The 52,347-nt window shown below is 61.3% G+C and carries 53 protein-coding genes; 26 read left to right on the top strand and 27 right to left on the bottom strand.

Annotated features, from left to right (window positions below; translation table 11 throughout):
* The coding region (locus tag C8N35_RS23125) for a helix-turn-helix domain-containing protein (protein ID WP_107992120.1) at positions 1–372 on the bottom strand (372 nt) is incomplete at its 3' end.
* Positions 369–638 (bottom strand): type II toxin-antitoxin system RelE family toxin, encoded by a 270-nt coding sequence (locus C8N35_RS23120; RefSeq protein ID WP_107992119.1) that lies wholly within the window; start codon positions 636–638, stop codon positions 369–371. The genes C8N35_RS23125 and C8N35_RS23120, both read right to left, overlap by 4 nt.
* 167 nt (positions 639–805) lie before the next feature.
* Between C8N35_RS23120 and C8N35_RS23115 the strand changes: the two genes are divergently transcribed.
* Together C8N35_RS23115 and C8N35_RS23110 are read left to right on the top strand one after the other, a co-directional pair.
* On the top strand, positions 806–1,447 hold the full coding sequence (locus C8N35_RS23115) for an AAA family ATPase (protein ID WP_107992118.1): 642 nt from the start codon (positions 806–808) through the stop codon (positions 1,445–1,447).
* A 119-nt stretch (positions 1,448–1,566) separates the two neighbouring features.
* Complete coding sequence (locus C8N35_RS23110) at positions 1,567–1,815, top strand: ribbon-helix-helix domain-containing protein (RefSeq protein WP_210203664.1); 249 nt, start codon at positions 1,567–1,569, stop codon at positions 1,813–1,815.
* A gap of 32 nt (positions 1,816–1,847) precedes the next feature.
* On the opposite strand, the gene C8N35_RS23105 is transcribed toward C8N35_RS23110, so the two are convergent.
* The 9 genes from C8N35_RS23105 to C8N35_RS24570 all read right to left on the bottom strand — a co-directional run bounded on the left by C8N35_RS23105 (position 1,848) and on the right by C8N35_RS24570 (position 9,692).
* The gene (locus C8N35_RS23105) at positions 1,848–2,054 is read right to left on the bottom strand and encodes a hypothetical protein (RefSeq protein WP_107992116.1); all 207 of its coding nucleotides are present in this window, start codon (positions 2,052–2,054) and stop codon (positions 1,848–1,850) included.
* A 12-nt stretch (positions 2,055–2,066) separates the two neighbouring features.
* Positions 2,067–3,017, bottom strand: coding sequence for a hypothetical protein (locus C8N35_RS23100; protein WP_107992115.1), 951 nt, complete (start codon positions 3,015–3,017; stop codon positions 2,067–2,069).
* Between the two features lie 151 nt (positions 3,018–3,168).
* Positions 3,169–5,418 (bottom strand): portal protein, encoded by a 2,250-nt coding sequence (locus C8N35_RS23095; protein WP_107992114.1) that lies wholly within the window; start codon positions 5,416–5,418, stop codon positions 3,169–3,171.
* A gap of 23 nt (positions 5,419–5,441) precedes the next feature.
* A complete protein-coding gene (locus C8N35_RS23090) occupies positions 5,442–5,864 on the bottom strand; it encodes a hypothetical protein (protein WP_107992113.1) in 423 nt (140 codons plus the stop codon).
* Between the two features lie 204 nt (positions 5,865–6,068).
* Complete coding sequence (locus C8N35_RS23080) at positions 6,069–7,625, bottom strand: terminase large subunit (protein WP_210203663.1); 1,557 nt, start codon at positions 7,623–7,625, stop codon at positions 6,069–6,071.
* 1 nt (position 7,626) lies between these two features.
* On the bottom strand, positions 7,627–8,373 hold the full coding sequence (locus C8N35_RS23075) for a hypothetical protein (protein ID WP_107992111.1): 747 nt from the start codon (positions 8,371–8,373) through the stop codon (positions 7,627–7,629).
* A 22-nt stretch (positions 8,374–8,395) separates the two neighbouring features.
* Positions 8,396–8,815, bottom strand: coding sequence for a DUF1376 domain-containing protein (locus C8N35_RS23070; RefSeq protein ID WP_107992110.1), 420 nt, complete (start codon positions 8,813–8,815; stop codon positions 8,396–8,398).
* Between the two features lie 11 nt (positions 8,816–8,826).
* Complete coding sequence (locus C8N35_RS23775) at positions 8,827–9,153, bottom strand: hypothetical protein (RefSeq protein ID WP_146177472.1); 327 nt, start codon at positions 9,151–9,153, stop codon at positions 8,827–8,829.
* Between the two features lie 287 nt (positions 9,154–9,440).
* On the bottom strand, positions 9,441–9,692 hold the full coding sequence (locus tag C8N35_RS24570) for a YdaS family helix-turn-helix protein (RefSeq protein ID WP_428977135.1): 252 nt from the start codon (positions 9,690–9,692) through the stop codon (positions 9,441–9,443).
* Positions 9,693–9,794: 102 nt separating this feature from the next.
* Here C8N35_RS24570 and C8N35_RS23055 point away from each other — a divergent pair, with 102 nt between their 5' ends.
* Both C8N35_RS23055 and C8N35_RS23045 read left to right on the top strand, forming a co-directional pair.
* Positions 9,795–10,406: a helix-turn-helix transcriptional regulator gene (locus C8N35_RS23055; RefSeq protein WP_107992108.1), complete on the top strand. Its 612-nt coding sequence runs from the start codon at positions 9,795–9,797 to the stop codon at positions 10,404–10,406.
* A 774-nt stretch (positions 10,407–11,180) separates the two neighbouring features.
* Entirely contained in the window at positions 11,181–11,414 is a 234-nt protein-coding gene (locus C8N35_RS23045; protein ID WP_107992106.1) for a hypothetical protein, read from the top strand.
* Between the two features lie 13 nt (positions 11,415–11,427).
* Here C8N35_RS23045 and C8N35_RS23040 read toward each other — a convergent pair whose 3' ends face one another.
* From C8N35_RS23040 to C8N35_RS23025, 4 genes are read right to left on the bottom strand one after another with little or no spacing between them, the layout of a single operon-like run.
* On the bottom strand, positions 11,428–11,871 hold the full coding sequence (locus tag C8N35_RS23040) for a VRR-NUC domain-containing protein (RefSeq protein ID WP_107992105.1): 444 nt from the start codon (positions 11,869–11,871) through the stop codon (positions 11,428–11,430).
* Positions 11,872–11,931: 60 nt separating this feature from the next.
* Entirely contained in the window at positions 11,932–12,336 is a 405-nt protein-coding gene (locus tag C8N35_RS23035) for a hypothetical protein (protein ID WP_107992104.1), read from the bottom strand.
* A complete protein-coding gene (locus tag C8N35_RS23030; protein WP_107992103.1) occupies positions 12,333–12,848 on the bottom strand; it encodes a hypothetical protein in 516 nt (171 codons plus the stop codon). Before C8N35_RS23030 ends, C8N35_RS23035 begins: the two co-directional genes overlap by 4 nt.
* A complete protein-coding gene (locus C8N35_RS23025) occupies positions 12,845–13,666 on the bottom strand; it encodes a glycoside hydrolase family 108 protein (protein ID WP_107992102.1) in 822 nt (273 codons plus the stop codon). Before C8N35_RS23025 ends, C8N35_RS23030 begins: the two co-directional genes overlap by 4 nt.
* Before the next feature lie 152 nt (positions 13,667–13,818).
* On the opposite strand from C8N35_RS23025, the gene C8N35_RS23020 reads away from it, so the two are divergent.
* From C8N35_RS23020 to C8N35_RS22945, 16 genes are all read left to right on the top strand, one after another.
* Positions 13,819–14,925 (top strand): N4-gp56 family major capsid protein, encoded by a 1,107-nt coding sequence (locus C8N35_RS23020; protein WP_107992101.1) that lies wholly within the window; start codon positions 13,819–13,821, stop codon positions 14,923–14,925.
* Positions 14,926–14,967: 42 nt separating this feature from the next.
* On the top strand, positions 14,968–15,423 hold the full coding sequence (locus tag C8N35_RS23015) for a hypothetical protein (RefSeq protein WP_107992100.1): 456 nt from the start codon (positions 14,968–14,970) through the stop codon (positions 15,421–15,423).
* A 68-nt stretch (positions 15,424–15,491) separates the two neighbouring features.
* Positions 15,492–15,785 (top strand): hypothetical protein, encoded by a 294-nt coding sequence (locus tag C8N35_RS23010; protein WP_107992099.1) that lies wholly within the window; start codon positions 15,492–15,494, stop codon positions 15,783–15,785.
* 5 nt (positions 15,786–15,790) lie between these two features.
* Complete coding sequence (locus C8N35_RS23005) at positions 15,791–15,976, top strand: hypothetical protein (protein WP_107992098.1); 186 nt, start codon at positions 15,791–15,793, stop codon at positions 15,974–15,976.
* Entirely contained in the window at positions 15,901–16,665 is a 765-nt protein-coding gene (locus C8N35_RS23000; RefSeq protein WP_342753520.1) for a phage adaptor protein, read from the top strand. The genes C8N35_RS23005 and C8N35_RS23000 overlap by 76 nt, the downstream gene beginning before the upstream one ends.
* On the top strand, positions 16,662–17,288 hold the full coding sequence (locus C8N35_RS22995; protein WP_107992096.1) for a phage adaptor protein: 627 nt from the start codon (positions 16,662–16,664) through the stop codon (positions 17,286–17,288). Before C8N35_RS23000 ends, C8N35_RS22995 begins: the two co-directional genes overlap by 4 nt.
* On the top strand, positions 17,288–17,704 hold the full coding sequence (locus C8N35_RS22990) for a phage tail fiber protein (RefSeq protein WP_107992095.1): 417 nt from the start codon (positions 17,288–17,290) through the stop codon (positions 17,702–17,704). Before C8N35_RS22995 ends, C8N35_RS22990 begins: the two co-directional genes overlap by 1 nt.
* Positions 17,705–18,395: 691 nt before the next feature.
* Entirely contained in the window at positions 18,396–18,680 is a 285-nt protein-coding gene (locus C8N35_RS22985) for a phage fiber-tail adaptor protein (RefSeq protein ID WP_107992094.1), read from the top strand.
* The gene (locus tag C8N35_RS22980; RefSeq protein ID WP_107992093.1) at positions 18,677–20,131 is read left to right on the top strand and encodes a tail fiber protein; all 1,455 of its coding nucleotides are present in this window, start codon (positions 18,677–18,679) and stop codon (positions 20,129–20,131) included. Before C8N35_RS22985 ends, C8N35_RS22980 begins: the two co-directional genes overlap by 4 nt.
* Before the next feature lie 3 nt (positions 20,132–20,134).
* Positions 20,135–20,761, top strand: coding sequence for a DUF4376 domain-containing protein (locus C8N35_RS22975; RefSeq protein WP_107992092.1), 627 nt, complete (start codon positions 20,135–20,137; stop codon positions 20,759–20,761).
* Positions 20,761–22,506: a hypothetical protein gene (locus C8N35_RS22970; protein WP_107992091.1), complete on the top strand. Its 1,746-nt coding sequence runs from the start codon at positions 20,761–20,763 to the stop codon at positions 22,504–22,506. The genes C8N35_RS22975 and C8N35_RS22970 overlap by 1 nt, the downstream gene beginning before the upstream one ends.
* On the top strand, positions 22,506–22,769 hold the full coding sequence (locus tag C8N35_RS22965; protein ID WP_107992090.1) for a hypothetical protein: 264 nt from the start codon (positions 22,506–22,508) through the stop codon (positions 22,767–22,769). The genes C8N35_RS22970 and C8N35_RS22965 overlap by 1 nt, the downstream gene beginning before the upstream one ends.
* Complete coding sequence (locus tag C8N35_RS22960; protein ID WP_107992089.1) at positions 22,769–23,215, top strand: GNAT family N-acetyltransferase; 447 nt, start codon at positions 22,769–22,771, stop codon at positions 23,213–23,215. The genes C8N35_RS22965 and C8N35_RS22960 overlap by 1 nt, the downstream gene beginning before the upstream one ends.
* A gap of 52 nt (positions 23,216–23,267) precedes the next feature.
* Positions 23,268–24,503 (top strand): tail fiber domain-containing protein, encoded by a 1,236-nt coding sequence (locus C8N35_RS22955; RefSeq protein ID WP_107992088.1) that lies wholly within the window; start codon positions 23,268–23,270, stop codon positions 24,501–24,503.
* 34 nt (positions 24,504–24,537) lie between these two features.
* Complete coding sequence (locus tag C8N35_RS22950) at positions 24,538–25,890, top strand: hypothetical protein (protein ID WP_146177471.1); 1,353 nt, start codon at positions 24,538–24,540, stop codon at positions 25,888–25,890.
* Between the two features lie 79 nt (positions 25,891–25,969).
* The gene (locus C8N35_RS22945; RefSeq protein ID WP_107992086.1) at positions 25,970–26,452 is read left to right on the top strand and encodes a hypothetical protein; all 483 of its coding nucleotides are present in this window, start codon (positions 25,970–25,972) and stop codon (positions 26,450–26,452) included.
* Here the strand turns inward: C8N35_RS22945 and C8N35_RS22940 are convergent.
* From C8N35_RS22940 to C8N35_RS22930, 3 genes are all read right to left on the bottom strand, one after another.
* Positions 26,449–41,820 carry a PLxRFG domain-containing protein gene (locus tag C8N35_RS22940; protein ID WP_107992085.1) on the bottom strand — a complete coding sequence of 5,124 codons (15,372 nt, stop codon included), beginning with the start codon at positions 41,818–41,820 and terminating at the stop codon, positions 26,449–26,451. The genes C8N35_RS22945 and C8N35_RS22940 overlap by 4 nt on opposite strands.
* Before the next feature lie 237 nt (positions 41,821–42,057).
* Positions 42,058–42,297 (bottom strand): helix-turn-helix domain-containing protein, encoded by a 240-nt coding sequence (locus tag C8N35_RS22935; RefSeq protein WP_107992084.1) that lies wholly within the window; start codon positions 42,295–42,297, stop codon positions 42,058–42,060.
* Between the two features lie 3 nt (positions 42,298–42,300).
* The gene (locus C8N35_RS22930) at positions 42,301–42,537 is read right to left on the bottom strand and encodes a hypothetical protein (RefSeq protein WP_107992083.1); all 237 of its coding nucleotides are present in this window, start codon (positions 42,535–42,537) and stop codon (positions 42,301–42,303) included.
* Positions 42,538–42,788: 251 nt separating this feature from the next.
* Between C8N35_RS22930 and C8N35_RS22925 the strand changes: the two genes are divergently transcribed.
* The 3 genes from C8N35_RS22925 (at position 42,789) to repC (ending at position 44,850) form a co-directional block, all read left to right on the top strand.
* Positions 42,789–43,043: a helix-turn-helix domain-containing protein gene (locus C8N35_RS22925; protein WP_107992082.1), complete on the top strand. Its 255-nt coding sequence runs from the start codon at positions 42,789–42,791 to the stop codon at positions 43,041–43,043.
* Between the two features lie 215 nt (positions 43,044–43,258).
* The gene (locus tag C8N35_RS24565) at positions 43,259–43,516 is read left to right on the top strand and encodes an antitoxin MazE-like protein (RefSeq protein WP_107992081.1); all 258 of its coding nucleotides are present in this window, start codon (positions 43,259–43,261) and stop codon (positions 43,514–43,516) included.
* Between the two features lie 200 nt (positions 43,517–43,716).
* Complete coding sequence (repC, locus tag C8N35_RS22915) at positions 43,717–44,850, top strand: plasmid replication protein RepC (protein ID WP_107992080.1); 1,134 nt, start codon at positions 43,717–43,719, stop codon at positions 44,848–44,850.
* Here repC and C8N35_RS22910 read toward each other — a convergent pair.
* The 9 genes from C8N35_RS22910 to C8N35_RS22875 form a co-directional block, all read right to left on the bottom strand.
* On the bottom strand, positions 44,831–45,103 hold the full coding sequence (locus tag C8N35_RS22910; protein ID WP_107992079.1) for a hypothetical protein: 273 nt from the start codon (positions 45,101–45,103) through the stop codon (positions 44,831–44,833). The two genes, repC and C8N35_RS22910, sit on opposite strands and share 20 nt — an antisense overlap.
* Positions 45,100–45,456, bottom strand: coding sequence for a hypothetical protein (locus C8N35_RS23770; RefSeq protein ID WP_146177470.1), 357 nt, complete (start codon positions 45,454–45,456; stop codon positions 45,100–45,102). The genes C8N35_RS22910 and C8N35_RS23770 overlap by 4 nt, the downstream gene beginning before the upstream one ends.
* Before the next feature lie 10 nt (positions 45,457–45,466).
* Entirely contained in the window at positions 45,467–45,940 is a 474-nt protein-coding gene (locus C8N35_RS22905; protein ID WP_107992078.1) for a hypothetical protein, read from the bottom strand.
* A gap of 3 nt (positions 45,941–45,943) precedes the next feature.
* Positions 45,944–46,132 carry a hypothetical protein gene (locus tag C8N35_RS22900; RefSeq protein WP_107992077.1) on the bottom strand — a complete coding sequence of 63 codons (189 nt, stop codon included), beginning with the start codon at positions 46,130–46,132 and terminating at the stop codon, positions 45,944–45,946.
* A 147-nt stretch (positions 46,133–46,279) separates the two neighbouring features.
* Entirely contained in the window at positions 46,280–46,552 is a 273-nt protein-coding gene (locus C8N35_RS22895; RefSeq protein ID WP_146177469.1) for a hypothetical protein, read from the bottom strand.
* 140 nt (positions 46,553–46,692) lie between these two features.
* Entirely contained in the window at positions 46,693–47,364 is a 672-nt protein-coding gene (locus C8N35_RS24320; protein ID WP_245926951.1) for a hypothetical protein, read from the bottom strand.
* 260 nt (positions 47,365–47,624) lie between these two features.
* On the bottom strand, positions 47,625–48,950 hold the full coding sequence (locus C8N35_RS24075; protein ID WP_210203660.1) for a RyR domain-containing protein: 1,326 nt from the start codon (positions 48,948–48,950) through the stop codon (positions 47,625–47,627).
* Positions 48,947–49,513, bottom strand: coding sequence for a hypothetical protein (locus C8N35_RS22880; RefSeq protein WP_107992075.1), 567 nt, complete (start codon positions 49,511–49,513; stop codon positions 48,947–48,949). Before C8N35_RS22880 ends, C8N35_RS24075 begins: the two co-directional genes overlap by 4 nt.
* Before the next feature lie 2 nt (positions 49,514–49,515).
* Positions 49,516–50,199 carry a DUF2786 domain-containing protein gene (locus tag C8N35_RS22875; RefSeq protein WP_107992074.1) on the bottom strand — a complete coding sequence of 228 codons (684 nt, stop codon included), beginning with the start codon at positions 50,197–50,199 and terminating at the stop codon, positions 49,516–49,518.
* 474 nt (positions 50,200–50,673) lie between these two features.
* On the opposite strand from C8N35_RS22875, the gene C8N35_RS22870 reads away from it, so the two are divergent.
* The 3 genes from C8N35_RS22870 to C8N35_RS22855 all read left to right on the top strand — a co-directional run bounded on the left by C8N35_RS22870 (position 50,674) and on the right by C8N35_RS22855 (position 51,988).
* Positions 50,674–50,862, top strand: coding sequence for a hypothetical protein (locus C8N35_RS22870; RefSeq protein ID WP_146177468.1), 189 nt, complete (start codon positions 50,674–50,676; stop codon positions 50,860–50,862).
* A gap of 431 nt (positions 50,863–51,293) precedes the next feature.
* Positions 51,294–51,563, top strand: a complete 270-nt coding sequence (locus tag C8N35_RS22860; protein ID WP_107992071.1) for a DUF2312 domain-containing protein — start codon at positions 51,294–51,296, stop codon at positions 51,561–51,563.
* Positions 51,560–51,988, top strand: coding sequence for a hypothetical protein (locus C8N35_RS22855; protein WP_107992070.1), 429 nt, complete (start codon positions 51,560–51,562; stop codon positions 51,986–51,988). Before C8N35_RS22860 ends, C8N35_RS22855 begins: the two co-directional genes overlap by 4 nt.
* Positions 51,989–52,347 lie beyond the last annotated feature (359 nt).

The following is a 52,347-nucleotide window of genomic DNA, read 5'->3' as shown; positions in this document are numbered from 1 at the left end:
CGCGCGCGGAAGGAGCATTTCCAGGCTCACACCGAGTGCGGTGGCGATCTTCTGGAGGGAGCGAAGGCTCCCCTCCTTCTTCCCGCTTTCAATTTCGCTGAAATACGCTTGCGAGATGCCGGCTTTTGCCGCGACCGCACTGGCCGTCCAACCCCTGTGTTCGCGCAGCAACTTTACCGGCGACGCACCGTCCTCCAGCAGAGCCCCGATCAGCTCCCCCGGGAATGTCTCCCGCTCCCCCGCTTCGACGGCGCGGTGGATGCCTGCGACCCTCGCAATATCGATCTGGTCGAGAAGAGCTTCATATTCAGCGGCCGACATGACGACCATCGTGTCGCCGCTCGGCGACGTGATATTCTGGACCTTACTCATTTGTGCTTCCCCTTCCGCTTGTAGGCTTCGCCGCGTATGTCAATGTCCGTCACCTCGACGGTGGCTTGCGTCTCCGTGATGAACACGCGCCAATCTCCCACTCGAAGGCGGACTGTCCGGGAGCCTTTCATTCTCTTCGTGTTGTTCACTTGAGCCCCCTCCCCTTCGGCGTACTGGTAGATCTTTTTGTGGATCAGCCGCGCGTAGTTTCTCGGCATTTTCCATAGGGCATCATTTGCAGCCTTCTCGAAAATCACCTTCTTCATATATATCGCCTTTCGCGATTTTTCAATCTCCGTGTTTCGCTATAAGCGATAATACACGCCGGCAATCGCGGCGCAAGGGGTGATGTTGATTTAATATTAAATTCATCGTTGTTAGATATCGGATTAAGGGTATTATAATGGGCGTTTAAAAGGAAAATGGTAGGACGATGATAATCACCATTGGAAACACCAAAGGCGGGGTCGGGAAAACGACGCTTGCCGTGAACATCGCCATAGCTCGGGCCCTTGAAGGGCATGATGTTTGGTTGATCGACGGCGACCGCCAGGGCACCGCCCAGACCGCCATCGCCATCCGCTCGGAAGAGGACGTTCAGCCGGGCATCGCCTGCTCTGCATACCCGGATGGGAAGACGCTGCGAGCCCAGCTCCAGCAGCAACAGTCGAAGTTTCAGGACGTCATCATCGATGTTGGCGGGTTCGACAGTACGGCGCTTCGCGCGGCTCTGGTCCTGACCGACAAGCTGCTCATCCCCGTGGCCCCGCGTTCCTACGACGTATGGGCGCTGGAGAGCATCATGGGGCTGGTGGACGAGGCCCGCTCGGTGCGCGACGGCCTTGAGGTCTATGCATTCCTCAACTGCGCGGACCCGGGTGACGGCGCGCGCGATAACATCGAGGCCGCACAGGTTGTCGGCGAGTTCGACGGAGTGACCTATCTCGACACCCCGATCCGGCGGAGAAAGGCAGTCGCCAATGCCGCCGGGGCGGGCATGTCGGTCCTTGAAGCGAGGCCCGTGGACAAGAAGGCGGTCGCCGAGTTGAAGGCTTTGCTCGCCGCATTGTTTTAATATCGGCGTACACTCAGTTTAATATTAAAATCCCATCGAGAAAATATCAGAATAAGGGTAAATTAATGGCAATCCGTAGACCAGCAAAGCCGCGTCCAGCAGCTACCGAATCTGATGACGTGGCAACTGACGCCTTTATCTCCGGCGCTCCAGACAGTCGGCAGGAGAGCCCGGCTGAACGGCCGAAGAAGGTCTATCCGAAGAAGGGGCGGCGCATCCAGCGCACGATCACGTTGACCGAGGACATGCTGAACAAGCTGGATGAACTGGCCGAACGCACCGGGCAATCCCGTAATGCGCTCATAAATGTCGGCATTCTCTATGTGCTGAACAATGGCGTCGGCGGCGTCTCCAACAACGGCAGTTGAGGACGCCGCCCAGCTTCGTGAGGGGAGGGAGGTCAGTCGGGGTAGACGAAAACCCCGTTCTTGAGATTGTCCCCGTCGAAATCGATCACACGCGCCCGGCTTTTCACGACGACAATCTCTCGCTCGACTGGAAAGTCGATCTCAAGGCGGGCGCGCTGACCGGATTTGCAATCGAGAGAGATGAACCCCATCCCCGGGAAAAAAACCTTGTCGCCAACGCTTAGGTCTATCTTGAGCATCAGACTTCCTTCTTAGAGGGAGAGGTAACGGTCGCGCTGCTCCGGCGGCAGCTTTTCGAGTGCTTTCTCGAATTCGAGCGAGTTCGTATCCGCCAGCTTGTCGAGCCAGCCGAATTCAGTCGTTTCCGACGTGTCCTCGATCTCGGAGGAGGGAACACCGCGCAGGATCGGCGGAACCGGGTCCGTCCGTTCGGGAACGGCGGGAACTGACTTGCCCTTTCCCGGGTTCTTGGCATCCGGCTGCGGTTTTCCCCCGCCCATCGCTGTCTGCAACTCGCGCACCACGTTCTCATGGGCCGTGGTGAGCAGGTCGGCGCGGAATGGGTTTTGGGCATCCCGCTGTAATCGCTTCACTTCCTCGTCCAGCAGCGTGTACATCGCGCCGGTCTTGAAAGTGGGATGCTCGTGCATAAACGTGCCGACATTCGACTTCCAGCCCTCCAGAGCGCTCGTGTAGAGCGTTTCGGCGACGGTACCGCGCCGATCCAGCTCCCGCAGTTCGTCCGTCGCCTTGCGCTGCTGCTCGCGGTACTCCTGCGCCGTCAGATCGCCTTCATCGAACTTGGCCGCAAGATCATCGAGTGAGGTGTTCAACTCGTCGATGCGCTGCTTGTGCTCCGGGGGGAGGGTCCAGGCCGGTGCAGGTTCATCAACGGGGCCATCGTCAGAGGCGGGGGCTCCTGCTGCTTCCTCCGCCTCGCCATCGGCCGGGGCTTTGGCGCCATCCGCCTTGTCCGTGCCGTCCTCTGCACCTGTGGCCTTCTCGTTCGCGCCTTCTGCGCTTTCAGCCTCGCTGTTGCTCTCTTCCTTCCCATCGGTTTCTCCGGCGGGGGTTTCGTCCGGTTCATCCCCGCCCGCGTCCTGGCCCCCCTCCTCTTCGTCATCGACCAGTTCTTCGTCCATCAGCCCCTCGCGCTCTTCGTCGCTCAGGAGTTCCAGTTCTTCATCCGAGTATTTCGCCATGGTTGTCGTCTCTCATCGTTCCGGGGTTGGTCGGGGGCGGGGGTCACCGCGCCCAAAGCTGCAACTCAAAAAGAAGTCGGATCGGGTCGGTTTCCTCCTCTTCGTCATCGACCAGTTCTTCGTCCGAGTACGTCTCTCTCTCCTCCATTTCTCAGCGTCCCGTTGGGCCGGCCGGGGAGAGGCCACCAGCCACCTGGGCCTGTGGCGGGGGAGGGGCCTGCATAGGGCGCTGAGCTTGAGGGGGCGGAGCTGACTGCTGGGGTTGCTGCGGCCCAGCCGCCTGGGGCGGGTAGCCCGCTGCCTGGAGCAGCATGTCGGCGAGGTCGGCCGTCGTCGGGGTTGCGGCGATTGTGGCCGCCGCATCGACGGCGGATGCCTGGGTGTCAACCGAGTTCTTCACTGCCTTCGCGCGGATTTCGGCGGCTGACGCCTCCTTTTTGTCCGCGTCGGCGATGATGTTGCGCAACTGAGCCGACGTCATCTGCAACTGGAGCTGCTGCTGCTGCTGGAGTTGCTGCTGGCGCGCGGCGAAGCTCGGGTCTTGCTCCTCGTCTTCGTCCGGGTCACGCATCCCGGTAATCTGGCGGACACGCTTGACCAGCTCTTCGCGGTTCGGCACGTCCATCTGTTCGATGATAAGATCCATCATCGCAGCCGCGAGCTGCGGCATTACCGGGCCGAGACGGCCGAGCAGATCGAGGAGGGCCGTAAGCTGCGCTTCTCGCTGTGTCGCGCGCCAGTCGTCCTCATCGATAATGAAATCTGCCTTGCTCCGGGTTATGTCGTTCTCCGGCAAGCCATCGTTGATCTTGATGAAATCGGGACGGCCACGGGAATCGGTGATGCGAAACTGCTTCTCACGGCTCATGAACTGCTCAATCAGCGACATGCGCTTCTCGCCCTGAACTTGCCGAGCGAAGCGCAGATGGTCGAACAGGTGACTGGTTGTCAGCGCGCCCTGCTGTTGGCGAGCCTGGACCGCGACCCCAGATACGGCGTTTGTCGCCCGGCCAAGGTTCTCGTCGGTGACGCCCCCCACCTGCTGAACCATCTCAATATCGCGGCTCATCAACTGAAGGTGAGCGGCAGACAGCTCTCGTTCGTTGCTGATTTCGAGCGCCTTGCCCTGCTTCTTGATAATCAGCGCGTCGGGCCGTGCTACTTCCTCCATCAGCGCATCCGTGTCGTCGACAGCGCCTTCGTCCATGATCACCTTATTAGTGGAAAGGATATGGAGAGCTTTCGAAGCGCGCTTGTTGATGTCCACCTGCAGGTCGCGGATATTCCGGACCAACCCGTAAGGCATGCCATCCCGGCCGCGCCGTTTGCACCAAATCGGCGTGAATGGGTAGCGGTTGTGGCGATAGGGCGAGCGCGAGAGAAAGAGGAGTCCTATCGGGGTCATGAGTGCGACGTGCATCCTCATAACCGGCTTTTCGATCAATTCGGCTTCGCCAGATTGCAGGCTGTCGGCGTGCCCGGGCGAGTGTGGGTCGTACAGTTCTCCAGAGAATACTCCGCCCTGGAGGCGCCGGGCCATCACCGGCATGCGGAACCACATCTCGATGATCCGAAGACGTTTCCGCGGTGCCACCACGATGTTCGTCATAGTGTCGGAATCCCAGCCGTCCTGGCTCTCCTCTTCGGGGAGGTCCATCGCTTCGTCGCCATAACTGTCGATGAAGCCCCAACCGGGGAACGTCTCGCGGACGCTCCTGTCTAGGAGCGACAGCCGCTTCGGGAACATCGCCCTGGCGACATCGAGATCCACCCAGCGCGAACGGCATTCATAGCGGGCGTCGGACAGGTCCAACTCTTTGGCAGCACTGTCCCAAAGCATGCTTCTCCAGCTTTCGGAGCCGGAGTAGATTGGTTCCTCTTCGTCGTCACCTTGCCACCCGTCTTCGAGCCACCCAACGCCGACCTTCGTCGCGTCTTCAAACGCCAAAGACACCTGATACCGGCTCTTGTTCACATCGGAGATGTATTTCAGGAGCTGGGATTTCCGCCGGGCGGGCTCTGTATCCTCCTTGCGGCGCGGGAGCACTTTGAAGTCGGTGCGAGAACGCTTCTCACTTCCGAGAACCCAATCGATCGTCGTAGAGATGACGTTGAAAACGAGAGGGATTTGCCCTCGTTCCTTAAGGGTGTTTGCGTCCTCGTCCGTCCACTGGATGCTGTCGTAGAAATCTTCGTCAAGCGCCATTTCCACGCGGTTCGAGGACTGGCGGGCAAGTTCGCGCGTGTAGTAGCCCATGAGCTGCGAGTGCAGCATGGTCATCGGCAGGCTATCGAGCTTGTTTCCGGTGCGTGGTCGTGATGTGTCTACGTCCTTGTCCGGGATGGGCGATTTGTATTTCTCAGTTCGGACCGAGCCATCGTCCGCGTTCAGATCAAACATGGCTCGGCCCCCAGCGCAGGCGGCTAGTCGCGCAGCTCCGTGGACCGGATCGCAGTGCCGTTTTTGTCATAGATGATTGCCTCCGCAACGACGCTCTTCTCGCTCTGCGGAAACGGCGGAATATCTAGGAGGTCATCGAGCATGTCCTCGACAAACGACACGATCTTGATGAAGGTCGGGAGGTTGTCGGGGAGACGTAGGCTTTTGGCGAATTCACAGGCCTGGAATGTGGCCTCGACGGGATCGCCGACATCGCGGCTCCAGACCCACGCCCGCGCTTGCGTGATGACGCAAGGAACAAGCCTATCGTCGAAATCCCTGCCCGTTGGGATTAAGACCATGCACGGTTGCCAAGAGTGCTCCAACCGTATCCATGTTCCTATAGCGGTAAGATCCCCACGGGTCTTTGTCCAGTACCGTCGGTCTAAATCTAGTGCTTCAAACACGCTTTTTCTCCACATTTGGTGTGTCTACAGTCTCCCCGGTGCCCGTATCGAACCGGGCAGCGATCTTCACGGCCTCTTCAGCCCCGGCTCCAGCGGCCATTGCTCCAAGCGCGAACTGGCCCCCGGCTCTATCGGAGAAAGTCATCCGGCGATCTGTTGCGAGCGTGCCATCCAGCACGGCGATTGTTGTCATTGCTGTGCCTGTTATGCTGTTAGACCAGAGGCGCGAGAGCGCCTGCGGGTGGTTTGGGCCGGGCTCATCCTTCCCCACGAGCCGGCGATCCGGCGGACTTCTTCCCGATACTGAGCCTTCTGCCGGAGAGCATCGACGCCGTGTTGGTGCCCGTTCCTGGCGGGCTCTTCCGACCATGCGCCCATGTTCGCGTTCCACCGTTTTCGGTAGTTGTCGATGTGCTCGATACCTTTGGCGCACTTCTCTTCGTCAAACAGGTAGTTCACCATGTCGTCGCGCAAGGCGGGGAGGCCGATGCCCATCAGGTCCGGCGTGCGTGGGACAATCTCGATGTGCTGCAATCCAAGCCCTTCGAGCATCTGCTGGGGCGTTTCAATGACAAGCTGGCCGGGGCGGCGATGACTGCCGTCATGCGGCAGGAAGTGATGCCCGTAGACGTAGCCGCGCGCCTGCAGCTCATGCACCACGTAGGAATAGGCTTCGGACGAACACTCGAAGTAGTCGATGAAATGGTCCATCAACCCAATGCTCTGTTGGAACCAGATCGCGATATCGTCATCGACACCCAGATCCCAGAACGTGTTGACAGGGAAGGTCGGGTCATAGGGGACGCGCGTAATCCGGCCCTCTTTCCGTGCCCTTGCGATCTGCTTGCCGAGCAGCACGCCATCGACCGAAACCTTGAACGATTCCTCGACTGTGGACGGGTATTCCTGCCACATGAGCTGTTCGTCGTCGGCGTAGTCATTGCGCCGCGTCTGCACGTACCAAGCGCGCTTTCTCGCGGAAATCTGTCGGCCGATAGCTGCCTCCAGATTGTCGAAGTATCTGCGGTCCTTGTCGCTGATGAAGACGCCTTCCGGGTCTATCTCGTATTCATCCGCGTCCCACCACGATGCGAAATGGAGCCGATATTGAAGCCGGTTGAGGCGCTTCCCCGCCTCCTCGTTGGCCTTTGCCTCCATGACAAACTTATAGAAAGGCCCATCGCGCCCTTTGGCGGTACTTTCAATGAAGACCATGCCTTGGGCTGCTGCGGGCAATGCGCCGGTTGTAACCTTCTCAGCGCGAAGCGGGCTTTCCGCGCAGATGATGCCGAACTCGGAGACGTGCAGCCAATTGAGCGTGTCGCCGCGCGCGCTCGTCGACACCTGGATCGAAGAGCCATTCGAGAAGTATTTTTCGGTGACGTTGTCAACGCAGATCGCGGCCTTCGCCTTGATGAAGTCGGGCAGGCGGGTATAGGCAAATTCGATCTTCGATTTCATGATCGTCTGCGCGGTGGGCCGGTCCTGCGCGATGATCGCCCCGCGTTGGTTGTCGTTGAAAAGACAGGCATCGAGGATCAAGAGCTGGATAAGGGTAGAGAAGCCGCGCTGGCGTGCCTTTGGCACCATGTTCTTCCACCAGATGCGCTTGAGGAATTTCTCCTGCGCCTCATTGGGGACGAACAGAACGACCTTCTTGGACTTGTCGAGGATGTAATAGAGGTTGCGGATGCGCCAGTTAGGGTCTTCCAGGTTGGCCTCTAACTCGTCGGCCGTAAGCCCCGCCAAATGTTCGTACATATCAGCTCTCGCCCTCCGGTTCTTCGACCGGCGAGAAGGCCGTCAAGGCTTGGTTCTCTGGCTGTTCTGGATCTTCAACCGGCTGGATAGTCGTGCCGCCGAGATTTTGCAGGAAGGCGTCCATAGCCTCACGGCCACCCAGCGGCCCGTCTTGTGTGGGCGGCTTCGCGCGCCAATGGTCCGGGTCTCGGTTGAACAGCCAGACGGTTGCCGCTTTCGTATCCGGCGGGACGTGTTCAGTCACATAGAGGCGGACGAGAGAGCCATCAACCACCACGACTTTTTCTGCGTCGTAGCTGTAGCCTGTGGCTCTCTTGTACAAGCTCTCCTTAACTCGATCATCGGCGAGTTTTTTGCCGCTGTTCAGTGCTTCACGGAACTCCGGGAACCGAACCTTCCAGAGATATATGGTTCGTTGAGTGACGCCGAACGCTTGCCCCACCTCATGGTCGGTTGCACCCAACCGCCCGAGAATGCGGGCCATTTCGACGCCTCCATCCGGCATTGGCCGGTTCTCAGCCATGTTGATGATTTCCGGCTCGACGGTGATCGTGGCCGGGTCGTTTCTCTGCTTCGATGGCTTCCGCGAGGCATCCTTGGGTTTTGGCCTTTCGCGGGGGGCTTCCTTGGTCTTTTCCTGAGTGGTGCGCTTGGCTTTCGGCGTGGCCTTCATCTGGTTGCGTTTCTGGAACGCATTGAGAGCCTTTTCCCGGCTCTTCCCGAGTGTGGTGTCTGCTTTCCGTGCCATAAGCTACGCCAGATCCAACCGCTCACCGTCTGCGGTTCGTGAAGCTCGTGGGGGAGCAATCGCGAGCCTTTGCGGTGATCCCTTTGAATGCCCGCTTCGCGGCTTCACGCTGTATTGCTGCCTGTCGCCAATGGACTTGCATCTTCGCAACTTCGGCTATTTCTGCCTCTGCCTCACGACATGAGATCTGTCCAAGAGCGGTGATGTAGAGAAAACCACGCTCAGTCAGTGCGATAAGCAGCGTTCGGAGTTTGCGCGTCGAGCACCCAAGTTGGTTTGAAAGCCAACGTTCATCGCGTTCAATGGCGTCGCCCTGGTCGTAGATCAGATCCAGAATAGTCGCCAGGGCGCCACGCTCTTCGAGTGTGAGCGGCGCGCATTTGACCAACTGTCTCTGATGGAAACGCCGATGATAAAATTGGCGCGGTTGATTTTTGGCCATATTCCAGCCCTCTATGCCTCGCTCGGGCAACGCCCCGAAGCCAAGCTCTCTTGTTCTTCTCGCAACCGCTGAATCTGGCTGTCGATGGCGGCGATCCGTTCTTCTCGCACAGCTCGCGCAAGCCACATTGGGGTATCGATAAGAGCGGCGGCGAGAAGGGACGGCCCGTAGACATGAACCAGCCGGACAAAATTGGAGGTAGAAGGCTGAGCCTTCTTGAGCATCCAATTTTCGACGGTGCCCGCCGGTATGCCAGTGTCAGCGGCGACGTTCTGGCAGAGCAAAGCCGGATACTTCTGCCGGAAGTAGTCGAGCAGGGCGTCAAGATCGTAGGCCACCGTCAGCTCCCGGCAGTGTTGCCGGGTGCCAACGGTGGCTCTCCCCTTTGCTCCCGTCGCATAACGGGATCGGTCCTCGTGGAGGCCTGCGGTCACAAGGGGCGACCTCCTCACACGAGCAAGGCCAATGCTCCGGGCAATCAAGTCCGCCACATTACGGGCAAGGCGAACGATCATGGCCGGGGCGGCCGTTGGCGACGCGTCGGCCGCCGGGGCAGGGGAAGCATCAGGGGCAGCCAGATCGGGTTGCCCCTCCGGGATAGGGAACGTGATGATTATCGCGCCGGTCATTTTGCAACGCCTCTTTTGGAGGGTGCCCCGAACAGATCCGGGCGGAGGTGTTCGCGCCGGATGGCCCCTTCCGTTGCGCTTTCCAGCGCTAGCGCTGTCTCCGCTGAAATGCTCTTCGCGTGGCGGAGGAGATGAGAGATTTTTTGCTGAGAACAATTCATGCGTCTGGCGAGTGCCATCTGAGAGCCCCCGCAAAGTGCGATGGCATTCTCGATGGCGCTTACCAACCGCTTACGGTCGGTGGGCACAAGCACGCTCCTTTTTCCTACTAATTGATTGGTCAAATTTACCAATCAGTCAACCCAAAAATTGGTTAGTGTGATCGTGCGCCAAATTGGTAGAATTTGAGAATGTCGGTAGGAAAAAACGTGCGGCACTACCGCAGCTTGGTGCATTTGTCACAAGGACAACTCGCGAAAGCGGCGGGGGTGAGCCAACAACTCATATCTCACATTGAGCGAGGCGCATCGGACGGCTCGCATCGCTCTCTCGTGAAAATTGCGCAGGCATTGGGCTGTCGCGTTGCGGAGCTGGATCCGACTTGCGAGGCCGTCGAGCCAAGCGGCTCTTCGTGGCTTGTCCCGGTTTTCCGCCCGGAAGATGTGGCCGAATGGTTCGACGCGGGGGGCGTCGAGGATTCGCTCCCAGCCCCTCTGGAACGACAAGCAATGGCGCCGCTGGAGTGCTCCGGGCCAATCCTGGGCTTCCGGGTCCGTGATAGATCGATTGATCGGATCGCCCCGGTCGGCGCCCTCGTGGTCCTCGAACGCGAGCGGGCGCCATTTGCGCCGGGTGACTTCTATGGCTTTGTCGTAAAACGTGAATTTGTTTTCGGGCGGTATAAGAATGACGATTTTCGACGGTTGTCGCCCTATTCTACAGACCCGGATCTGGATGCTGTGTTCCTTCCAGAAGCAGTTTCGTTCCTTATGCGAATTCGTCGCATCGTTATCGACCTCTAGGCTCTTTCGTTTCCCGTGTTCGCGCGCGGCCACATAGAAAGAACTATCATTTAAATTCTATATTTAACTTACGCGAGATCCTGCCTAACAGGCATTGAAAACAAAGAAGAAATTGCAATTTTCAATCAAAAATAAGGTGCAAACTTCGGCCGGAATGACGGATGGAGGCGGGAATCGCCCGGCGGATACTAACCCTGTGGAAAACGTGTTTAAAACACGACAATGGGGGGCCGCATGCCGGGCGATTGCTGGGGAGCGCGGGCTACTTCAAGACGGCCGCGAGTAGGCGGTTCCGTATAGTGGGCTGGCGAACTGCTGCGCGCCCATCCTTCCGGCCGCGCTCTAGGGCATCGTGGTCCAGTCGTTCCCACCCCATACTCTTCTCGATTCGCTGCATTTCAAGCCAAAGAAAAGCATAATATACCTCAATAGTTGTCTCGGAACGGGAGACATCAGTGCAGACATTGGTCCTATCACCGTCGACATTAGTGTAAACGTTCATAACTCTGCCCCAAAACCTCGCTTTTCATAGAAAGTCACGGCGCTTCGTACAAAGAAAATATTGAAGACGGGTTCTTTTCTTAAATATTCTACAAACTGCGACTTTGCGTCTGACCTGTCAAAAACATCGGTATCTATGTTGACTTAACTAACAAATTAGTAGGTAATTTTGGCCGCTCAAGCCTTGTCAGCAAGAGCTTGGGAGAACGCGGCAATATATCTATATCATATCAATCTGATATGAATTTAATAGTAAGCGGAGAAGTATCGACTATGCGCGATCTCGACAGAGCCGTGGCTCGCTCCGAGGTTTTCGAAACTCAGGCGCGCAAGGCCGAAGCGCTCGCCTGCGACAGGCTCCTTGAGCGATTGATTGTCTTCCACGGAAGAAACGGCGGCCAGCGGTTTGAGATGCGCGGCATCGCTGGGGGCAACAATGGATTGCCGATGCATGCGGCGATCACTTCGTTCGAGCGGTTCTCTGCCACAGGCTGCGCACTCGGTTAGGCGCAGCGCGGCGTCACTCCCCGAAAAAGGCGCAGTCATCGGTATCCGGCATCTCGAACGAGCCATTGAGATACGCAGTGATCGCCTTGGACGCGGCGACCCAGCCGTAGCAGGTGCATACGGCATTGTCTCTGTTGCGCAACGCCTTGTGCCACGCCACTTGGTCGAACGACCGCCCACCACGCGCGTGATGGCGTAAGCCTTCGCGTTTCATTTCCACATAGAGCCCATGATAGAGGCCCCGCGCGACCGGCAGGTGAAGATCTGGCACCCCGGCGACGACGCCCTCCGCTTTCAACGCCGCAGCCGTTGCCTTATGGCGGTCGCCGCCATTCGGAATGGCATAGAGCATGGTGAGGTCGGGATATTTCGCGTAGGAGAAGTCGGCCCATTTAATGAGCGCGGCCTGCTCCTCGTGCTCCGAGGGGACCAGAAGCGATCTGGCGAGCCTAGACATTTATCACTCCAGAAATTGGAAGAGGGGGGATAGGCCGCGCTGGGACGCGCGGCCCACGGCCTACAGGCCCATTTTCGTGAATAGCCAGCGCCAGCCGAGGGCAATGCCACCGCCCATCGCCGCCCCCAGGGCAGTGAGGACCATCCGCCCCCCAATGAAGCGTTCGCGCAGGCGCGAAAACTCCTGAATCTGGGCGGTGTTTGCCGATGTCATTTGCGTCAGGGCTTCGATCTGGTCCGTCGCGGTGGCCACATCGTTGCGGATTTCCGAGATGCGGCGCTCTGTGCGCTCGGCCTCCACCGCTCGGAGCCGCTGTTCGGTAGCCTGGGCGCTCACCAGCTCGTTAAGCTGGGTTCGAAGCTGCAGCAATTCGTTGAGCTGCTTGCTCACCGCACCGATTGTACCCTCCAGCCGCCCGATGCTCTGTAACTGGCGCAGGACTTCGCTCGTAAGCTCTCCGCTCACTTGCTGTCTCCCCGCTTGAGCATCCGCAACGCCGTGTTGCCGCCCATGTACAGGGAGCAGTAGGTGACGAAGACGGTCGTGAACTCGCCGAAGGAGACTGTCAGCTTGAGCGGTGTGCCGAGAAGCGCGTCGAGAAGTGGCAGGAGAACCACATAGAACGTGATGCATCCGAGCATCAGCCACATGCCTGCGGGCCGCCACAGCCACCCGAAGGAACTGTCCTTCTTCATCTCGGCGAGCATGAGCTTGTTGCCCTGGATCTGCGCTGTTACCAGCGCGTCAATCAACTGCGGGACTTCCGGCTCCACGGCCGTTACGGCGTCCTCGATCACCGCCGGGGTGACGGTTTCGAGGTCTTCGACCGGCACACCGACTTTCTTGGCGATGGCATCAACCACAGCCCCGCCCACCGCACTGCCGGCCCCGCCGAAATGCTCCTGAAGGATGTTCTTCACGAGCGGTGCGCCGACCTTGACGGCCGCGCTGATCAGGATGGTTGCAAGGGCGGTCATACGATGACCTCCTTTGCCCCAGAGCTGGTGACGGCCACCGTTGCATAGGCTTCGGCGCGGGCCTTCTGATGCTGCGCGGCGATGTAGCGGGAAATGGCGTACACGGCGAGCCCCCCGATGAGGAGCACTGCGGCGGCCGTCACCGCATAACCGATATAGGGGGAACCAGAGAGGGCGTTCAGAAGGTCAGCGGAATTATCCGAACCGGCCGCCGACCCGCTGCCACCGCCCGCGAGCGCCGCACCGGTTGCGGCCTGTGCCGCCTTCTTCTTTTCGGACTTAACCCGGTTCGCCGCCGATGTGGCTTCATCCGCAGCGGCGGCTTTGATCCCGCCCGACGAAAGCCTCAGCGCATTCTGCGCCATGACGACGCCTTTGGTTTCAATGTCCGCGTCGCGGTTGGCCCACCCCTTGCCAAATTTCCACCAAGTCTTGAGCGACCGCTGCATTGAAAGCCGCTGGGAGCAGAGGTTCTTCACTCGGGCGACGGGGTCGGCGATGGAGGCGGAACGCGACAGCCATTTCTTCGACTGGCGGACGCCGGAGTTAACCGCGCCATCGTATCCGCACAGATCGACGCCTGGGAAAAGGTTCGGAGAGCCCACCGGATTCCAGTAGTTCTCGCGGTAGAGCTTGAGGGCTTCGTCGCGCGTGATCAGGCGAACGGACCGAGTGGGCAGCCCCCATTTCTTGCGGACGGCGTTGTAAGTTTTCTGGGTGACACCGAAATTCGTCGGCCCACCGGGGTCATCGGGGTCGTTCGACCAACCACCTTCCCAGGACGACGTGACTGCATGACAGGCGAGGAAGCGATCCATCGCGGGCTCCTAAAACTAGAGGTCCCGCACTCCTGCGCAGTGATTGCCACTTACCACAGGTCGTCAGTTGCAACAATAGCCGGATTGCAGTAGATACAGAGCCATAGAGCGCAGGAGTGCTTCCAACATCCCAATGGAGATGGAGCACCCATATGCCCACCACGATTGCATTCGGTGACAAGCGCGCTCAGAAAAAGTGGTCCGGCTCGCTGTTCATTCAGACGGCCCGGCAGAGCTATTTCAACAACCGTTTCATCGGCGAAAGCCCTGACAGCCTGATCCAGCGTCTGACCGATCTGGAGAAGGACGCGGGCGATACGATCACATTCGACCTGTCCGTCCAGCTCCGTGGTCGGCCGACCTACGGTGATGACCGGCTCCAGGGCAAGGAAGAGAACCTCAAGTTCTTTTCGGACGAGCTGAAGATCGATCAGATGCGCAAGGCCGTCTCGGCTGGCGGCAAAATGAGCCGCAAGCGCACTATCCACAACATTCGCCGCGTCGCCCGCGACCGGCTGGCGGAGTACTGGTCGAAGTTTTTCGACCAGATGATCTTCATCTATCTATCCGGCGCCCGGGGTATGAACGAGAACTTCATCGAGGATCAGAACTGGGCCGGTCATGCCGAGAACCCGATTCAGTCGCCGGATAATGACCATATCCTGTACGGCGGCGGTGCCACGAGCAAGTCGACCATCGACGATACCTGCGGCATGACCCGGGATCTGATCGAAAGCGCCGAGGTCAAGGCGTCGATGATGGCCGCAACCGACCAGAAGTCGGCACAAATGCTCCCGCTGAACATCGACGGCGAGAAGCACTACGTCTGCCTCATGTCCAAGTACCAGATGCACGACCTGCGCACCAAGGACAAGACGGGCTGGCTAGACATCCAGAAGGCGCTGGCGACATTCGAGGGTCGCAAGAGCCCGCTCTGCAAGGGCGGCGCTGGCATGATCAAGAACGTCGTGCTGCACGAGCACGAGGACGTGATCCGGTTCAAGAACTACGGCGGCGACGAAAAGCAGCCCGCCGCCCGGGCACTGTTCATGGGCCGGCAGGCCGGTGTGGTCGCCTACGGTTCGACCGGCGGCTTCCGTTGCCAGTGGGAAGAAACCACCCAGGACTACGGCAACGAGCCGACCATCGCCGGCGGCATGATCTCCGGCGTCAAGAAGTCGAGGTTCAATGACCGCGACTTCGGCGTGCTGGCCATCGACACCTACGCCAAGGACCCCAACGCCAAGGCGGCGGCGTAAGCCGCCGTCCCCCGTCCTTCTGTTTTCTCAACGAGGTAGAAAATGTCTGTTCATTATGGTGATGCGGCCACGGGGCTCGTTCCGTATGGCTACCCGGCCTTCGCACAGAGCCTGATCCGCAAGCGGTTCACGATCGATGTGGATGCGCTGGTCGCGGATGACCTTCTTATCGTCGGCGTTCTGCCGCTCGGGTGCTCTCCCTCCTACATGGTGCTGGACAGCGATGCACTCGATGTGGACGCAGAGCCGACCGCTGCCGTGAAGGTCGGCCTGATCAACGACGCCATCGACGACGTGTCGGAAGGCAGCAAAGTCGAAGAGCTGTTCACGGCCACAGAGGCGGTCCGCGCGGGCGGCGTGGAGGTCGGCGAAACCGCAGCGGTCGTCCGTGTGACGCCGGTCAACTACGACCGCGCGATTGCCTTGGAAGTCACGGCCGGGGCGGCAACGGCAAAGGCAGGCCAGATCGGCCTCACCGTCTTCTACACGACCGAATAAGCCGCGCCTGATGCGTGCGGGGGAGGGCAGCGAGAATTGCCCTTCCCCTAATCTTTGGAGACACCCCCATGAAAATCATCGAGTGCATCAACGGACCGACCGAGGTCCGGGTTGGCGACCGGTGCTATCGCTTCTCCTTCGACGCCAATGGCAGGGCCGTCGCAGAGGTGGTGAACCTGCGCCACATCGAATGCTTCCTCTCCCGGGCCGATGTTTATCGGGAAGCAGAAGCCAGCTCCCTCATGCCGGCGGATGAAACGCCCTCCGTTGAGAAGCCCAAGGAAGAGAAGACGGCTGCCGAACCGGCGAATGACACCGCCTCCGCCAAGCACACGCGCCACACCACGGCGAAGAAGGGCTGATCGTCATGCAGATTGAGAGCTTCATTCGGAAAGTGGTCGGGGTCGGCAAGAAGGCCGTTTCTTGGAGCGCACGCGCCATCAAGCGAGTGGTGAAGGCCATCGCGCCCATTATCGCATGGATCGGCAAAGTTCTGCTTTCGGGGAAACGCTGGATTGTGAACCTGGTCGCGAAGGTTACGGGGGCGATGTGATGGGGACGGCCGCCACAATCCTCACGAGGGCAGGCGTGTTGCTCTTCGATGACGAACACATCCGCTGGCCGTTGGCTGAACTGGCCGACTGGCTGGATGAAGGGGTGAAGTCGATCATCAAGGTGAAGCCGGGGGCTCACACTGAACAGATCGTCTTGCCGTTGGCGCGAGGCACAAGCCAGAAGGTTCCGCAGGACGCACGGGTTGTCCAGCTGATCGACATCTTGTGCAACGAGCCCAACGAGGATGGGGGCGGCGGGCGCGCTATCCGTTCAACTGCGCGGTCTTCTCTCGATGCAAGCGAACCGTCGTGGCATGACCCCAGCTATGTCCCGTATCGGCGGCAAGTTCGCCAATATGTCTACGACAGCACGCTCCCCTTCGACTTCTACGTCTATCCTGGCAACGACGGGACTGGTCGCGTTCGCGCGGTCGCGTCGACACTGCCGCCCACCGTCTCCGGGCAGGTGGAGGCGGGTTCAACGAATATCGCCGCGTACGAGATCCCGCACGGACTTCCCGAACAGTACGATGATGTGCTGCTCGACTATGTCCTCTATCGCGCTAACCTCAAAGACGACACGGCCGCCCAGCCCGCCCGGGCGACACTCCACTATCAGGCATTCTCCGCGTCATTGGGCTATCAGGCTCAAACTGAGGCTGCGGCCCCCAGCGGAGGCGGCCGATGACCATATTTGTGGATATCGAAGATTTTTTGCCGGAAGCCATCAAGTGGGCGCCGAACGTGTCGGACCCCGTGGCTTTGAAGGCGATCCGCCAGTCCGCTCGGGCGATCTGCAAAGCGGCGAGGAATTGGGTTGAGCCGGCGCAGATCGCAATCAGCCATCCGCGCATGCAGCCGACGTGTCCTGTGCAGGACGCCGATATCCTCGAAATCCGGCACGCCTTTCTTGATGACTGGCAGTTGGAGCCGGTCACGCTCCAGTGGATCAACGACGCCTATCCGCGTTGGCCGTTCGATCTTGAGCATGGGAACCCCCACTACATCACCCAGCTCCAACCGAACACGTTGACGGTCTACCCGTTCGCGACGGGGACGCTGTTTCTGCAAATGGTTCTGGTCCCATCGAGGAGAGCCAGCAGCCTTCCGGCGTTCCTGATGGACGGGGCCTTGGCGGAACTCCTGAGCGATGGGGCGGCGAGTTTTCTGCTCACTGAACTGTCATCGTCGAACCCGCAACTCGGCTTGGCGAAGAAGCAGACGTTTGAAGCGGCACTCACCACCCTGAAAATCGAAGCATTGCGCGGCCAGCAGAGAGCGCCGCTGCGCACGAAAGGAGCCTATTTCTGATGGCTGTCAGCACCTATTTGGCGAACCTCATGCTCGACGCGGGAATGCGCGGTATCGCCCCCGCTGTCCCGGACAAGCTCTATGTCTCGTTGCACACCGCCGATCCAGGCAAGACGGGAGCGGGGGAGGTGACGCCGGAGGCTTGGCCCGCATATGCGCGTCAGGATGCGACGGCGGGGGGCGAGTTGGGCGCGGCGTTCCTGCCCGCTGCCGATAGCGGCACGTCCAACAAACAGAAGCTCCTGTTCCCCGCGCTCGATGGCGCAGACCCGGTTGAAGTGACCCATTTTGGTGTTTGGACCGACGTGGGCGGTGGGACGTATCTCTATGGCGGAGAGCTGGAAAAGGCGAGGACCATCGAAACGTCGGATGAAGCCGTGATCTACGCCGGTAGTGTCACCTTGTCGGTGGCCTGATCGTGACATCCGCTGGGACCATAAACGGCAGTGCGCTCAATGCCCACGCCCTGAACGGGGGCAATCGAACTGTTGAGCTGGTCGCCGTGGTGGGGGCGTCTCTGCTGTCGTCTGCGGTCCTGACGGCTTCGCGTGCAGTGCGTGGGAATGGGCCTCTGCACAGTGGCGGGAATGCGGTTCTATCCTTAATTGGCGTCTTGTCTGGTGTTCATGTCGTGCGGTGGGCCATCTCCGGTGCGGTTGCGCGGCGATACCCTGCCAGCGCCGCGGCGCTCATGTCCCTGACGAATTCTGCGACGGCTGTACGCCGTACCAATGTGGCAGGGGATGCAATCGGGACCATTCATGCTTTTGGCCCGCTCGCGCTGAATATTGGTGTTTCCGGGAGATCACCCATCGCCTGGAGTGCATCCAGTGGGCTTGTATCTCGCATCGGCATTGGCGGGGGCAATCCCAGCCGCTTGATACCGGGACTGTACTTCACCGCGCGTCGCTCAGTGCCCGGGGTTGCGATCTATCGCACTAGCGTCGCTGGGCATCTCGACTATCGGTCATTCCGTCCCACGGTTGCCGTGCGCACGCGCGCCGTGAGCGCCGAGATCAGGTTTGCTACCGCCCGGGAGGCCCGGGAAATCACAATAGGACGAGAACCAAGGGCATTCTACGTCCCGAAAGAAGGAGGCTGGGCCTGATGATGCTCGGGGCCATTAGTAAGAAGCCGCTCGACCGGCTCGATTATCGGTTCGACTTTTCGCGCTGGATGCCGTCCGGGGACCACATCACAGGTGCGGAAGCCACAATCGCGGGCTCCACCGCGTCGGTATTCAAGACGGACTGGTCGGAGCGAGAAGTGCAGGTCTGGCTCGAAGGAGGCGCTGCCGGAGAACGGGGGACCGTCACCTTGATCATTACAACGGAAGCCCAGCGCGTGAAGGAAGTCGCTGCAGGCTTGGAGATTACGGAGAATTGCCGATGACAGCGCTCTTTGCCAATAACGCGGTCTCAACGCTGGCAGCGCCGATTTCGGCACAGGCGACCGCGCTGACTATTCAGGCCGCCGACGCCGCTCTGTTTCCAACCTTCTCGGGCGGAGGCGGAGCCGGCGAGTGGTTTCCTGCGACCATCATCGCTTCGACAGGCGAGATAGAAATCGTTCGAGTCACGGCCCGCAACGGTTCCGCGCTGACAGTCGCTCGCGCCCAGGAGGGCACGGCGGCGCGGGCTTTCGTTGCAGGGGCCAAGATCGAATTGCGGTTGACGGCCGGTACACTCTCAGAAATGGCGGGCAATATCGCGGTTCTCTCCAACGATCTGAACACTGCGACAACCACCCTGTCAAAGGCATCCAACATCGCAGTCACAGCGAGTGGTGGAATCCCTGTCGGTTCCGTGCAGAACGCGCTGGAGGAACTCGACACCAGCAAAACACCTGTCGGCCACCTGCACGTCATCAACGATGTGACGGGGCTTCAGGACGCACTGGACACAAAGGTCAATGCTGACGATCTCCCGGCAGGTGTGGCGGTGGGTTCTATCATGGCGTTCGGGGCATCCGAGCCACCCGCAGGATGGTTGGAGTGTAATGGGGCGGCTGTCAGCAGGAAAACTTACGCGGCCCTGTTCGCAGCCATCGGCACGGTGTTTGGAGGTGGGGATGCCGCATCAACGTTCAACCTGCCGGACCTGCGCGGCGAATTCGTGCGGGGCTGGGACCATGGGCGCGCGGTTGACGCTGACCGAGGGTTCGGTTCGAGCCAGCTTGATGCAATGGAGGCATGGACGGCGTCGTTTATCACACGCTGGAACTACTCATCGGACGGTAGTCAGGGCGCGGCGAGCGTTAGTGATAGCGGGACACAGGGGGCTACCAATAGCAACGCAGGGGCTCGCGTCACGATTGATCCATCGCGAGTGGCGCGCACGGCTAAAGAAACCCGCCCGCGCAATATCGCACTTCTCTACTGCATCAAGGCGTTCGACGCGGTAACCGATCCCGCCCAGGTCGCTGCCGCAGACGTGCTGAGCGACATGGCTCGTATTTCGGGACGTGTCGGCGACGTAGAGGAGAGTATCGCCACTATCGTCGCCCCCATCGAAAGCGACGAAATCGTGGTGTCTGGTACCGGTGTCTATACCTGGGCGCACGGGCTGGGGAAGGTGCCTGTGTTATGGGGCGCATTTGCTCGGTGGACGGGGGACGTGGCGTCGGGCACTGGCTACGAAAAGGGGGATGAAGTCCCCCTGAATTTTCAGCCGTACTACAGCAGCTCATGGCGTGCAGGCGGGGTGTGGGCGGACAGCACTGAGTGCGGGTTCTCCTGTAATGACATGTCCGGCACCGCGATCATTGGCAAGAATGGGGCGGCGACTGATTCCTATCTTGCGAACAACCCGGATTGGGTTCTGTTCTTCCGCATCTGGAGCTGACAAATGCCGATAATTGCATATGAAACGGAGAGCGGCGTTCTCGGTAGGACGCTTGTGAACAAGCCAGCGGAGGGTGAAACCGTCGCCGACAACATTACTGCGATGATGGATGCCGGACGGCTCCCGAATCTCCCTTGGGCGCATTATTGCGTTGTCCCGGACGGTGGCGCAGCTCTTGCCAGCCCGCCCGCATGGTGGTCCGTCGATTGGGAGGCGGGCACCATCACGGTGAAAGAGCCCGCGCCGGGAGCGGATGACTTGAAAGATGCACTCGCGACACTGCGCTACAAGCGGGAGAGCAGCGGGATCGATGTCAGAGATATGCAGGTCGCGACCGACAACGAAAGTCTGGCAAAGATCGTTGGCGCGCGCATGAAGGCGGACAAGGATGCGTCCTTCACGACGCGATGGAAGGCCATCAACGGCTGGTTCCCCCTCAATGCGGAGGAAATTGTCGCGATGTCTGACGCGGCGCTCGCCTTCATTTCGGCTTGCTTCGATGCGGAGGAAGCCGTCTCGGTACAGATCGACGCCGGGGCGATCTCTACGCTGGACGAGCTAACCACCGCCTTCGAAACCGCGCTCACCACTGAGCTAGCGGCGGACGAGGGCACTTCGGAGGCGGCGTAATGCCCGTAATCCGGCTTTCTGGTTTCGCCGGGGAAAAGCCGCTCTTGAACCCCCGGCTCCTGCCCGAAACTGCCGCCACGGCGTCTTATGGGGTGCGCCTCGACGATGGCGCGCTCACACCTATGCGCAGCTCGAAGCTCATAGCCACGCTCGACGGAGCGACCAACGCACAGACGATCTACCAGCACCAAGGCGAGTGGCTGACCTGGGAGAAAGTTGTGCATGCGGCTCCGGGGCCGGTGGCGCAAGATCGCCTCTATTACACAGGCGACGGTGCCCCGAAGATGCGGTTGGACGGGGTGGTCTACGATCTTGCCTTGCCGCGCCCCGAAGAGGCATTGGTGGTTGGAGTAACCGGGGATGCGGACGAGGATGCAGACCCCCAGACCCGGACTTACTGCTACACGCTGGTCACCAGCTTCGGGGAGGAATCGGCTCCGTGTTCGGCGAGCGAGCTGGTTGATTGGAAGCCGGGGCAGGAAGTCACGTTGAGCGGCTTCTCTGTGGGTCCGGTCGGGCGCAGTGTCACACTGCAACGCATCTACCGGAGCCAGACCGCGACCTCCGGCACCTACTTCTACCTGATCGCAGAGCGCGCCGTCACGGAAGGCGATTTTGTCGATACGGTCGACGTAGACGATATCCAGGATGCCCTCCCATCGCAGCAATGGGATGCGCCACCGGACGGGCTCTCCGGGCTCGTGAGCATGGCGAACGGTATGATGGCAGCATTCTTCGGCCGGACGGTCTATTTCTGCGAGCCCTACCGACCGCACGCATGGCCCGAAACCTACACGATGACGGTGGACGCCGATATCGTCGGGCTGGGCGCGCTTGATGCCGCCCTGATCGTCATGACCAAGGGCCGCCCTTACATCATGAGCGGGACCGCGCCGGACAGCGTTGTCAGCCGGAAGCTCGAAGCGCCGTGGCCTTGCATCAACGCGCGGGCCATCGTGGATCTAGGCTTCGCGATCTGTTACCCGACGAAAGACGGCCTCGTCCAGGTTGGTGCGGATGGCTCGATCTCGCTGGCGACGACGGAGCTTTTCAGCCGGGAGACATGGCTTGAGTTTTCGCCGGAAACAGCGGTCGCCGGGCAGGATCGTGGCATCTACACGCTGTTCTATGACTACCTCAACGGCGAAGCCCAGCGCCTGCGCGGATGTCTTCTGATCAACGTCAACGCGGCTCAGTATCTGTCCCGCGTTGATGAGCACGCCTCGGCGGTCTTTGTGTCAGAGGCGGACGCCAGCCTTTACCTGACGCGCAGCGACGATCCGCAGGTCTTGCGCTTCAATGATCCTGATGGGCTCCCCAGCACCTTCTACTGGCGCTCAAAGGAATTCATGCTCGTGCAGCCGGTCAACATGTCTGCCATTCTGATAGACTTGGGTCGCGATAACGACCCTGCGACGGTGAGGTTGATAGAAGAAGAGCGCGAGCGCGTCCGGCAGGAGAATGAATCTCTCTTCAACGGCGACCTTGATAGCGCGGTCGATGAACGAGCGCTCAACACGGGCGCAATCGGGTCGGACAACCTGTTGGCGCTACCGCGAACGGAAGCAATCACCTGCAATATCTATGCGGATGGGAAGGTGATCGCCTCCAAGGCCATCGCCGGCCAGATCCTACGGCTCCCCGCCGGGTTCAAGGCGCGGAAATGGCAGATTGACGTGTCTGCCAACTCGCAAATCTCGCAGATTGCTATCGCCTCAAGCGTGGACGAGTTGAGGGGGCAGTGATGACAGATGCAGAACTGAGGCTCTTGCAGGAACGGCTCGACACTTTAGCGGGAAGCAGAAACGCGCGCGTGCGCGATCAGTCGGCCGTCCGACTGCAAGAGCTGGAAGCACTGCGCACCATCCCGAAAATGCGATCTGCGACAGCCACGGCCGCGCCAACGGCCGAGGAATTCAATCGTCTGCGCGATGACGTGGCCCAGCTCTATGCGCTCCTGTCCACCGTCGCCCGTGCTCTTGTGCGGCGAAACGAAGGGAAGGCGTGATGCAGGAAATCGTCTACGAGAACACCCCCGGGTTGATCGCCTGGGCCGAGGCGCACATTCTCGGGGTTCACTTCCGTCCAGATGCCAAGGCTATTGGGCACGCGCGCGATGGTGAGCTGACGGGCGTTGTCGTCTTCGACACGTTCACGACGACGGATTGCCTTTTGGCGGTCGCTTCGGATGGCGGCCACCGCTTTCTGTCCAGGGCGTTCATCGTGCATGTCTTCGCCTATCCGTTTCTGCAGCTCGGCTACAAGCGCGTCACATCGTTGATATCGGCGGACAATGAACCCTCTATTCGGCTTTGCTCGAAAATCGGCTTTCAGCGGGAAGGGACGATGCGCCGAGCCAGTGAAAAAGGCGAGGATCTTCTCGTCTTCGGCATGTTGAGGGAGGAATGCCGTTGGCTCCGCCCCTCTAGGAAGCCAGCTCGTTTGGCGCTATAACCGTCCCATCGCGCAGGAGTGCGAACCATCCCCCATTTAGGAGGTTCGCATCATGGGCAAGGGCAGTACCAGCTCTCCCGATCCAGATCCCAACATTGGCAAAGCGGCGCTGAAACAGGCGGAAACTGGCGAGGCGTGGCTCGACTTCGCCAAGGACGCCTATTCGCAGAACCTTGAACGCCAAGACGTTCTCGACAATCTCACGAACCAGATCACGGAACAGCAGCTTGGGCTGGCGACAGACCAAGCGGACTGGTCACGCGAGGATCGAGAACGCTACACGAGCGTCTATCAGCCTATCGAAGACGACTACATCGAGAAGGCCACCAACTACGCCACCGAAAATCGCCAGAACGAAGCGGCGGCCGAAGCGCGGGCGGACGTACAGCAGTCGGCCGCGAACGCCAGGGCGGCAAGCGAACGGCAAGCATCCTCTCTTGGCATAGACCCGTCATCTGGGCGCTTCGCCGGTATTCAAGCGGCGACGGATAACCAGCAGGCTCTATCGGAAGCGCAGGCCGCGAACACAGCACGGCAGTCGGTGCGGGACAAGGGGCTCGCCCTTGAGGCCGATGTCGTGAACATGGGCAAGGGCTACGCCTCGACGGCGGGTGCCGCAGCGGCCGGATCTGTTTCGGCAAGCGGAACGGCTCTGTCTGGGACGCAGGCGACCAATGCCCAGGCCCTTTCGGCGTCCAATGTCATGAACTCCGGGTATTCGGGAGCGATGCAGGGGTATGCGGGACAGGCCAATACCCTGTCGAACCTTTACGGGTTGCAACTCCAGCAGTGGCAGGCAGAACAGCAGGCACAGAACTCCAGCATGAGCGGGCTGCTGGGCGGGATCGGAAGCGCGGTCGGGCTTGCATTCTCGTCGGATGAGAACCTGAAAGAGGACTTCGCCGATATCCCCGATGGGGCGGCGCTCGATGCGGTGGAGAATATGCCGGTCAGCGAGTGGAACTACAAGCCTGGAGTGGCCGATGAAGGCCGACATGTTGGCCCGATGGCGCAGGATTTCGCCCGCGAAACCGGCCGAGGCGACGGCCATTCGATCCCGGTCCAGGATGCGATTGGCGTCACTATGGCCGCCGTGCAGGACCTCTCCCATGAAGTCGCCGGCATCAAGAAAGCAGTCGGCCTCAACGGCGCGCTCGGTGTGCCCACTATCCCTCGCGATGATAGAGCCCGTGACATGCGCCCGCCCGAACGCGGCGAGGGGCCGGGGCTCGATGTGATGATCGCGATCCCGGTGGATGCGAAGAAGAAGGTTAAGAAGGGTAAGTGAGATGGCAAATTTTGGAATTGGGCTGGGTGCCTTCATGGATGGCTTCACGAAGGGTGCCAACCTGCGCCATCAATGGGACGATAGGAAGGACCGCAAGGCAGCGCAGGCGGAAGACCGCGCCTACCAGCGCACGCGGCGAGAGCGGCAGGAGACGCTCGATGCACGCTCCGATGACGAATATGAACGAAAGAAGAAGGAACGCGATGCCATTCGAGAAGTCGGCCTCGGAGCGAAGCGGGAATTTGACGAAAAGGTCAAAGCCGGGGAGCTGAAGGAGGGGGATTTCGGGACGTTCTGGGACGAGAACGTTATTCCGCGGCTCGCAAAGCCTTACCTCGAAGCCGGCGATATGGAAGGTGCCCGCAGAGTGCGAGAGTGGGGCGAAAGCGCGGCGGCCAAGCGCGGGGGACAGTATGCTTTAAAGGCGATGACGCTTGCGCAACAGGGAAAGCTCGGCGAGGCACTTACGGCCGCGCAGAAGGCGGCCGAAGTGCGGGGCTATCTGAACCACGGGTTCAGCTTCGGGAAGCAGGAGCCGATCCAGGATCAGGACGGCAATGTTCTGGGCTATCGGGTTCATATGACCGATGCAGACGGCAAGGAGACGACGCAGGACGTTTCTGTCGGTCAGATTCCGGCGATGCTCGGGACTTTCATCAACCCGGAAGCTGCGTTCAACACCCAGATCGCGGCCCAGACGGCGAACGCGAAGACCGAGCACGATATCGCCACCTACAAGCGCAAGAAAGAGATCGATCGGTCCTACGCAGACCCGCAGAAAGCTCGGTCATCGGCCGTCAACGCGCTGAGGAAGCGGTTCGATGGCACGATGGACGACCAGATCTTCGACGATATGCCTGCCGCGAAACAGGAGGAGTTGATCAAGCGGTACATGGAAACCGAGATGGGGCGACCGGTCGGCCTCGCGGGAGGTGCGGAGAAACCCGCCATCGCGCAGCCTAGCGCTCCGCAGCCAACGGCGGCGTCGGCAGGGCGTTCCGTGGTGGTCGATAAGGCGACAGGGCAGCCGGTGGAAATGACCACGTCAGCGCCTGCCGCTCCCACGGCTCCATCCCGCGCATTCGCTGGTGCGGGCGGCCAGTCCACTGCACAGCCTGTCGGTCAGCAGCAGGAAGAGCCACAGGAGGCGTCAACCGAGCAAGAGGCCCCCGCCCAGGCCCCTGTAGGTGGTAGTGGGCAAGTGAACGGCGTTCAGGTGGACGACTTGCTCACCAGAGCCACGCGAGCGCTGAACGCCGGCATCGACCCGAGGGTTATCGCCGGTCAATTGAACCGCGTGGGGATACCGAGGTCGCTCTGGCCGGCTAAGCTTCAGACCGGCGCCTACGGGGACGTAACGCGCGTGTCGCCTGGGTTGGGGGGGTAGGCCCGGGACATATTATCCCTTGATTGAGAGGGAGCGCGGCGCGAGAACGTTTCTGGAATTAACCAGAAAAGAGAACACGATGCGCGCTCTTCTCGTATTTGCATTGCCTTTGCTCATCGCCGGCTGCGCCAGCACTGATGTGATGAAACTTTCCCAAAATGAAATCGCTATCGACACGTCGGCCGCGCCCATTTGTGGGGCGGCCGGCGCCGCTCGTGTCGCCCAACGCATGGCCGCCGCCGAAACCATCAAGGCCGGCTACGACCGCTACCAGATCGTGGCGACCGGCCGCGACAGCAGCGTTCATGCAGTGCAGATGCCCGGTAGCTATAACACCACCGGGAGCATGGCGACTTATGGCAACTACGGGTCGTTCAACGCCACCACCACCTATACCCCGGGTCCGACGTTTGTCGCCGGTCGGCACCATCAGCAGTTGGTGATCCGCCTCTTCAAGAATGGAGAGCAGGGGAGCGCGAACGCCATCTCGGCCCGAGGCGCGCTCGGGCCGAAGTGGCAGGAAATCATCAAGCGCAAGTCGCTGACTTGCTCCGTCGATTAATAGACCCGCTCAGGCAGCTCCCGACGTAGATCCCGGTTTAGCGCCTTATTGCGGATCAACGTGCCATCTTCCATCCGAGCGCTATTGGAACGTCGCGTTCGGATGGAGCGGTGCAGTGTGTCGCTCGTGATCCCAACGCCTCGATGATAGGGCGAATGATTGAACTTGCGGATATCATCCAGCGCCTGGTGCTTTGCATCATCATCGCCGGTTAACGTGGCGAGCGCCCAGCGGTTGATCAGCTTTTGGCGGGCCTCCTTGACACGATGTTCAGCGTTCTTGAGTGCGTTACGCCGATCATAGGTTTCAGCCACGGCCGCCGGGGTGAACCCCAGCGCCTGTGCGATCACGCCCTGTGTTCCGATCTGGTCCCGCGACATGAGCTGGTTTGATCGAAGATCCACCAGCCCCTCATTCTCGTAGCGCACGGCCTTGAGAAGATTGCGGATCGCGGTCGGGGCCATAACTTCGACACCGCGCGCCACCTGTCCCTCCTTGATCAGAGACAGGCCGCTCCACGCGCTTTCGGCCAGTGATGCGGTCGCGCCGAGTGACTGACTGAGCCAGTAGTAATACTCGTCGCGCCCCTCCAGCTCCCGGTAGGGCGAGCGGAACCAAAGATCCGGCATGCCGATGCGATCTGAGAGCGAAATCCCGAGATAGTGCCCCGGGACGCCATTGAGAACCACGCCGCCCAGCTCCGGCCCCAACACGTCGACGACATCGGCCTTGAACCGCGTCTCGAAATCAACGGGGTCGTCGTCATCACCGAAGACCATGCTGGCCAGCCCCATGATGAGATTGTAGCCGATAGACCCGGTGAGGCCGCCCATCAGCGCGATCATGCCGGAGACGCCTGCAAGCTGGTATCTGGCCTCGCGGCGTGCCTGCGGCGTATCCCCCTTGAAGGACTGATAGGCGTCCCGGAAGATCCGGTAGAGCATGTTGATCTGGAACTGACGGAAGACCAGCGCGACCTTGGCCACATCGTTCTGCAGGGCGCGCGGACGTGACGAGTTGGAATAGTCGAAATGCGTCTTCCACGTCATTTCGTGGGCCAGATCCACGGCCGCGTCATGCGTGTTCCCTGCCTCGCGCGCCAGCCGGTAGGCGGCCATCGCCGTGATTTCGCGGTTCGCGACTTCCGCGCGGTGGAACGCCCACGAGATAACAGACATGACCCGGGCGCGCAGAGGGCTGTAGTCGATGCCCGTGTTCCCGACGCCGGCCAGATCGTGGCTGCGCGTGCGGTCGATCAACCCAGACTGGTCGAAGACCTCCATCGCGCGACGCTCGTCGGCCGTGAGGGCCGCGCCGGCGACTGAGCCCTTTCCGCGTACCGCATCGAGCGATGCGCGGACGAGCGCTCGGGTGGCCTTGAGCACGCCCCCGAACCGAGCCCCCAGGATCGGCACCCCCATGATTCCGGTCTGGCTGAGGTTGACCATGGCCGACGCCGGAGAGCCGGCGAGATACCAGACGAATGCGGTGCTGGTCATGGTCTGCGCCACACTCGAACCTGTCGGGTTCATGACCCAGCGGTGCCGCTTGTCCAGCTCATTCGCCAGCGCCATCGCGGCCTCTTGGTTATCCTCTCGCCGGGCTTGGTCGAATGTCTCGTTGACCAGCTCCTGCATGTCGAGGCCGAACTTGGCCCGGGCCATCTGATGGGAGGCATGGAACATGTGAGAAGAAAACACCCGGAGGGCGTCGTCATGGTAGCCAGCCGTGCCCTTGCGATGGATATAGCGCTTGCGCATCGAGATATCGGGCAGTGTCTCCAGATAGCGCTGCCAGATTTGATCCATCAGATCCGGGTCGACACCACTGCCGCCGAGCAGCTCCTCAATCTCGGCGACCATGCGCGGGTCCATCATGGATTTTGTGCTGTCGTTGGACTGAAGGCGGCCGTGCTCGATCGTGGCCCCGAGCTTGTCGCGACGCGCCTCTTTCAAGAAACGCTGTTGGTCGGCCGACTTCTCGAACCGCGAGAAGCTGACCACCGCGCCGGAGCGATCTCGGATTGTGACGAAATATTGCCCGAAGCGGCCGAGGGGGAAGTATGGCGCCGGGACGCGGCTTTGCTCGAAGGACTGGCGCAGGCGGGTGATGCGAGCCTTGCCGCTCCACAGGGAGCGGTTTTTCTCTGCCGTATAGGCCGACAGGGCATCTTGTTCGGCGTTGCGTTTGGCGAGGCCGGTGAGCCCCGCGTCCGCGATTTCTTCCAGCTTGGCCTGATAGCGCTCGCGTGCGCGCCTCTGGGCGATCTCCTGAGCCTTCTTCACGTTGTCGAGTAGGATCGTGTCCAGCTCCAGCGCTTGGGCTTTGTAGGCGTCCCGGACGGCCTGGAACAGAGCTTTGCCAGACGGGGGCAATGCCATGTACCGCCGATGCAAGGCGGAATATCCGCTCTTGGCTGTCATTTCTGCGTCTGCCGAAGACGGGTCGACACCAGCGAGCGTCGAGGCGTGCATCAGATCGGAGATTTCCTTGGCGCGGCTCTTGTCCTTGCCAAGAAGGCCGAGGCGACTGTAGCGCAGCCACTGGCCGGCGATCTTGTCCGCCTCTTCGTGCTTTCGGCCGCGATAGGCGTCCATTTCCCGCTTCTTGTTGAGGTAGCGGGAAACGGCGGTCATGCCCTTCTGCGCCAGCTCGGGGAAATAATTGAAGGGGATGGTCGCCAGCGCGGGGGGCTTCCAGTCGATGAGAACGCCCTTCAGCTCCTGGATGACGCGCCCTTCGGTAACGTGACTGAGGCGTCCGCCCTCTTTTCGTGGATCATAGCGCGCGCCTGTTTCACGAGCACCTTCCGTTCCTCTGAAGGAGGCAACCGGTTCAAGGTTCGCTGGAACGCTTTCCAACTCTGCAATGTGTCGAAAGGACTTGGCGGGTCGATCAGACCCAGGGTCGCGAGGGTTCTTTCCGCCATAGAGCTTCTCCTTGATTGTGTCAGCGGCGGCGTCAAGAACTTCGTCCAGTCCGGGAATAGACGCCGTATCATAAGGGGTGTCGTCGGTGTAGTCGATCAGCCCAGCGCGTTGAACGGGGATAACGCGGGTGTTGTCGTCGATTACCGTTGCGAGCGCCGGCGATAGCCGCTTGTCGTTGACTTCGCCCTGCAGGAAGTCGCGCAGGGGCGCGTCTCCCGCGTTGATTGCGTCGCGCAGGGAGGTGTAGGCGGCGGCCGGGTCTGCAAAATTCGATGCGAGGAAACCGCGCGAAGCGGGAGTGAGGGAAGCGCGCGTGTCGCGCCCATCGTGGCCCAACGTCCAGACGGAATAGACCCCCGGGTGCCCCAGCATCGAAAGATCTGCTTTCGAAAGCGGTGTGGATCTTGGGTGGTTGTGGTAGATGACCAGCCGGCGATCCGGGTTCAATACGGCCCCGGCCAATTCCGTGTTCAATCCGACGAAATCCGGCAGAGAAGACGTGCCGAAAGCGACAATGGCGCCGTCGTCATCGATGGCGATCAGATGTTCGTGTCCGGTTTTGCGGCCCGGCTCTAAAACGGCCTCTGCAGCCCACGTTTTGAGTGGCACGCTCGGGTCGCGTTCGGGCACGGGCATGGCCACGAGTTGCTTGCCGGGGAAGCGAGTAAGCGTGTCCGGCCGCTTGTTCTCAACCGCAACGTCCGGGGTCACAGCCTCGTCGGCCGGGGTGCTCTCGGTCGCCTTCTTCTGCGGGCGGAGCTGGTCGATGAGGCGTCTATGCGTGGCTGTTGTGTCCTCCAGCTCCTGCTGGAGCGGCCACGGGCCGATCTGCTTTTCCAGCTTCGGTTTCTGGTCCTGCAACTGGCGTGTTTGGGTCGCGTCAGCGACCGGGGCCGTGGCGATCTGGCCGATGGTGTTGGCGACTTTCCGCCCGAGGCCGACAGGATCTTGTTCCGTGATGTCGGCTACGGGGACGGTGTGATCGCGGGAGCCCTGGAGAACAACGTCCCACGCGTTGTCGAACGCTTGTTCGATGGCGATGGAGAACCCGCCGATGGTTCCGACTTGCTGCGGCTCCGAAACCACCCCGTCGATTGTCGCCTGCCGCATCTTGGAGATGAGCGCCGCGCCGAACTCCTTATGCTTGTCGAAGGTCTTCCCCCCGACCGTGCCCTCGAAAGAGCCCGCGCGGAATTCGTCGGCGAGCTTGGCGTCTGCTTCCACCTCGTCTTTGCGAGCCGCAATGTCCGCCAAAGTGCTGTCGATAATCGAAAGCTGGCGTTTGATGCGATGCTGCTGGCGCTGATGCTCGTTGGCCTGGTTCTCCAGCGTGCGCAGCTTCTTCCGGGTCTGCATCTCTTCAAGGATAAGCGGGTTGCCGGAGGCGGCGGCCTTCATCTCGGCCGCGCTGGCGACTTCGCCCCCCAGGTCCTCCACGGAACGCTCGCCCACTGATCCCTTCCGAACCTGCTGAACGAACCGGGCTTTCGTCTCGATCCCCTGCCACTGGCGGGCATCGAGCGTCTTCTCGGTGGCGTAGCGCAGGATCTCGACACGGAAACCATCCGGGTCGGCGTCGTAGAGCATGTTGCCCTGTCGGATGATCCGCCCGTCACGCTGTTCTAGGTCGCTCGGCCGCCACGGCGCATCAATGTGATGCAACGCGACAAGGCGGGTCTGCACGTTGGTTCCCGCGCCCATCTTCGGCGTGGAACCGAACAGGAAGCGGACCCGACCGGCGCGGACCCTCGCAAACAGCTCGTCTTTCTGGATGTCGGTGCTGGCATCATGGATGAACGCGATTTCGTTTCCGGGCACGCCGAGGGAAATCAACTTCCCTTTGAGGTCGTCATAGGCGGAGAACTCCCCGTTCAGCGCGTCGAACTCGTCCGGCGACATGTTGTCGAGCTTGGTCTGCGCGTCCTCGTCGCCCTCGTCGGCCTTGCGGATCAGGTCTTCCAGCGCGGCCTTTTCCTTGGCCTTGGCCTTCTTCGGCGTTGAGAGGTCGATGAAAACGAGCTGGGTGCCCTTCTGTGCGGCCCACTTGTCGTAGATGCGCTTCATCTCCGCAGCAGCGCGGTTGATCTTGGACCCCGCATAGTCCCCAGCATCAGAGTAGATCAGGCGCATGTCGAGCGCCGCTTTCCGGGCGTCCGACATGATCTTGAGCATGTTGTCCGCGCCCTTCTGCATCTTGCCTTTCGGCAAATGCTCGGCGCGATAGACCAGCGAGCCCTTGGGATAGACGAGAGCGCCATCCGGCCCGGGCTTGCCCTCGCCGATATAGGAGAGCTGCGCGGGCGAGGGCTTCACGACGATCAGCGTAGGCTTGCCGCCGGCGACTTCCGGTAGGTTCAGTTTCTGCCCGCGTTCGGCGAGCTGACGCTTGATATCGTCGTTGGTGATCACATCCGCGAACTGGCGGTATTGCACCATCAGCTCGGGGATGTTGACGAACTTCGCGAAGCGCGAGGCCATCTTGTACTGACCGGATGGGCTCAACTCCCAATCAGTCACCACCTCGCCGAAGACACGCGCCCAGGCGTCGAAGTGGCTGATGCCTTGCTGTTGCAGCACCTTCGAACCGAGGTAGCGCTGGAGCGTGAACATCTCCGCCATGGAATTGGAAAGCGGGGTGCCGGTTGCGACCACGATGTTCCCGCCGGTTGCGGCGAGGATATGGTGGAGCTTCATGTATATGTCGGCCGCGCGCTTGCTACCCGCAGGGTTGCCGAGCCCACCAACACGCTGCATCGAGGTTGCGAAACCGAGGTTCTTGAACTCGTGGAATTCGTCCACGTAGAGGGCGTCTACGCCCAATTCATCGAAATAGAGCCCCTGATCCTTCCTGCCTGCATCGAGGAGCTTCTGGAGCTTGGTGTGCAGGCTCTCCTTCTGCTTCTCCATCTGCTTGACAGAACGGCTCTTCGCTCCATCCGCCTCGCGCAGCTCCGCTATCGACTGCTCGATGTCGGCGACCTGTTCATTGATGAACCGGGCCTCGATCTCTGGCGACACGCCCAGCAGACCGAACTGCGAATGGGCGACGATCACAGCATCCCAATCGCCGGTCGCGATACGCGCCGTCAGCCGCTTGCGGTTCGCGGCGGAGAAGTCGGCCTTCGACGGTGCGAGAACGCGCGCGCCCGGGTAGAGCTTCTGGAAGTCGGCTGCCCACTGCGCGACAAGGTGGTTCGGAACCGTGATCATGGGCTTGCGCGCCTGACCAGTGCGGCGCTTCTCCATGATCGACGCAATCATGGCAAAGGTCTTACCCGCGCCGACGGTGTGGTCGAACAGGGTGGTAGAACTCTGCAATGTCCGCCAGACGGCCGCCGACTGATGCGGCCGCAGCTTGATCACGTCATCAGAGACTTTGCCCGGGAACGTCAGGTGCGAGCCATCGAACCGCCGCTCAACCGTCGTGTTGAAGGTGTCGTTGTAGAGCCGGGCGAGCTGGTTGCGGCGCGCGTCGTCATCCCAGATCCAGTTTCGCCACTCAGTGGCGATCCGGGCGACTTTCTCGTTGGCCGCTTCCGTCGCCGGCTGGTTCAGCTCTCGCTTGTCCCTCGATATCTGGTCATAGATCTGGAGGGTCGTTCCATTGATCGCGGCCCGCAGTGCATCGGCGACGGAACTCCTTTCCGTCGCCCAACGCGCGTCAGACGCCTGTGTGGAGCGCGGGACTTCCAGCTCCCACTTGCCGGTGAGCTTTGAATAGATCGCTTTGGTGTTGCGTGGATCGTCCGTCTCAGTGATATGGGCGATGAACGCCTTGATGTGCTCCGGCGGTATCCACGGCGCGCCGGGCTTCACGTCGATGTCGGCCGGCTCGATGTCATCGGGCTGGATCTGGGACAGCGCCGCGACGTTGCGGCGGAAGGCAGGGTCCGCCTGCGCTGCTCGTTCGGCCTCGGCCAGCTTCTGCTTCACGTTGCCCGACAGATAGGCGTCGGCCGTCTCATAGCCGCCGTTCGGGGCCTTGAAGATCAGAGCGCCCAGCTCCGCCGTGATTTCGTCTTCCGACTTCCCGTAGAGTGCCGTGATCGCGCCCATATCAACGCGACCGGTATCCGCCAGCACCTGGGCGAGAGCATCTTGCGCTGTAGCGGCCGTGCGAGGCGGCTGGTAGGGCTGTTGCGTTCTCTTGGTGAACACGGCGGCCTTATCGGCAGACGGGGCGCTCTGGGGCTCTCCGGTGCGGTCGGAAACCGCCTTGGAGATGCCCTTCTTGAAATTGTCTTCGAGCGCGGAGAGCTGAGGCCACGTCGGATCTTCGCGGAAAAGCCGCTTGTTCACGTCAAGGTTCAGCGGACCGAAGTCCGCGGTAAAAGCGTCATACACCTCATTGAGGCGCTTCCGCAGGTTCGCGAGCTTGGCATCGGTGACCGCCGGGTCGATCTGCGCCACGCGAAGGCGCTTGAAGGCATCGCGGATACGGATCATTCCAGCGACACGATCAGCAGCTTTGGCGTTTGGAGCCTCATAGGGCTGCGCGCGGGCTTCCCCAAGCCTATCGGGGAGCCGCTGGTGGACCGCGCCGCTCTTGTCGAGGAAGAAGCTGCCAACGTCCACATCGGCGGCTTCTGCAGACGGCGCACCTGCTTCGGGCGGCGCGATCGATCCCGGTTCCGGCATGATATTGCGCGGCAAGCGGCCCAGCGCGGCGGCAAGGTCCGCATTCAAATCATGGCCTTCACGCCCTATTAGAGCGGGCTCGCCGGGGCCGTACATGGTGCCGTATGCGCCGAAGTCGCCGAGCATCATTTCGGGATGCTCGATGAAGTACCGATTCAGCGGCACCTTGTTGCCGTTCTTGTCGGTGTATTCGCCGATTTCGAGCCACTGCTTGTTGGTGCTTTCGTCATCCTGGGCGCGATCCTCCGGGAGTTTGCGCAGGATGACGATATCCGTCGTCACTTCCGTCCCGGCGTTCTTGGCGAAGGCGTTGTTCGGCAGACGGATCGCCCCGATGAACTCCGCCTGTTCGGCGATCATCGCACGGGCTTTTGCGGCCCCAGCATCGAGGAAGCTGTTGGTAATGACCATCGCCAGCACGCCGCCCGGTCGCAGACCTGCGACTGACTTCGCGAAGAAGTAATTGTGTATCGACAGGCTGTTCAGGCTACGGCGCTCGGCATCGTACAGGCGTTCAGAGCCGAACGGCGGGTTGCCGATAGCGAGGTCGAAATACCCATCCGGGACGGAAAGCGTCTGGAAACCTTTGGGGGCCTGGATGTTGTGGTCGGGGTAGAGTGCCTTGGCAACCGTCCCTGTGATCGCGTCCAGCTCGACGCCGGTGACATGGGTCGCCGATTTGACGTTCCCGGGCATGAAGCCAAGGAAGTTTCCGGAGCCGACTGACGGCTCCAACACGCGCCCGCCCTTGAAGCCCAGCCGCTCGGCTACGGCCCAGATCGCCTTCACGATCTCGGGCGAGGTGTAGTGCGCATTGCGCGTTGAGGCCGCCGCCGCCGCGTATTCATCAGCGGTCAGCAACTCCTTGAGCTGCTTGGCCTCCTTCTCCCATCCCTTCGGGACCGTGCCGTCCTCACGATAGAACGCGGCGGACAGGCCGCCCCAGCCGACCCACTTGGCGAGTTTTGCCTGTTCCTGCGCGGTCGCGGGCCGGTTCTCTTCCGTCACCTTGCGAACGATCTTGATCGCCTCGATGTTCGCCTTGAACTTCGTCTTCGCGCCGCCTTGCCCGATCTCGTCGGCATCGGTCAGCGTGTAGTTGGACGGGATGTTCTGCGCCGGGGTCGCGGCGCTCTCGACCTTGCTCTCGGTCGCCGATATATGCGGTGTTTCTGCCTTGCGCGGCCGGTCGCCTGCTACACGTCGAGCGTCCTTTTGCCCTTCCGAACCGCTTCGCTCAGATCCTTCGTTGAGAACAGGCTGTTCTCGGGCGGGGCCTTCCCTTCTTCCGGCGGAAACAGATACTGCTCCCTCGTCATCTGGAACGCTTCGTCCGGGCTGAACCCGCTCGCTTCGAGCTGCTCCACTTCCAGATGCGTCTGGCTGACTGCCTCGTCCAGCGCTGCGTCCAGTTTCCCGCTCGTCTTCAGTGCCGCGAACCGCTTCGGCTGGAACTCCCGCCAATGCGCCCGCGCCTGTTCCTTCCAACTCATTTCCGCTTTCCTTTCGATGGGGGGCAGCGCTTGTAACCTGGGCACGAGCCTCCTGCTGGATCTTATCTGCCAGCTCATCGGCCGTCAGGTCTACCGGTGCCCACCGGTTTACCGACCGGGCGTCCGTCGCGTAGGTATCCCCGGGCTTGGTCGACGCGCGGTACATGATTGCCACGCCGCTCGGGGACATAGGCACAACGCCGCGCAACGCGGCCTCGCCAATATGGGCGTAGACGTTGGCCCCGGTTTCGGGGTGCCGCATAGCAAGGGTGACATCGCCGGAACCTGCGACGCCGCTTTCATTGACATTGACGGCCTTCATCCGCCGTCCTTTGGAGGTGGATGGGGTGATGAAGCCGGCCGCCTCCAACTGGTCGCCAACGGCTTTGAGATAGCCGCGCGCGTCCTTCAGGAACGCGGCCTTCGCGGCTTCGCCCTCGTCGGAATAGGCATCTATGTGATCCACCCCATAGTCGCCCTGGAGGCGGCGATCCTTCGCTTTGCCCTTGCGCGGCTTCCGGGTCTTGGGCGCCTCTGTGACAACGCCCACCGCCGGGTTCGGCTTCGTCGTGTTCTCGGCCATCAGTTTGGCATGCAGGTCGGCGCTTTCGGCCGCGCTGGTCATGCCGGCGTTGTCCAGATCGGGATAGCTGCGGGCGCTTTCCCAGAACGACAGCAGGTACGGCTTGATGTGGTCGCCGAAATCGTCGGTCATGCGCTTGGCGAAGTCGGCGAACGACCGCACGCCGGCCTCGATGTATGCGCCCGCGATGACCATGCCATCCGCCGCCAACTCGGGATCAAAGCCGGCGTTGAGCTGCCGCATCTTGGCCCGTAGCCGCGCGCGGGCCTTTTCCACCGCGTCGGCTGTGAACAGCTTATTGTTGGCGAAGAGGGATGCGTCCGGGGCTTTACCACCTTCGGAAGCAGGGGCCGGCGCACCCTCTCGGGCGGCTTGCTGCGCCGGGCTCTTTTCGGTAGCGATCTCTTGTGGCTCGGGGGCGACCTTTGCCTCAGCGGTTTCCTGCTTTACGGGCTTTGGAGCCTTCTCCGTGGTGCGCGGGGGCGTCGGGCGTCGGCCGGCAACCATGCGCGCGAGGATCGAGCGGGCTTCGGTGTACTCGTAGTTGCCGTACGCGTTCTCGATGGCGTCTCGGATCTCGGCTTCGGGTATGCCCGCCTGATACGCGGCGCGGACAGCCCCGGACGCTTCGGGGTAGTCGCCTGTGAGGCGCGCGAGAGCAGGAAGATCCACGTAGTTGTTCGCCTTGAAGAAGGCGCAGGCAAAGCCTTCCGGCGTCTCAGAACGGGCGTTCTTGGTCCGCAAGCTCTTGCCGCCGTACTTCGCATGCATCTTGGAGCCTTCGGTCGGCTCCACGACGGCGAGAGGCAGCTCGGCGTTGAACTTGCCCCATAGCATCGTCTTCTTCGTGTAAGGAGCCCCGAAATGGTAGGGCTCGAAGGTCATTCGCGCCTGGGGCAATCCGGTCAGCTTCTCGATGCGGCCGACAGGGTTTTCCAGTGCCCAAAACTTCGGCCGGAAAAACTCGATGGTCCGCAAGGTCTGGAAGACCAGCGCCTTGCTGGCTTCCGTCCGCCCGTCACGATCCTTCACGCTGAAATGGCGCGATCCGCTCGAAGCGAAGTCGGTGCAAGGCGTTGCAGCGAGGATGCCGTAGACATCGCCCACATCATGGTTGTCGATGAAATACTGCGCCGAGAAATCCATCACGTCGTCGCCGTGCTGGATATCGAACCGGATCACGTTGTAGCCGGCGTCTTCGTAAGGCTGGCTCCACTGCCCGGTATAGTCGAACAGGCTGAGAATGGTGCGCTGGGAATTGTCGAAGGCGTGCTCTTCGCGCTGCTTCTTGGCGTCATCCTTCCATCCGTCGATGATCTTTCGAGCCCCTGCCGGGGTCCGCACGGGTTCACTCTTTGCCCGGTGGTCCGTAACGACGCGCTTATCCGGGTCGGCGAACAGGTTCGCCCATTCGTCGGTGACTTCCTTGAAGTCCTTCACGGGCATGGTGAGGGAGACAACATCGCCGGCAAGCTCGCCGCTGTCCGTGGTTTCTCGGCCCTTCTCCGGCTTGGGATATGTCTTGTCGCGGTCGAGAGGACGGCCCTCGTTGTGCAGATGCTCTGGGGCTGTGCTTGGGAGTTGGAACCGCTTACCGGCGTCGGCAAACGGCTTGGACATGTCGCCATGGGCGATCCAGTCCTTGAGTTGGCCGAGAGTGGTTTGGGTAACGGTCGGCGCCTCGCTCGGGTGGCCGGTGTGATCGAGGTATGCCTGCTCTGCCGACAAGCGCGCCGGGTATCCCAGCATCACCTTGTGTTCATCGAATGAGCCATCGGACCGCTTCTGGTCGACGACAAAGGCAGGGCTCCCGTCCACGAAATCATCGCCGGCGCCGGCCTTCACATAGGCGTCCAGATGCTCGCCGTCGTTGTCTTTGGTCCCCTTGATGTACCCGTAGTGGTCGTCCATTCGCGTTGACCACTTCTGGCCATTGCGCCCGGTGCCGGTACGTGTGGAACCGGCGGGATGCTCCACGGAGATATCGAGGCCTGCGACCTTGATATGCCCGTGCTGATAGTTGCCCGCTTCCCGCTGTGCATCGCTCGGCTCGGGCAAATCGTTCGTGGGCGAGGTCGCAGCCTGGGCGGCGGCGGTGTCAATGGGGGTCGCAGGCTCGGGCGTCTTGTCTTCGACCGGGGCGTCCTCGGGAGCCGGCTGCATGCGGCCGATCTTCTTCTGGATAGCCTTGGAGAAGGCATTGAATGGGGTCTTCGGCGCGCGTTTGATTTGCGCCGCCTTGAGGAGGTCGGCCCGCTCAGCCTCTGGCAGCGCATCCCACCACTGCGCCGGGCTGGTTTCTGCCGTTTCGCTTTCCTGCGGCCTCGCCTTCGTCGGTCGCACGCGCTCCAGCATCTTCCGGTTGACGCCGGGGAGATGCTGAACCAGCTCCGACTTCGCGTTTCGAGCAGCGCGTTCGACACGGAAGCGGTAGTCGTCTGCGAGGGTGAGAGCAATCTCGGGCGAGATACCCAGGCCCTTCCCGACCCGTTCGGCCTCGGCATGAACGGCGGGACTGACGTCCAACGCCGATGCGCCGAACAGACGCTTATCCATCATCCGGTTGTGGCCAAGGTCGAAAAGCCGGGCGTGCGTTTCGTCTGGCATCTCGACTGTTTTGCCCAACACGCGGCGGCGCGTTCCCGTCAACTTAGCCGTTTCGCGCTCCGCAGGCGGATTGCGCGTGGCGTCCTCCGCCTCAACCTGGGCCTTTGTCTGGTTGGAGACCGTGAGAGCGTCGAGCGGAGCCTGGAACTCGCGCCCTTTGTCATCGCGGACATGCGCTTCGGTCGCTCCTTCCTCGTAGCTCAGGATGCGCGCGGGAAAGCGGTTGCCGTCAGGGCCGGTGACGATCACGCGCGCGCCGGGCTCTGGCGCATGCGGGAAACGGGCAGTCGCCGGTTTCTGGGTGCCTGGGGCTGGGGCTCCCTCACTCGTGGTCTGCCCGGGAGTTTCCGGCTGTGGCTCCAGAGCAGGATCGTTGGACTGCTCAGGCAGCGGGGTGTTGTCGCGCTTCTGGCGCGGCTCACGCGGTATTTTCGTCAGTCGCGCGGCTTCCGCCGGGGTCAACTCGAAATTGAAGGTGTGTCCCCGCTCGATAGACTGTTCGGGATAGTCCGGGTGGTTGACGCGAGGATCGTCCCTCGGCAGATCGAGATAGTACAGTGGCAGGTCGCGGCGATAGTCTGAGGCGTACCGTCGATCCGTGCTCACCCATCGGCCGGAATCCCCGTCACCCCGCGAGCCGCTATGATAGACGCGAATTGTCCCTACCGGCTGCGAGGGGGCGGCCTGTTCCGGGGGCATGCCTGAGGTGCTGGTGATTTCATCTGGCGCGAGAGCTACGCGCTTGAGCTGGGCATGCGGGATCTGGAATAGCTCGCCCGTGCCCGTATCCATGACAATGGCGTCATCACCCTCATACCCCTGCACGGTGCCCATCAGAGCTGTCCCGTCGCCGATATCGACGCCGACCGTGGTACCGGGTCGGTATTTCCCGTCGATGCCGGTATCGGTGGCACCGCCGGCACGGCGCGTCTGCTCCTGCTCCGCGTACCGGACCGCCTGTCCGATTGGCCCCGTCGCGGCCGTGTCTGTTGCTGGGGGCGGGGTGGGGTCGGCCGCGTCGGGTGCATCAGGCGCCGCGTCGGGTGCATCAGATCTGGCCGGACGCATAGCCGCCCCGGCGCCACCAAGCGCGCCGCCCATCACGCCACCGACCACAGTGCCCGCGACAGCCTGTTCCCCAACGCCTTCCGTCAGAGACTGGTTGGGATCGATCCTGCGCTTTGCCGCGTTCTCCGAAATCTGCTGAGTGACGTTCTGCGGTAGCTCTTCGAGCAACCCCTCGCCGACGACACCGCGCGCAGCGCCGCGAACGGAACGGCGGACGATCCCCCCGCCGACGCCTTCGGCGATGATCTTGGCAAGCGCCCGGTCTCCCATGCCGCCGAAAAGCCCTGTCGTGACGCCAGCGGTGACGAAAGCCTGGAGCTGGACGTCATTGGACAGTGCGTTGATCGCATCATCCGGCGACATGCCTTCTTCGATCATCGACTTGACGGCATCCGACTGCAGAAGCTGGTCGCGGGGGATCGCGGCAATCGCCTCGCGCAGGCTATCGGCCGACTGCGCGCCGCCTATGATGCCTTCGGAGATACCGCCCGCGACCGTCGCCGTGCGGGCCGCAGCAGCGGCGGCTGCTTCCCGAGAGGCCCCAGAAGCGAGGGCGGTAGCGAAGGAACCACGCGCGAGCAGGGCGCTCGGCCCCATGCTCATGGCCATCGGCGCGGCCGACTGTGCGATCTGGCGGAGATACCAGTCCGGGTCGCTCAGCGCATCGCCAAGTTTCCAACTGTCATCGTCAAAGACCGTCTCCTTCGCGGCCTTCTTGCCTTCCGGTGAGAGTGCCGCTTCGTTCTTGGCGATCATGTCGCCGATAGCGGTATCGACGGGCGCGCCGAAGAAATCACGCTCGGCCTGCTCCTGGGCCTCGTTGTAGGTGTCGCCGCCCGGCAGGTAGGAGCGGATAGTGTGCTCGGCGTTGTTGACCGCTTTCCATGTGGCGAGAGCCCCGGTGCCAAGGTTCTTCCAGAAATCGCCGCCCCGTCCGGAAGACTGGTTCTCTTCCTGCCATCGCTTCTGCCATTCGGGAAGATCGGCCTCGTCGATGAGGGCATAGCGCTCGGGATTGCCCAGACCTTCGGCGAACTTCTCGACCTTGCGATTGTAGACGGCTGTCTCAGCCTCCCTCTTCTGACGCTGCCTTTCCTGTTCCGCGGCTTCCGCCTGCGCCCGGGCCTGGGCGGCTGCGGTGTCGATCGCGTTCCCACGGCCGGCCAGACCGAAGGCCATAGCCCCGGTGGGCTGGTAGTTTTCATCGATGACGATAGCGCCGTCGTCACCCGTCTGCGGCTCGGGGGCGACCATCGGCCCCGCGTACATCGCCTGGGCGTCCGCTGTCACGGCGGTGCCGTCTGCCCCGGTTTGAGAAAGGTCGATACCCGTAATGGGCATCATCGTGTCCGCGCGAACGCTCTGTCTGGGCGCGGCCTCTACGCTCTCCGCCGCTGGGCTGGGAAACGGATTATTCATGTCGGCGGGATCGACGCCATCGTCACTGGTAGACCGGGCGACCTTGCGGTCATAGGTGCCGCCGGGGCCTGTGGCTTTGCGCATCCAGAGGTTTGCGAAGTCGGCGGCCGTCATGTCGGCCGTCCCGCCGTTGTTCCGCACTGCCTTTGCGCCGACGATATCGACGGCCTTCGCGTCCGGGTGTGTCAGGAGTTTGAGCGCGCCACCCAGCCCCTGCTGGTGGGCGAGGTACACCTCTCCCACGGTTGGCTCATGTCCCAGCGCGCGCTTCAACCCATTGGCGTTGTCGCGGTACAGCCGGGCCCCTGCGTCGGACGCCTCGTACGGATCGAACTTGTCCCGCAGCCCGTACTGGCGGGCGGTGCTGTCGATGAACTGAAACAGCCCACCGGCCGATGAACGGCCATTGCGCGCGGCCGGATTGAGGCTGCTTTCAATCTGCGCGATGCGCGCCAAACCGTCGGCGGGCACACCGTATCGGTTCGCGGCGTCCGCGATGATTGAGCGTACCGATGTCCCGCCGTCGCGGCGCTGCCTGCGACCATCGCCACTCGCGGGAGCGGGGCCGCTGTTGTCGTCACCGAACAGCAGGTCCAGCGGATTGCGGGGGAGGTCGGAAGAAGCGGGCATACGAGTGGGCTCCTGTTTGGAAACAGTCGCCGCACTCCTGCGCGGGTTGATCTCTCAGTTATAACGCGCGGTACGCCCTATGAAAAGGGGCGGCGCCTTGCTCAGACGCACAGACCGACGAGTATGCCTAGTCCGAATATGACCGCTAGAGAGCCAGCAATATACGGGAATGACGGGCCTACAATCATAGGGACCAGCCTCAAATAGTCGAACATATCGCGTCCCCCGGCGGCAGCGTCATGTCAATTCACCATTTTTGATCTCTGCCGCCCGATTGTCGGGCCACTGCGGTGGGCGCCACCCTGCCAGCATCCATTCGAGGACGCGGCACGCAATCGGATTGGGCGGGCGTGCGTTTGTCCCTGTCGTCGCCTCCCATTTGCGGATGGTTCGCGGATCTGTATCGATGATCGCCCCGAGTTGGGCAGCAGAAAGGCCCAGCGTATGCCGGGCCTCCTTGAATTCTATCGGTGTCAACGTTCATTCCTCCGGCTGAATGCTGAACAGAAACATTTTCTTCGCAGGCGTCACGACTGCCGCATCCCATGCGTCGTAGTCGGTGTCGACCTCTGCGTCGACGAGCGTGAGCCCCGCGCGAGCGAAATGCTCGTGGGCGGCCGTGACCGCTGCTTCGAGGGTGGCCCGTTCAAGAATGCGGCTGTCGTATCCGGGGATATTGTCGAAGCCGGACTCTTGGTGCTGGTAGAGCGTATACATTCGGTTCTCCATTACTGGCGGGCTCCATTGCCCTCTGAACCTCGTCAAGATAGGACCTATGGTCCTATCTAACAACGTTCTTTTTTAGCAAGGTGCGCGACAAAATCGACCGGGCCGCGTTTTCTCACGCGCGAACCAATTGGCGCCACAGCTTGTTTCCCCGTCTGGCACCATGACCGTTTGACAGGGGGCTTGCGGGCGTGGATTTTCTATAGGGGTGAAATCGAGGTGTCTCAGTGAGCCGAAACAACATGGCGAACGGTCAGGGTGGTTCTGCCGACCCGTATGCTCTCACGGGCGAAGATCTCGCGCTTGCGCGCAACGCTCTCGCTATCAGCGCAGCGCAGTTCGCGGATCTCGTTGGGGTTTCCGGTGAGCGGACTGTTTTTCGCTGGGAGAGCGCGCCGAAGAAGGCTCTGCCGGGGCCGGTGGCGACTATCGTGCTGGCGATCATGACCAGCAGATCGGTGCGGCGCTATTTCGGTCTAGCGTTGCCTGAAGACTAAGGCGCCGGCGCGCGCCATCCAAACACGCGGCCGTTCCCCCACCGCTCCGCGCTCCAGGGCCGGCACCCAGCGCCCTTAACCAAACGTTTACCATCATCGTTTTTAGGTAGGAGTTGTTACTAGAGCGCATCCCCGGAAACCCGGGGCTTTGCCCGAAAGAGCGAATCATGATGCTCTAGCAACCAAACGACCTCCACCTGGGACGAGGATCATTGATGCAATCGCACCACAGTCAGGACCAAGCGAGCACGCGACGCCCGATGCGGGAGCGAGTGCAGGAGTGGAGGGAGAGGAAATCGGCTGAAGGATACAGGCAGGTTGCGATCTGGATACCGGACGATCTGCGGGTGTGGCTCGATACGTGCGTCGAGCGTGGCGACTATGCCAACCGCAGCGAGGCGGTCGCCTCAGCGATTGATTTGATCCGGGCTGTAAAGGAACACCAGGAGAAGGGCACTCCAAAGACGACGTAGAACTCAACCCTCGGCAAAGCAAAAGCCCGCGAAGCGGGAACTTCACGGGCTTTTAGGTCTTTCGACGATCCGAGGGGGCCAAAAACAACGCCGCGACGAATAATTGCATTCGCGACTATGGCCTCCCCTGATTCGTTTGTCAACGCTGCTGCAATCGTTTGCAGCCACGGCCGTGCTTTGCCTGACGAACGGAGACAGAAATGCAGACGTCATCGTCTGGCGGCCGGCGCGCGTCCAAAGCTGCGCTGGAAGCCCGTGCGCTCGGCTTCGAAAAGGACCGAGTTGTCACCCGCAAGGAACTTACTCAGATCATACGAGATGCCCAGAAGGCGTTGCAGCTGAGACCATCTGTCCGGCTTGTGCTGCAGGTGCTCGCCTCGTGCTGGGGCGAACAGATGCTTGAGGGCCGGTTGCTGGTCTGGCCCTCGAATGACTACATCGCCGAGAAGACCGGGCTATCGGAACGGGCAATCCGTTACGCAGTGCGCAGCATGATCGCCGATAAGCTCGTGCTGCCCAAGGACAGCGCCAATGGCAAGCGGTTTGCGATCAAGAACCGCGTGGGCGACGTAATCGACGCATTTGGGTTCGACCTGCGGCCTCTCTATGCACGCGCGCATGAGTTCGCGGAGATTGTCGACGCCATTGACCTGGAGCGGGAGGCGCGCAAACGCGCCCACGACGATCTGACGATCATGCGGCGAGCCACCCAGGCAACATTAGAGGCCCTGTTAGAGGCCAGCCCAGCGCCGCGCACGGACGATCTGGTCGAGGCGTTTGAGGATCTGGTCAGTCGGACGCCCCGGCGGGCGTCTCCTGCACCTATTGACCATCTGCTGGAGCAATGGTCCGCTCTCAAGGATCTGGCAGAGAAACGGCTTTTAGAGGCCGGCTCTGGCGGCAACACGTGCCGTCTCATTGATACAAACAATGAAACCTCTCATCACTGTAACAAGGCTTTCGAGACTGGCAAAGCGCGCGAGGCGGCGCCGGAGCCCCTATCACTCAGGCTCGTGGTTGAGGCGACACCCTGTTTGGCCGAATACGGCGTGGCTCTCGGCGACTGGCGGGATGCCTATGCGGCGGCACGACAATTCCGGCCACTGCTCGGGGCGCACCATAGCGCTTGGGAAGAGGCGGTTGAGGGTTTGGGGCTCGAAACGGCGACGGCCACCGTGCTCTATGTCACCCAACTGCTCGATGATGACGCGACCAGCGGGGCTGGGCGGATCCGAAACCCCGGCGGCTATTTCCGCGCCCTGATACGCTTGATGATCGAGGGACGCTTCAATCTGTCAGCCGAGTTGAACCGGCTCAAATACCGGAGAGAATAGACCGCACAGATCCCAACGCCCAGGTCTGCGAGTTTTCGAGCAACCCGAAAAGGTCGTCATGCTCGGCATATAGATCAACCTCTTGACAGACGGCGTCGACCGTAGCGGCGCTCACGATTTGGAAGGGAGCTTCGAACCAATAGCTTCGGCCTGTCGGTAACAGCTCCATTCGCAAAATATCGCCGCCACGCAACCTATTGATGATGAAGTCGGGCTCATCGGGCAGCAGCGTGTCGCTACACGATTGGGTCATTTGCTATCCTTTGGGATTTGTCCCGATAGGGTGCCGTCGTCGATACCGTGCGCGACCAATTCGCGAGCCCAGCGCTCTTGGGTAACGGGATCACAGTGCGCCAGGGCATCATTCCATGTCGGCCAGCGACCATGCTCGCCGAAAAAGCGGTACTGATAGTGGAACGAGGCAGCGTCGTGCGGATCTCTGGGGTCGTGTTTGACTGCGCACTCGGGGCATGTCCCCCCGGGAGCGGGGGCGAGCATGAATGAGGATTTCGACGTGTTGAGGATTTCGCCCGTGCGCATATCCACATGCTCACATCGGGTCGGGATCGAAATCTGTTTTGTTCCTCGTGTCGTGTCGTGTTGCATACAATCCCCCTCACCCAAAGAAGCGACCAGTTACGGCGCGAGCGCCTGGTTCCTCAGGGCCGCAGATCACCCACCGGGTTTCATAGCCCTGCGGGTCCTCTGCCCCAGCGCCCATCTGGCGGACCCAGCGGTTGGAAATGGGTGCCTCGGCGAGTAACTCCCGCGCGTCGTCTTCGTCGTACCCGGACAGGCGGGCGATCACGGCGGGGGTCATGGCTCGGTCAAGAGGCTCGTGGCTCACACGCCCCCACACGAAAACCGCGCACAGGTCATAGCCGTCCGAGAAATAGAGGGTCTGCAAGTCGCTGGAGACGAATTGCCGTGCAACCGGCCGCTGCGCCCAGATCGTCACCGACCGGCCGGATGCGGTTTCGCCCTCGACGAAACGAACAAGATCCTGTTCGGACCTGATTTCGTCCAGCGCGCGCCGAAGGACACCATCCGTATCACGGCTTTCCGCCGCCAATTCCAAGCCTGTCATCATATCTCAAGCCCTCGCGCCACGTGTCGCCGGGGACATATCCTCGGGGCCATCAATCAGGCTGAACGCGATAGCCTCCTGCCCAGCGTTTTCCATACGGTCGGATGCCTTGGTCATCGCGGCGTCTTTGTCGGCCGCGCGAACTGTGATCGAGCGGACGGAGCGGTACTGAACGGAAAATCGAAAGATCGGCATTGACGTTGTTCCTATTTTCAAAAACGCGCGTAATTCTGGAAGGCGGGCGGGGGAACGACCTGCATCGCGCCAAGGCCCTCATCCCGCCGGGCTCACGCTAGGCTGCGCGAACACACCAGCGCTCACCACAACGCCTACCAACGGGGCCTATTCGGCCCCACCTGCTCCACCCCATTGGCGAGCAGCGGCTAGAGCCGCTTTTCCTTCGCGCCAATCTCGGGTCAGCTTGTTCTTCGCCAGATGCGCCAACCTGTCGACAAACTGGTGAGCAGTCTCAAGGTCTGGACAGGCGTTCACCGCGCTATCCGCGAGCAAGAGCCCCAAAGATGCGATCACCTCGCCTAAGTCCCTTCCGGCGAGCACTCGCTGAACGTCGCGAGCGGCCTGGATCGCCGCCATTTCTGATTGCGTATCTTTCATCTCAGCACCATCGCGTTCCCCCGCCCACGGCCGCCGGCGGTTGCTTCCGCCGACCTTGTTTTCGCTGTCAAAGCAGTCCGTGGGGTGGTGGTACCCAGCCGGGCGCGCTCCCCGGCGCAGACATGGGCGGGAGATAGCTCCTAATCGGTTGTCTTTTCGGGGCGCGTGTGACCATCGGCCGGCGGCCAGATCGTCACCGTTTTGCCACGGGCGATCTCCGAGTTGACGTATTCGACCATCTCCTCGTCATCAAAAAACGGGGCCTGCTGGGTGCATAAGTGCCCGTCTTCGTCGCGGGATTCCGCCTGCCAACCGCCCGCGCGGCTTTCTTCTGGCGTCAAAAGATTGACGGGGTTCGGATTTTTCATCTCGTCTCTTTCCGAGAGGTGTTCAACCGCCTCTAACACAATGAGATTTTTCCCAAGCGGGAATGCAGCCATAGACCGGGGGTCTGTGTCGTAAGCAGTGCGGCACCGCCAATAGAGGGTTGCAGTCCGCCCGCCGCATCGGGCGAGCGTACGAAGCCCCGGTTCTGCCCATGAATGACGCGCGGCATCGATCAGCCTCGCGGTGTGATCCCGTAGGCAGTAGAGCGTGGTCGACGTTCCGAAATTAACGTCACCAACCAACAAGCGATTGAGCTGGGCGAGCCCGGCCATATCCTCCGCGCCGATCTGCTGCAGGATCTTCTTGGCACGAGGGCCAACGCTCTTCAGGAGACGGCCGATGCGGGGATCAAGAGCCGGGTCCAAATCTCCTTCGGCGGTTTCTTCTAAATCGGGCAGGTAGTAGCGCCATTCTCTCTCGGCCATTGCCTCACCATCGTTCTATTGTAGGGTCTCGGTTCTACTCAGTGATCCCAAATGGGAAACCCGCTTGAATCACACTCTCCTACGCACAGATGAAGATCGCCGATATTCATAAGCGACATGACAATTATACCGGCGAGAAAACCCCACCAAAAATATGATTTTACAATGTTCGGAAAGAATAACTTCGCTAATTCCTTATCGCTAAACCCACTATGATGAATGACTGCGCTCTTTTTATTAGGAGTAGCACTATTCATTTTTTACTCGTCCGCTGTTGTGCGTGTTCCAACCGCATCACTCAAGGCACGAACCACCGCGCTGAACAGATAGTCCTTGGTGCGCTGCTCGACCGGCAGATCTGCAAACCGGACGAGGCAAGGGTGCGTCTTCGCGCCGGGGTCTTTGACCTCCCCGTAAGTCCACCCATCCGCCAGTTTCTGGGCCATCCAGCTTTCGTGAGACGCAGAGGGCGCTGCGGTCGGGTTGCGGCGGTGGTAGGCGACGCCCGCAATCGCCGATGACCTCTGCCACTCAGGCGCGGCCGCCCACCCCACTTGACTGTCGTCGCCCAGCGCCGCGCAATAGGCGCGGTTGACCTCGTGCGCCACGCGGGCGACCTCGGCGTCCTTCAGGAGTCGCGGGGCTTGAGGGAGGAGCCAGTATATTTCGCTAAATGCGGCCATCGGGTCGGCTTGGAAGCGGGCCTCGTTGGCGGACCCGTCGCCACCATACCTGCGGGCAATCTCCCCCATATCTTCGCGCCGCCCCGCCGTCCTCAAGTGGAACCACACTTCGTCACGGTCGCGGACCACAGTCACCACGAACGGCGCGTGGCGGTGCGTCCTCAGCAGCCTGTCGGCCACCTCACCCGCAAACTCGTGAGGCGTGAAAGCCACCGGTACGCCAGAGTATCCTACGAAGGCCTGCACCGTCGCCGCGCCTGCAATCTGACTCACGACATGCTCGACGAACTGCGATACCACGAGCCCTTGGGCCCTGAACCCGCGCGGATTGAGGAGATACTGTCGGTCCAGCCTATCCCATTCGGCGAAGCTGAACCCGGCGGAGCGCAGATACATCAACGTGAGCGAGCTGCCCTTGCGCCGCCACAGCCGCAGGTCGTTATCCTCCAGGTCAAAGACCAGCTCAGGGATGCGCTCCCTGAGGAAGCAAAAATTCCACGCGAGATGTGCGGATGATGTGTCAAAGTCGCCGAGGGAGAGCAAGTTCCCGCAAGGTTCGGACGCAAGATCCGCCAGAACGCCGCCCACTTTCTTCCATGTAGCTTGCCCATAGCCAAGCCGCCTGATACGGCCAAGCGGCCCCTCTCCGGTTTTGTGCCGGCTCAGCACAATGATAGAGGCCGCGCGCGTGGCCATGCGCTCAAGGTCGTAAAGTGAGAGTTGACAGCCAACAATGAGGACGTGCCTGCCGTCGACACATTCCAGCGGGGGAGTTGCGCCATCAGGGCAACCACGGAACTCGATATCCGCCCATCGCCGATGCACGACCCACGCGCCTGCGAAGCTGTGAATGTCCTTATCGCGATAGATGCAGATATCGGGCCTGTACGGGGTCTCGCTCATGAGCGCCCCCCATCGTTCGCGCGGGCGTGCAGCCGGGTAATGACGGTTTTCGGGTCAATCTGCGCTGCTTCACACAACCATCTGGCATGCCATGGGCTCGTCTCGAATGCATCCATGACGGCGTGCAGCAGCGGATAGCTGGCAAGATCCTCCTGCGTCCGCCGGCGGGCGCTGCGGATCGCGTCGACCAATAGCTCGGCCGCCGGCCCATGCAGGCCGCCACCGCCAAGCATTTCGCCAGGTTTCCGGCACGCGCTCACCCTCAGGTAGCCGCGAAAGTTCGGCGTGTTGGGCATCACCGGCCCAACGTCCCCATCGACCAGCCCGCGCGCCGGCTCGCCAGCAATCCAAAATACGGCGTCACACGGCACAGCGCAGCGCGCCAGCGTGTTCCCCTCGCACTTGGTGTAGTATTCGCCGCCACTTCGGACGTCCTCAGCGCTGTATCGCCCCGCCCAGACAAGCGGGTACGTGTAGCCCTCATTGTTGGGCCGCCAGAAGGTGATGAACGGGTTCCGCCGGAAGCTGGCTCGCAGATCCGCGATGAAATACTCGTCGCTCATGGTCACGCCGCCTCAATCTGGCTGTTGAGGCTGATGTCGCCTGCAAGCGCGTACCCGGCGCTCAAGGCGGGCGTGTTATAGACCGCGCGCGGGGGGCGTGCCGGGCGGACATGGAAGTTCTCCGCGATGAATTCGCGGTTCAGCCGCCCTTCGTTGGCATAGAGGGCGGGGAGCGTCGTAGCCCCAGCCGGGCCGTCCGCTGCCTTGCGGCTATTCGCAAGCTCACGCAACCGCTTCGCCAGCCGCATGGCCGCGCCCATGCCGAATTGCCGCTGGTAGCGGGGGCTGTCGGAATACGCGCGGGCCAGCCGCCGCACCGTCTTGACGAGATACGGAGCCATTTCCATCACCACCGCAATGTTGTGCGGTGCGCCGATGATCGTGACGGGCGCGCCCGCCGCTCGCCGGCCATGCACCATCGCTTCGCAGAAATATGCGCAGGTCACTTCGGTCCAGATAATACGGACCCAGCGGTCATAGATGCCGCTCGGCGTATCCTGGGCAGTCCGATCCGCGCCCGCCTGCTCCGTGTCCGAGACCTCTGAGAGGCACAGATTGTATTTGACCAGCAGCTCATGGGCCTTGGCCGCGAAAGCGGCCGCCTCATGCTCGCTCGCCGTGCTCTTCGCCTTGGCGAGAAGCGTCCTCACCTTCCGCGCAATGTCCACGCTCTGGGGCTGTTCCATCCAGCATTCCTTTCGGCTGTCCAATGGGCACGCCCGATCGCGCCGGGCCTCTCTTGTGCGCTGACATTATCAATACGTGTACACGTTTGCAATCGTATCATGTACATGATAATGAAAATTTCATGTACACGATATGGCGTGTGATTTGCAGCCGTGTGGCCGCCCGAAGGAGCCGCGACGCTATGAGATGGAAGGGGAAACCTATGAGCAGAGAAAGGCTCGATTGCGCGAGTGGCATTCCCCATTCGCATGGGTCCCGGTTCAGATGGATGACGGGAGATGGGTGTGGTTCGAACGCTACAGGCGGAGGCTCATCGAGGAAAAATTGGCTACATTGACCGTTACGCGCGAGTGGGAACGGCTCTGTGCTGGCCCCAGCGCGGAGCCCAAACAGACGAAATCCAAATGGTGGCCGCGAGCGTCCGGCTGGCGCCACCTTTGACTCCCTCCCATGTACACGATAAGCGTTCCCTGATGGGCCGCAAGAAAACCTATACGGAGCAGATCCGGGTGCCGTTGCCCGAAGGGAAAACGGCTGAAATCGATAGCGTGCTGGAGCCCGGCGAGTACCGGCTCGACTTGATGCGCGATGCTATCGACCGGGAAGTTGCGCGCAGGGTTCGGCGGAAAAGGCGCTTGAGCGACCAGGACGGTGGCGAATGAGCTGCCGAGCGCCCCATGTCATTCATCTCAGATCTGAAAGAAGGCTGCACCCAAGAGGCCGTTGATCGGTTCTATTGGAAACACGGGCCTTGCTGCGCCGGTTGCGACTGGTGGTCCCACGTCAATTCCTCTGTCGGGGAATGCGGCCGTAGTGCGCCCGTCGCAGCCGCCGAACGCATCTCGATGCTTGGCATCGAAGCCCCAAGCCTTTCATGCGGCGCGGGGCACGTCATGACACCCAGAAATCACCTGTGTGGGGAATTCAAGGACGACTTCGACTGGTCATCCCTACCCCTCTCCTATCGGGTGCGAATTGGAGCGCCAAGCGGCTGATTTTGATCCCGACGATCCCTTCGACGCGCGGCCGGGCTCGCCCGGGATCTCTTGGGACTCCCGCAACTTCATAACAAATAACTGAGGAATAAAGCGAAATGGTACCTGCAAATGGCGTTTCCGCCGACCAGATCAGAGCGTTCGTGGAGCGTATCGAACGGCTCGAGGAAGAGAAGAAAGCTGTCTCAGACGACATCAAGGGGGTCTACGGCGAGGCGAAGGCTACGGGCTATGACGCTAAGATCCTGCGTCTGGTCGTCCGGCTCCGCAAGCAGGAGCCGGCAGAGCGGAGCGAAGCCGAAGCGGTCTTGGATCTCTACCTCCATGCTCTCGGCATGGCCCCGGCGATGGAGGGAGACGAAGCATGACCGACAACCCGGTTGATGTAGCCGAGGCGGAAGCCTCATCGCGTTTTATTTGGCAGTGGGTCGTTGGGCCGGCCGATGGCCCGTATGATATGGTGTGTGGATCGCGCGAAGAGGCGGCCGAAACCGCATCTTTATACGGCGGGAAAATTGCGGAAATGTTGGTTCGGAACGCAAAGCTTTCCGAATGTATTTTCGTCCGCGACTTCCTCAACGTAGCCGAAAATATCATGAGCGAGGATGGTTGTGCGTGGAATAATCAGGACGGCATATTCGATGTAGAGGATCAGGCGTTGGCGGATCTGCAATCGCTGCTGAGATATACGGCGGACCACTGGCAACGAAAACACGGGCTCGTGTTCACGACAACGCAACATGTCCGCGTCAGGAATGTGGAAACCATTGCCCCCGAAAACCTTTCCGATTGACGGGGCGCGCGCCGATGAGGGGGCAATCCACATGCTGACTGTGGCAAAAATGACTCATAATGCACCTTATGCGAGTCATCGCGTGCAATGCCATTTGCCGTAGCAAAGCGCGCTGAACGAGGCCAGAGAGGCCCCTCCCCTCTGGCCTTATTTTACAAAAGCGGCGACGAAATATGCACCCCGCTATTCACGGCTCGGCGCTTCATCTTCCGCGATCACCTCAAATTCGCCGATCTCGCTCGGATCGATCGGTTCATCGTCGTCCGCGCGCGGAAGGAGCATTTCCAGGCTCACACCGAGTGCGGTGGCGATCTTCTGGAGGGAGCGAAGGCTCCCCTCCTTCTTCCCGCTTTCAATTT

Origin of the sequence: Breoghania corrubedonensis (assembly GCF_003053845.1) — a bacterium.
Classification (GTDB): domain Bacteria; phylum Pseudomonadota; class Alphaproteobacteria; order Rhizobiales; family Stappiaceae; genus Breoghania; species Breoghania corrubedonensis.
Note: the sequence above shows the minus strand (reverse complement) of the source record. Positions and strands in the feature narration are given on the sequence as shown.

What these genes read in the sequence shown, in the direction of transcription:
- C8N35_RS22955 (WP_107992088.1), top strand. Translation starts at nt 23,268, where the DNA reads ATGGGCAAGGGCAGTACCAGCTCTCCCGATCCAGATCCCAACATTGGC.
- C8N35_RS23000 (WP_342753520.1), top strand. Translation starts at nt 15,901, where the DNA reads ATGGATCGGCAAAGTTCTGCTTTCGGGGAAACGCTGGATTGTGAACCT.
- C8N35_RS23075 (WP_107992111.1), bottom strand. Translation starts at nt 8,373, where the DNA reads ATGGCACGGAAAGCAGACACCACACTCGGGAAGAGCCGGGAAAAGGCT.
- C8N35_RS23105 (WP_107992116.1), bottom strand. Translation starts at nt 2,054, where the DNA reads ATGCTCAAGATAGACCTAAGCGTTGGCGACAAGGTTTTTTTCCCGGGG.
- C8N35_RS22925 (WP_107992082.1), top strand. Translation starts at nt 42,789, where the DNA reads ATGGCGAACGGTCAGGGTGGTTCTGCCGACCCGTATGCTCTCACGGGC.
- C8N35_RS23115 (WP_107992118.1), top strand. Translation starts at nt 806, where the DNA reads ATGATAATCACCATTGGAAACACCAAAGGCGGGGTCGGGAAAACGACG.
- C8N35_RS22960 (WP_107992089.1), top strand. Translation starts at nt 22,769, where the DNA reads ATGCAGGAAATCGTCTACGAGAACACCCCCGGGTTGATCGCCTGGGCC.
- C8N35_RS24565 (WP_107992081.1), top strand. Translation starts at nt 43,259, where the DNA reads ATGCAATCGCACCACAGTCAGGACCAAGCGAGCACGCGACGCCCGATG.
- C8N35_RS23020 (WP_107992101.1), top strand. Translation starts at nt 13,819, where the DNA reads ATGCCCACCACGATTGCATTCGGTGACAAGCGCGCTCAGAAAAAGTGG.
- C8N35_RS23055 (WP_107992108.1), top strand. Translation starts at nt 9,795, where the DNA reads ATGTCGGTAGGAAAAAACGTGCGGCACTACCGCAGCTTGGTGCATTTG.
- C8N35_RS23040 (WP_107992105.1), bottom strand. Translation starts at nt 11,871, where the DNA reads ATGTCTAGGCTCGCCAGATCGCTTCTGGTCCCCTCGGAGCACGAGGAG.
- C8N35_RS22930 (WP_107992083.1), bottom strand. Translation starts at nt 42,537, where the DNA reads ATGTATACGCTCTACCAGCACCAAGAGTCCGGCTTCGACAATATCCCC.
- C8N35_RS22980 (WP_107992093.1), top strand. Translation starts at nt 18,677, where the DNA reads ATGACAGCGCTCTTTGCCAATAACGCGGTCTCAACGCTGGCAGCGCCG.
- C8N35_RS22875 (WP_107992074.1), bottom strand. Translation starts at nt 50,199, where the DNA reads ATGGAACAGCCCCAGAGCGTGGACATTGCGCGGAAGGTGAGGACGCTT.
- C8N35_RS23070 (WP_107992110.1), bottom strand. Translation starts at nt 8,815, where the DNA reads ATGGCCAAAAATCAACCGCGCCAATTTTATCATCGGCGTTTCCATCAG.
- repC (WP_107992080.1), top strand. Translation starts at nt 43,717, where the DNA reads ATGCAGACGTCATCGTCTGGCGGCCGGCGCGCGTCCAAAGCTGCGCTG.
- C8N35_RS22895 (WP_146177469.1), bottom strand. Translation starts at nt 46,552, where the DNA reads ATGAAAGATACGCAATCAGAAATGGCGGCGATCCAGGCCGCTCGCGAC.
- C8N35_RS23010 (WP_107992099.1), top strand. Translation starts at nt 15,492, where the DNA reads ATGAAAATCATCGAGTGCATCAACGGACCGACCGAGGTCCGGGTTGGC.
- C8N35_RS24320 (WP_245926951.1), bottom strand. Translation starts at nt 47,364, where the DNA reads ATGGCCGAGAGAGAATGGCGCTACTACCTGCCCGATTTAGAAGAAACC.
- C8N35_RS23005 (WP_107992098.1), top strand. Translation starts at nt 15,791, where the DNA reads ATGCAGATTGAGAGCTTCATTCGGAAAGTGGTCGGGGTCGGCAAGAAG.
- C8N35_RS23100 (WP_107992115.1), bottom strand. Translation starts at nt 3,017, where the DNA reads ATGGCGAAATACTCGGATGAAGAACTGGAACTCCTGAGCGACGAAGAG.
- C8N35_RS22950 (WP_146177471.1), top strand. Translation starts at nt 24,538, where the DNA reads ATGGATGGCTTCACGAAGGGTGCCAACCTGCGCCATCAATGGGACGAT.
- C8N35_RS23025 (WP_107992102.1), bottom strand. Translation starts at nt 13,666, where the DNA reads ATGGATCGCTTCCTCGCCTGTCATGCAGTCACGTCGTCCTGGGAAGGT.
- C8N35_RS22970 (WP_107992091.1), top strand. Translation starts at nt 20,761, where the DNA reads ATGCCCGTAATCCGGCTTTCTGGTTTCGCCGGGGAAAAGCCGCTCTTG.
- C8N35_RS22940 (WP_107992085.1), bottom strand. Translation starts at nt 41,820, where the DNA reads ATGCCCGCTTCTTCCGACCTCCCCCGCAATCCGCTGGACCTGCTGTTC.
- C8N35_RS22965 (WP_107992090.1), top strand. Translation starts at nt 22,506, where the DNA reads ATGACAGATGCAGAACTGAGGCTCTTGCAGGAACGGCTCGACACTTTA.
- C8N35_RS22855 (WP_107992070.1), top strand. Translation starts at nt 51,560, where the DNA reads ATGACCGACAACCCGGTTGATGTAGCCGAGGCGGAAGCCTCATCGCGT.
- C8N35_RS22995 (WP_107992096.1), top strand. Translation starts at nt 16,662, where the DNA reads ATGACCATATTTGTGGATATCGAAGATTTTTTGCCGGAAGCCATCAAG.
- C8N35_RS23770 (WP_146177470.1), bottom strand. Translation starts at nt 45,456, where the DNA reads ATGCAACACGACACGACACGAGGAACAAAACAGATTTCGATCCCGACC.
- C8N35_RS22910 (WP_107992079.1), bottom strand. Translation starts at nt 45,103, where the DNA reads ATGACCCAATCGTGTAGCGACACGCTGCTGCCCGATGAGCCCGACTTC.
- C8N35_RS22880 (WP_107992075.1), bottom strand. Translation starts at nt 49,513, where the DNA reads ATGAGCGACGAGTATTTCATCGCGGATCTGCGAGCCAGCTTCCGGCGG.
- C8N35_RS22870 (WP_146177468.1), top strand. Translation starts at nt 50,674, where the DNA reads ATGGGCCGCAAGAAAACCTATACGGAGCAGATCCGGGTGCCGTTGCCC.
- C8N35_RS23120 (WP_107992119.1), bottom strand. Translation starts at nt 638, where the DNA reads ATGAAGAAGGTGATTTTCGAGAAGGCTGCAAATGATGCCCTATGGAAA.
- C8N35_RS22945 (WP_107992086.1), top strand. Translation starts at nt 25,970, where the DNA reads ATGCGCGCTCTTCTCGTATTTGCATTGCCTTTGCTCATCGCCGGCTGC.
- C8N35_RS22905 (WP_107992078.1), bottom strand. Translation starts at nt 45,940, where the DNA reads ATGATGACAGGCTTGGAATTGGCGGCGGAAAGCCGTGATACGGATGGT.
- C8N35_RS22990 (WP_107992095.1), top strand. Translation starts at nt 17,288, where the DNA reads ATGGCTGTCAGCACCTATTTGGCGAACCTCATGCTCGACGCGGGAATG.
- C8N35_RS23095 (WP_107992114.1), bottom strand. Translation starts at nt 5,418, where the DNA reads ATGTTTGATCTGAACGCGGACGATGGCTCGGTCCGAACTGAGAAATAC.
- C8N35_RS23045 (WP_107992106.1), top strand. Translation starts at nt 11,181, where the DNA reads ATGCGCGATCTCGACAGAGCCGTGGCTCGCTCCGAGGTTTTCGAAACT.
- C8N35_RS22985 (WP_107992094.1), top strand. Translation starts at nt 18,396, where the DNA reads ATGATGCTCGGGGCCATTAGTAAGAAGCCGCTCGACCGGCTCGATTAT.
- C8N35_RS22860 (WP_107992071.1), top strand. Translation starts at nt 51,294, where the DNA reads ATGGTACCTGCAAATGGCGTTTCCGCCGACCAGATCAGAGCGTTCGTG.
- C8N35_RS23080 (WP_210203663.1), bottom strand. Translation starts at nt 7,625, where the DNA reads ATGTACGAACATTTGGCGGGGCTTACGGCCGACGAGTTAGAGGCCAAC.
- C8N35_RS22975 (WP_107992092.1), top strand. Translation starts at nt 20,135, where the DNA reads ATGCCGATAATTGCATATGAAACGGAGAGCGGCGTTCTCGGTAGGACG.
- C8N35_RS23030 (WP_107992103.1), bottom strand. Translation starts at nt 12,848, where the DNA reads ATGACCGCCCTTGCAACCATCCTGATCAGCGCGGCCGTCAAGGTCGGC.
- C8N35_RS24075 (WP_210203660.1), bottom strand. Translation starts at nt 48,950, where the DNA reads ATGAGCGAGACCCCGTACAGGCCCGATATCTGCATCTATCGCGATAAG.
- C8N35_RS23015 (WP_107992100.1), top strand. Translation starts at nt 14,968, where the DNA reads ATGTCTGTTCATTATGGTGATGCGGCCACGGGGCTCGTTCCGTATGGC.
- C8N35_RS22900 (WP_107992077.1), bottom strand. Translation starts at nt 46,132, where the DNA reads ATGCCGATCTTTCGATTTTCCGTTCAGTACCGCTCCGTCCGCTCGATC.